The organism is Candidatus Binataceae bacterium (genome assembly GCA_035294265.1).
In the GTDB taxonomy this organism is placed as follows: domain Bacteria; phylum Desulfobacterota; class Binatia; order Binatales; family Binataceae; genus DATGLK01.
In genome coordinates this window covers 1-57,671 of the sequence record DATGLK010000095.1, presented here as the reverse complement: position 1 = coordinate 57,671, position 57,671 = coordinate 1, and the positions used below count along the sequence as shown (strand labels likewise).

Below are 57,671 nucleotides of genomic sequence, written 5' to 3'. Positions count from 1 at the left end.
CACCAGGCGGTTGATCTCGATCAGGGTATTGGCGGGCGGCGGCACCGGCAAATGGCGGTCGCGAACCGCGCGCAGCGTCGCCAGATTTTCTGCCACGTTACGCACGAAGCTGGTCATCTTGACGACGTGACTTAGATCGGCCCCGGCGGCGGCCAAGGCGGTCTTCAGATTGGTGAAGACCTGTTCGGCCTGGGCGGCGAAATCGCCCTCGCCGATAAGCTTGCCGTGCTGGTCCAGCGCAACCTGACCGGCGACGTAAATTGTGCGGCCACCGCTTGCTTCGACTACATGAGAATAGCCGCGCGGAGTTGACAGACCGGGCGGATTGATATGACGGACTTTGGGATCGCTCATGGGAATAGTTTCTCCTCGTATTTGGTTTGCAAACCGGGGCTTAATGGTTCGCCGTCGCCGCAGTGTTTTTCCATCGATCACCGAGCTGGCGGCGCACAGCACGGCGTCCTGCTATCATCGCAATTCACGGGCACGACGCAAGCCCACAAACCTGCGTCGTGACGCGCCAGTACCTCCTCGTCTGAATTCAGTGGAGAATCACGTAGAGCGTAACACCCACGGCGGCCTGCTTTGTTCTGGCCATTCGCGCGAGAATGACTACGCCAGCAGATCTATAGGCCGCCTCGACACCGCCTAGCATCGTGCAGTTCAGCTCGCGATGACTGCGCATCGACGCGTATTCGCCTCGCTACGAACGAACTAATGCGACGGTCCGAGCTGGCTGTCGTGGCGCCAGCTCTCGACGGATAGCGGATGGTCGCGATTGTAATGGGCGCCACGCGATTCCGTTCGTCGCGCCGCGCAACGCACAATCGCTTCGCCCACTGCAACCAGATTTCGCAGTTCAAGCACTTCGGGAGCACATCCGAAGCGCTGGTAGTCACGCTCAAGCTCGGCAGCCAGGAGGCACAATTCATCTTGCGCTCGAGCCAGGTCAGCGTCATCGCGCACAATCCCCGCCCGCGCCCACATCAGGTCGCGCAGCCTCTCAATTTGCGCCGCGATACGGGCACGCGCAGTCTCCTTCAGGGGGCGGGCAGGGGACAGATCGGGAAAGACGGGCGGATTACCGCCCAGCCGCGCCAACTCGTGTGGCGCCGCCATCGCCGCCCGGCGCGCCATCACCACCGCCTCTAGCAGTGAATTGGAGGCCAACCGATTGGCGCCATGCAGCCCCGTCATCGCGACCTCGCCCGCCGCCAGCAAGCCGTCGAGGCTGGTGCGGCCCCACAGGTCGGTGCGCACTCCGCCACACATGTAATGGGCCGCGGGCACCACCGGCATCGGCTCGCGTGTGATGTCGATGCCCAATTTCAGGCAATGCGCGTAGATATTGGGGAAGCGCTGGCGTACGAAGCCAGCCTCGCGATGGCTCACATCGAGCAGCACCGCGGGCTGGCCGTGACGCTTCATCTCGGCATCAATCGCGCGCGCCACCACGTCGCGCGGCGCCAGCTCGGCGTCGGAATGGTAGCGCGGCATGAAACGCTCGCCGCCGGGCAGTTTCAGAATCGCGCCTTCGCCGCGCAGCGCTTCCGAGATCAGGAAGGGCTTGGCACCCGGGTGGTACAGGCAAGTTGGATGGAACTGGTAGAACTCCAGATTCGCGACTTGCGCCCCGGCCCGCAAGGCTATCGCGATGCCGTCGCCGGTGGCGACTCTGGGGTTGCTGGTATGCCGATAGACCATCCCCGCGCCGCCCGTGGCTAGCATCGTAAGCGGCGCGCGATAATGATGGATTTGGCCGCTTTTCCGGTCCAGCGCATAGGCACCCCAGCATTGCGGTTTGCCATCGTGACCAGGCGCGATTAGCAGATCGATCGCCTCGTGAGCCTCGCGCCGCTCGATTTTACCTTGGCGGCCTGCCGCTTCCCCCAAAGCTCGCATCAGCTCATTCCCGGTCAAATCGAGCGCATGTAAAACGCGGCGACGGCAATGGCCGCCCTCGCGTCCGAGGTCGTAATGAACCCCGTCGCCGGAGCGGGTAAAGCGAACTCCCAACTCGATAAGCTCACGCACCGCGGCCGGCCCGTCACCGACGATCGCTTCCACCGCCTCGCGATGGCACAGTCCCGCCCCCGCGCGCATCGTGTCCTCGACGTGAAGCGCGAGCGAGTCGTCATCACCCCATACGCAGGCAATGCCGCCCTGGGCGTAATAAGTGTTGGCGTCGTCGCGGCCGGCCTTGGCGATCAGCGTAACCTGTCCCAGCTCGGCCGCGGCCAGGGCAAAGCGCAGGCCGGCCAAACCGCCGCCAATCACCAGGAAATCGCTGTCAAAAGTCATACTCCTGGGACTCCCAGATCCATTTTACGGGGGCGCGCAGGACCGGCCAACGCGGGTTCCGGCGGGTTGTTGTCAGCGGCCGCCACGGGCAAACTGGCGCGATGGCTGCTCGTGGATGGTTGCTGGGAGCTTTGCTACTGTTGAGTGGCTGCACACCGCCGGTCAGCGTCGCCTATCTGCCCGATCCGACTCTGGCCAGCCCGGGGTGGCGATGCCCCAGCGATCGGAAGTTTATCCCTCACGTCAACCCGCCTTGCGCCTGGGTTCCCGGCGGGTTGATGTTCAAGAGCTGCTGGGATCGCTATATCGCCGACATCAGCCAGGCGCGCGGCTGCGTGCGCAGTCCGGAAGCCAAGCAAAGCGTCCCCCTATCCATCCAGTCATCTACTCAAGCGGGCCGGGCTCAGGATTGATTGCCGGTGCATACTTTATTTTTTAGTCTGCGCCCGGTGACTCTCACGCTGATGTTCATGATTTCGTTGGTTGCCGGAATTGGAATCACGACCGTGGGACCGGGCGGCGTATTGATGACCATCGCGCTCTATGCCATGACCGGCATGACGCCCGCGCTGGTGGCCGGCACGTCGATCGCGACCCATATTGCAACCGCCATCGTGGGGACGCTGGCTTACCTGAAAACCGGCCATCTACGCGATTCGCTCACCCGGCGGCTAGCGTTGATTTTGGGCGCGAGCGCACTGGTCGGGACGCCGGCGGGAGTGTTTATCAACGGTCAGGTCTCCCATCGCGGATTCGGCATTCTGCTGGGACTGCTCGCGGCTGCCTTGGCGGTCGCGGTGTGGCGCCGACAGCGCCAAGCCAGCAGCGACGATCGCGCGGTTAGCGGTGCCACCGCGGCGGCGATCGGATTGACGGTGGCGCTGATAGCGGGCTTATTGGGCCTGGGTGGCCCGATGCTGACGGTGCCGTTGCTGGTGGCCGCTCATACCCCGATCCTGATGGCGGTGGCAGCTGCGCAGGCTCAGGCCCTGGCGATTTCCAGCGTGGGCACCATCGGCTACGGCACCAGCCGAGCGATCGATTGGCCGCTGGCTCTCTTCGTCGGAGTGCCAGAGATAGCCGGCGTCATGCTTGGGGCTAAGATTGCCATCCACGTGCCCGCCGCGCGGCTGCGCTACGCTCTGGCCGTGGTGCTGCTGGCGTTAGCACCTTACCTGGCTTTTCACTCCGGCTGACGCGGCACCGACAGATAGATGGTGCGAGGCCCTTAACGTGGCCCAAATGCCAAGCCAGAGGTGTGAAGATTGCCAAGCACGCCGGCTTCTGGTGTCATCGCGGCTATGCCGCCAGCGGCGCAACGACGCTGGCCGAGGCTGAAAAAAGGAGGCGCGCGGCGTGCCAAAACCCGAACTGGAGTTCCACATTCCCGATTCTTCGGGATGGGAGCGGCTCAACCAAACCGGACCAGGAGTCTATCAGAAGATCCTCACTCGCGATCCCGAAGTCGGCAATTACACTCGCCTGCTCAAATACGAGGCGGGCGCCGATATGCTAAGCGATGGTATACTTACCCACGACCATTGGGAGGAAGTCTGGATCATCGAGGGTTCGTTGACCGATGTCACCTTGGGCAAGACCTTCCCCGCCGGTTCATATGCCTGCCGTCCTCCGGGAATGAAGCATGGCCCGTATAAGTCACAGACCGGAGCGCTGATGTTCGAGGTGCGTTACTGGCTCAAGTAACACCCCAACCGGTGAAAAATCCTCTGCCCTGGTTGCGCCTGCTGATGCTGTGGCTGGCGGGCGTCGATCTCCGCGTAACCCTGGTCGCGATTCCACCGCTGTTTCCGCTCATCCATCGCGATCTGCGGCTCGACGAGACGATGGTGGCGATGCTGCTGGGCTTGCCGGTCCTACTGATGGCGAGCGCCTCCATCCTGGGGTCGATGCTGACCACCTGGCTGGACGCGCGCCGCGCCGTAATGATGGGGATCGCGGTCGTGGGCCTGAGCTCGGCCTTGCGCGGGGTGGGCCCTTCGCTGGCGATGCTGTTCGGGATGACCCTGATCATGGGCATGGGCGTGGCGTTGTTTCAGCCCGCGCTGCCAGCCCTGGTGTATCAATGGACGCCCGAGCATATCGGCCTGGCCACCGCGGTTTACACCAACGGCCTGCTGGCGGGCGAAGTGATGGGCGCGGGGCTGACCACCCAGGCGCTGCTACCGCTGGCTGGAAGCTGGCAGATGAGCCTGGCTTTGTGGGGGCTCTTTCCACTGGCCACCCTGGTGTTGCTGTGGACCCTTACCGGGCCACTGCAACGACGTGAAATTCTCCCGCGCAAGCAATGGTGGCCGGATTTCCGCGATCCACGAACGTGGCGCCTAGGAATCATTCAAAGCGGCACTTCGCTGGTGTTCTGGGGTGCCAACACCTTTTTCCCCGACTTCCTCCATCGCGCCGGCAGCACGCACCTGATCGCGCCAACCTTGGTCTGGCTAAGCGCAGGTCAGCTGCTGGCCTCGCTGACGGTGGCGCTGATGCCGGGCCTGCTGGTCGGACGCACCCGCCCGATTCAGTTGGCCGCAGTCGTGACCGGCGCCGGACTGGCGCTCTTCTTTGTTCCGCACGATTGGAGCCGCCTGCTGGGGGCGGGGGTGATGGGCACTTTTTCGGCCCTGGCCTTCGTCCTCATCCTCGCCTTTCCGCCGCTGCTGGCCGCCGACTCCGACGAGGTCCATCGCCTGTCGGCGGGAATGTTCACGATCGGCTACAGCGCGACCTTCCTGCTCACCCTGGCCTGCGGAGCGCTGTGGGACCGCACTGGAATCGCCGCCGCGGCTCTGGCCCCGATCGCGCTGGGCGTGCTTTCCCTGCTGATCGGCCCTTGGGGCCTGAACAACGTCAGTCACCGGATCTAGCCACACTCACGCATTTACAACTGCGGCGAATGCGCAATTAGCGGAACTGGCTGCTCGGCCGCGCCGTCAGGCCGCACCGGCGGCGTGATCGCTTTGGTCAGGGCGTTGCTTTTTCCGGCCTGAGTCAGCGCATAGTTGATCGCAAACTGCTGATCGCCTCCCGCCTGCACCCAGCGCGCCAGCTCGTAGAGCTGCGGCGCGTGCTCGTTTTCCGACATGTCGCGCAAAATCCGCACCGTTTCGGCCCGTGAGCTATCTTCCTGTTCGCGACTGAGGGCGTGATCCAAAGCGAATTGCGGATCGCCGCCATTTTGCACAAAGCGCGCCAAATCGGCGATCCGCGGGTCGTGCTGCAGCGTGGCCATGTTGCGCAGAATTCCAACTGCGGTGGATTGCCGCGATAACTCTTGATCATGCTGGCGGTGCAAAGCCCGGCTCTGGGCCTGGGTGTAGCGTGCCTGTGCATCGTTGCTCAGGATCCACGATTTATTCACCGCCACGGTGGATTGCGTCCCTACCATGCCGGTAGCGCCAGTACCTGCCATGTTCGCCAGCGATCCGACCTGTTCCACCGCCGGCGCTGCCAGCAAGGCGCAGCCACCCAACCAAAGCGAGATCGTGGGCCAAATAAGCGTCCTTATCCTCATGTCCTACCTTTCCGTAATTTTACAAATTTTCCCAATCGCGCGCTGTCCCGGGCCGAACTATCGCGGGCAGACGTTTGCAGCCTCGCCGCAAATTCAGGGATTTAGCCAGTGCTCTCTTCAATTAGGCCCCTGAGACAAGATAAGGGAAGAAGTCGAACGCCGATCTGGCGCCCGCGCTGACGCGCGGGCGTCGGCGATGGTAATCGATCGACGCGCGGCATTAACCCAAGCAAGGACAGGAGCGCGATGGCAGCCAAGCATGTCTTTTACGTTAAGTATTTGGCCGACCCGGTCTATGCGGAGATTCTCGCACGTCGGCCGGAAATCGCCTTGGAGAAGCTGGAGAACGGCAGCGACGAGGCCAGCGTCGACGCGGTCCTGAGCCGGGCCCACGTCTATCAAATAACTTCCTCCCGCGATGAAGTGGACGCCCGCTTTCACGGCCATAACGAATTGCTCAAGCGCGCCCCGCGCCTGCTGGCTATTTCCACCACCGGCGTGGGCTACGACACCGTTGATTTGGCGGCCTGCACGGAGGCCGGCGTAATCGTGGTCAACCAAGCCGGCGGCAATCGCGAGGCAGTGGCCGAGCATGTCCTGGGCATGATGCTGTGTTTATCCAAGCGGATTATCGAAGCCGACCGCGTGATGCGCCGGCAAGCGGGTGTGAGTCGCGCGGATTTCATGGGCCACGATCTGCACGGTAAGACCGTCGGCATCATCGGCATCGGCAATGTCGGCAGCCGCCTGGCCCAGCTATGCACGGGCCTGTTCGCGATGCGGGTGCTGGCCTACGACCCCTATCTTTCGCACGCAGAAATCTCCGCTCGTGGCGCGGAAAAAGTCGAGCTGAAGGAGCTTTTGCGCCGTGCCGATTTCGTTTCCATCAACTGCCCATTAACCCCCGAGACCCGCGGCATGATCGGCGCCGAACAATTCGCTTTGATGCCGCCCCACGCCTACTTTATTGCTACCGCTCGCGGCGCCATCTATGACGAGGCCGCTCTGGCCCAAGCCCTGTCAGCCGGTCGCTTGGCGGGCGCCGGGCTGGATGTGTGGGCCACGGAGCCGCCCCCGCCCGACCATCCACTACTACGCTTGGACAACGTCCTGGCCAGCCCGCATACCGCCGGCATCACGCATGAAGCGCGCCATTACATGGCGACCATCGCGGCCGAGCAGGTGTTAGATATCCTGGACGGCAAACGGCCGCCGCGCTTGCTCAATCCACTGGCCTGGCCCGCTTACGCCCAGCGTTTCACCGCGACTTTCGGCTTTGCTCCAGACCGCGCCCAAGAGTGAGATCATTTTACCACATCTGCCCGTCGGGCCGCGCCGGAAGCTGAGCATAGGAGCGTGGCGGCATCGTGGCAGCGCGGTTATGATGAGTTGAAAAGCGTGGTGGGGCAGAACCCGCCCAGTTCAGAGGATGGATTGCATGACTGAAACGAGCATCGCGGAGACCACCGCGCGGGAGATTCTGGATTCACGCGGCAACCCTACAATCGAGGTAAGCGTGCGGCTCCACGACGGCGCGCGCGGCACCGCCGCGGTGCCCTCGGGGGCTTCCACCGGCTCGCACGAGGCGCACGAACTGCGCGACGGTGACCCCAAACGCTACGGCGGCAAGGGCGTGCTTAAGGCGGTGGGCAACGTCAATAGCGTGATCGCTCCCAAGGTGCGTGGGACGGACGCCAGCACGCAGAGCGCAATCGATCGGACGCTGATCGAACTCGACGGTAGCCCCAACAAATCCCGCCTGGGCGCCAACGCGATTTTAGGCGTATCGCTGGCGGCGGCACGCGCCGCGGCGACATCGCGCAAGCTGCCGCTTTATCGCTATCTAAGCGCGGATGCCCACCTGCTACCCACGCCGATGATGAACATCTTAAATGGCGGGCGACATGCCGAATCGGGGGTCGACTTCCAGGAGTTCATGGTGGTACCCGCGGGCGCCAACAAATTCTCCGAAGCATTGCGCATGGGGACCGAGATCTTCCACGCCCTGGCCGCGGTCCTCAAGGCGCGCGGTTATTCCACAACCGTGGGCGACGAAGGCGGTTTCGCCCCCAGCTTGCGCAACAACGAGGAACCGTTGGAGCTTATCTCCGAGGCGATCGTCAAGGCCGGCTATCAGCCGGGCCGCGACGCCTGGATCGCGTTGGACCCGGCAACCAGCGAAATCTATCAAGACGGCAAGTATGTCTTCTCACGCTCGGGCGGTCAGACACGCGATGCCGAGGGGATGATTCGGCTCTACGCTGAATGGGCCGCGCGCTATCCGATTATCTCGTTGGAAGATGGTCTGGCCGAGGACGATTGGGCCGGTTGGGAGATGCTAACCGCGGAGCTGGGCGGGCGCCTACAACTGGTGGGCGACGACATCTTCGTGACCAATCCGGCGATCATCCGCCGCGCGATCGAGCGCAAGGTGGGCAATTCGGTGCTGATCAAGCTCAACCAGATCGGCACGCTGAGTGAAACGCTGGAAGCGATGAAGCTGGCCACGGGCGCCCATTACACCTGCGTGATCTCCCATCGCTCGGGCGAAACCGAAGATACCACCATTGCCGATCTGGCGGTCGCCACCGCGGCCGGCCAGATCAAGACCGGATCAGCCTGCCGCGGCGAGCGGATCGCCAAGTACAATCGCCTGCTCGCCATTGAAGCGGAATTGGGTACGCAAGCGCGTTTCGCAGGTCACGCTGTCTTTCAGCGCTAAGCGGTTGGCGCGCTGCCCGTCGTGGGGTATTTTCCTTTGCGCCAACTTGAGAAGGTACGGAAGGGGGCCTTAACCGCGCCGACGCTGCTCATGCCGCTCAGGGCTTGGCGCCAGCGATGCGGTAAACCAGCGCGACATTGGCCGAGACTGTAAGTTGGCCCGGCGCGACGGGAGTTTGCGGGACCGCCATCGCCATCGCGAACCGGGGTGTGGACTCAGGTATGCTCTCACCCGCTGTCGAAGCGCGCAGGATGGGACCTAATTTGACGCCTAAGGCCGCCGCTAGCGCACGGGCCTGAGTTTGTGCCGCGATTACCGCGCGCGCGATCGCCTGGGCACGCGCCGCGCTATCGTCATGCAAGCCGAAACTGAGCGAATTTATCTGATTAGCGCCCGCGGCCAGCGCAGTATCGATCAGCGCGCCTGCCAGAGCCAGATCTGCGGTACGTACCCGCAGCGAGTTGACCGCACGGTAGCCGACGATGTGGCTGGGACCGCTGGGCGGGTTGTCAGTCACCGGAAAGAGGTCGTAGCTGCCGCTTTGCACCGTGCCGTGGCTGCCCAACCTGTCGCGCACGGCGGTCATTACCTGTTGGGTCAGCTTCGCATTATGCTCGCCAGCGGTTATCGCATTTTTGCCTTGGGTATCCACCGCGATGTCCAGACTTAGCAGGTCGGGTGCGACGCGCACCTGGCCACTGCCACTAACATTGATCGTGGGACCGGGCATCGGCGGCACCTGGGCCACCGCCACCAGCGGCAATAGCATCAGCAGGGTGCTCAAGGCGAAAACTCGCATCGCAACTCTCTCCCAATCTGGAATCCCAAGGGGCGACAGGTAATTATGGTTTGCTCCCCGCCTTGCGCAAACGCAAACCCGGTGGAGGCCCAAAAGGTTCGACAACAGGCTTGGCAGGAGACTATGGCGGAGAAGCTGGAGAAAAAAGTTACCCCGCGCTCGCAGGATTTCGCGGCTTGGTACAACGATGTCATCCTGCGCGCCGAATTGGCCGACTACTCGCCGGTACGCGGCTGTATTGTTTTTCGACCCGACGGCTTCGCTATCTGGGAGAACTTGCGCGATGAGCTGGACCGGCGCATCAAGCGCACGGGCGCGCGCAACGCCTATTTCCCCTTGTTCATCCCGCAAAGTTTCATTCACAAGGAGGCCGAGCATGTCGAGGGCTTCGCGCCCGAGCTGGCCGTGGTCACCCACGGCGGCGGCAAGGAACTGGAAGAGCCGCTGGTGGTGCGCCCGACCTCCGAGACCATCATCAATCACATGTTTGCCCAGTGGATCCATTCCCATCGCGACCTGCCTTTGATGATCAACCAATGGTGCAACGTGGTGCGCTGGGAAATGCGCACCCGGATGTTCCTGCGTACCAGCGAGTTTCTCTGGCAGGAGGGACACACCGCCCACGCCAGCGCCGAGCAGGCCCAAGCCGAAACCTTGACAATGCTGGAGGTGTACCGCGGGTTTTGCGAAGAAGTCCTGGCCATCCCGTTGATCTATGGGCGCAAGAGCGCGGCCGAGCGCTTCGCCGGCGCGGTGGAGACCTACACCATCGAGGGTTTGATGGCGGACGGACGAGCATTGCAGTGTGGAACATCCCATTTTCTGGGCCAGAATTTCGCCCGCGCCTTCAACATCCGCTTCCTGGACGATAACAACGAGATGCAATTTGCCTGGCAAACGAGCTGGGGCGTTTCGACCCGGCTGCTCGGTGCGTTGATCATGGTGCATGGCGACGACCAGGGATTGCGCCTGCCACCGGCAGTGGCGCCGATCCAAGTCGTGATCGTGCCTATCTGGCGCAAAGCCGAGGAGCGCGAAATCGTGCTGGAAGCAGCGCGCCGATGCGCAAGCGACCTCGGTCAGGCCGCTGTGCGCGTCCATCTAGACGATCGCGAAGGGCTGACTCCCGGTTTCAAATTCAACGACTGGGAGATGCGCGGAATACCCTTGCGGCTGGAGATCGGACCACGCGACGTGGCCGCCGCCAACGCCTTGATCGCGCGCCGCGACCAGCCCGCCGGCATGGGCAAGCACAAGGTCGCCATGTCGGACCTGCCACAGGCGGTACGCCAGCTACTGGACGAGGTGCAGCAGGCGCTGCACACGCAGGCGGCACGGGCACTGGCCGACAATACCCATTCGTTCGACGATTACGGTGCATTGGCGCGTCGGATGGAGGGGGAAGGCGGCGGCGGGTTGGCACTGGTTAACTGGTGCGGTGAAGCGGCATGTGAAACCAAGATTCGAGAGGAGACCCGTGCCACCTGCAGGGCGATACCGCTTGAGCAGGCACCCGACGGGCCCTGTATCGTGTGCCAGCGGCCCGGCAACCGCGCCTACTTTGCCAAGTCCTATTGAGCTCACTTGGCTCCCGTCGCCGGCCCGCTGGGCGGCGGCTTCCAGCGGGTCCGACGCGCATGGCACGCAATCGAGCGCCTTGGCGTTAGTGCGAAGTGTCCTTCTGGCCTGCGTCAGGCGGTGCCGGAGTCAGCGCGTCGGGAGTTGCCGATGGATTGGTCGGCTTGGTGTTACCCAAATCCTTCTCGCTCAGCCGACTGAGTGGTTGTTCGTCGAGCCGATCCGCTTGCTCCTCGCTGGGAATCGGCGGCAGGGGCACCTTGTCGGTCGCACTGCCGTAGTACTCTTCCCAGCTATCGGCGTCGCGCGAGGGGTCAAGCACCGGCTGCAAAAAGGTTTGGGTGGCCAAGTAATGTAGGGGTCGAGCCAAACCATACTCCAGCATGGTTCCGACCGGACTCAGGATATAGGAAATCCCGCGCACCGGGTTGGAATCTTCCTGGGTATATTCATTGGGCGAACGAAAGCCGGAATTTTGTTGGGAACAGGCCATCCCACCCACCAGGGCTAATGCCACGGCGACGGCCGCAGCCGCACGCCGAGGGACGAGCCGTTTGGCTCTGAGCATCATCCAACGCATGGTTCAACTTGGATCGTAGCCGGCAGGGGTGTCAATCGTCCTTGGGAGCGTGCCGGGACACTCTCTTTCTGCGCCATCGCAAATCGAATCGAACTCTGCCCCCAAGAAGAATCTAGGGCAGTAACAAGGCTACATGCCCCGCGTCATCGCATGAAATGGCGCAGCCAGGCCAATCGATGCTTTTCGATCAAGCGAGAAATTAACCGTGGTCGGAATCGCCCAAGCTAGTCCGCTTTCGTCCCAAACCTACGCACCATTGCTCCTTTGCCGCAATCCTACCTGTCCTTGGCGGGGGGGCGATGGTTTCATCGACACGTGCGGGTACAATTGGTCCACAGTGCAGTTCGTACGCAAAATCACGGGAATCGGTCTTTGGCTTCACGTCATCGGAGCGGTGCTGGTTCTGTTGGCGCCGGCTTTGGCGTGGGCGCGGCCAAGCTCACGGCTGCCAACTAGCCAGGCGGGGAGCATCGCCTACGTCGGTACCGACGGCAACATCTATCTCTGGAGCGCGCAAAGCGAACAGCGGCGATGCGTGAGTTGCAGCGGGCGTTCCGAGCAGGTGCGCGCGCAGGGCATCGTGCCCGTCAGCGTGGGCTTGGAACGGATCCAGGACGAGCCCGGCCAGCCTCCCACGCTAACCGCCCCGCGGCCACGCTTTCGCCTACCCACGTTCTCGCCCGACGCTACCCAGCTCGCCTACACCTCGATGCGAATGGGACGCGACGGCATAACTTTCGCGGTCCATGTAAGCGATCTGGCCAAACGCCAGAGCAACGAGCTTTTTTCCGGCCCGATCGGACGGCCGATTGATCTGCACTGGTCTGCCGGCAGCCATCGGCTGTTTTTTCTGGTCGAGCATCAGGGCCTTTTGAGCTTGATGCTGGTGCGCACCGATCGACCCGCGCCAGCTCGGCTGCTGGCCCAAGGACAGCCGCTGTTTTTTGCCTGGAATGAAGCGCGAAAAGAATTAGCCTTGAACTATGCGCCAAGCGATCAGTCCGAGCAGCCACAGCCGCAGAGGGTCGTCCTGATGGAGGTAAGCGATCAAAGTCAGCACGTGAGCAAGGTCCTCTCCGCCAGTCCGGGTCTCTTTCGCACTCCTGCCTGGTCACCCAACGGGGCTTATCTGGCCTGGGTCAACGACAAAGGAAACGGCCAAGCGGCCTTGATCGTGGCGGCGAGCGACGGTACTCAACCGCGCGAAATGGTCGGCCTGCCTCCCTTTCTGTCCACCTTCGTCTGGTCGCCTGATTCCAAACAGATCGCTTTCACGTCGGCGCAAAACCGGCGCGCAAGTTCCTTTGACGGGATCGGCTTGCTGGATCTGGCCAGTGGCAACATCAGCACCCTCGTCAGCGGCCCTGTGACCAGCTATAGCTTTGCTCCCGACGGCCGCCACTTGGCCTACGTCGTGCCGGAGGGCGCAGGCTACAGTTGGTACCTCACCGACCTGCCGCCCTCCAAGCCGCGCCGCCTGCAAAGTTTTCTCCCCACCCAGGCGGAAGATTTGACTTTGCGCTTTTTCGACCACAGCCCGCTTTCCGGCGGTATCTGGTCACCGGACTCGCGCCATTTGACCTTTGCCGGCGCCCTGCTTGCCCCCGGTCAGCAAGAGGAAAATGCCCTGCCACCGCCACAGGTCTGGATCGTATCGCTGGATAATCAGCCTGCAATGAGAATCGGCGATGGTTCGATGTCCACCTGGTCGCCGGTGGCCAGCCCTAGCCCCGGCGCAGGCCGATGACGCGGCAGTACGAAGCCCGCCCGGTGGAGCGCGCTCTGACGCCCACCGGCGGTTTTCTGTCGGGCTTCGCCTTTTCTCTCAACCCCTATATCGGCTGCGCTTTCGGTGATAACGGCGGCTGCCCGTTTTGCTACGTGCGCTGTCTGCCCGTGGCCCGCGCCCGCTCCCAGCCTTGGGGCCAGTGGGTGATCGCGAAAGAAAACCTGGCCGTGCGCCTGGCCGCGGAATTAGCTCGGATCAAAAGCCGAGGGAACCTAGATCGATTGACCATCTTCATGTCCAGCGCGACCGATCCCTACCAGGGGCTGGAACGCCAGGCGCGCCTGACCCGCGCTGCGCTGCAACTGCTGCAGTGCAATCCGCCGCGACGACTGATGGTGCAAACGCGCAGCCCGTTGGTGGAGCGCGACATCGACCTGCTCAAGGCCTTGGGCACGCGCGTGATCGTCTCGCTTACCCTGGAAACCGACGACGAACAGGTCCGCCGCCAGCTCTGTCCGACCTCGCCCTCGATCGCGCGCCGGGTACTCACCGCCCAGCGCCTGCGCGCCGCCGGCATCTTCGTTCAGTTGGCGATCTCCCCAATGCTGCCCAATCATCCCGAGCGCCTGGCGGCAATAGCGGCGATGGCGGCCGACCGGGTGGTGGTCGATACGCTACGCGATGGCGACGGCGGCGGCGGCCGGCGCTCGCAGGCCTTGGGCATGCCTGACCGCTTGAACCAACTGGGCTACGCTCAATGGTGGCGGGAGGATGCCCACGCGCCCTTGATGGCGGCCTTGCGGGCCGCGATGGGTGAGGAGCGGGTTGGTTTCAGCCAGACCGGTTTCAACGCCATATAACGCCGCGCCAGGTTAACGGCCAAGGAGCACGCCCACGCAATCGCAAATCGATTTCAATCCCTTCGACCCCAACCTACGCGCCAACCCGTATCCGATTTACCGGCAATTGCTGGCCGTTGGCGCGATACGCTTGGAGCATCCCCGGCCGCTGGCGATCGTCAGTCGCTATGCCGAGGTCGAGCGGATAGTGCGTGACTTCGAAGGTTTTTCCAGCGAGCGCACCGGTCAGATTGCCTTCCAAGGGCTGAATCTCGCGCCCGGAGGCAAAAACCTGCTCAATTCCGATCCGCCTATTCACACCCGCCTGCGTCGTCTGCTGGCACGGGACTTTTCGCCACGCCGCATCCAGGCCCTGACCCCCTTCATCGATGAGACCATCGAGCGCCTGCTGGATCAGATCGAGGCCAAGGGCGAGTTCGACGCGGTTGCGGATCTGGCCAATCAGCTTCCGGTGCGGGTGATCGCCACTCTGCTGGGTATCGAAGTAGAGCGTCACGCCGAATTCAAGCGCTGGTCGGATGCAATCATCTCTAGCTCCGGGGTCGATCCGTCCCAGCCCCGGCCCCAATCGGCACTGGCGGCGGCAATTTCGATCCGCGCCCTGTTTCGCGAGGCGATCGAGCAGCGGCGCGGCGCACCCGGCACCGATCTGGTCAGCGCGCTGGTCGCGGTTAACCAAGCCGAGCAGCTCGATACCGAGGAGCTGATGTCCGTCCTGATCCTGCTGCTGCTGGCGGGCAATGAAACCACCACTAGCCTTATCGGCAACAGCTTGTTGACCCTGGGACGCCATCCCGAGCAGCTCGAACGCTTGCGCGCCGAGCCCTCGCTCATCGGGGGAACAATAGAGGAGGTCCTGCGTTACGATCCGCCGGTGCAGGGCACCGTGCGCAAGGCCAATCATGCGATCAAGTTAGGTAGCGCCGAAGTTCAGCCCGACGACATGGTGTTGCTGCTGTTCGCGGCGGCCAACCGCGACCCGGCCCAGTTCGCCGATCCGGACCGCTTCGACCTCGAGCGCTCGCCCAATCCCCATCTTTCCTTCGGCGCCGGCATCCATTACTGCCTGGGCGCACCGCTGGCACGCCTGGAGGCGGCGCGGTCAATTAGCGCGCTCTTGCGTCGTTTTCCACGCTGGCGACTAGCCGATCCCGAGGCCCAACTGAGTTATAAGGGCTCAATGTTTTTGCGCGGATTGGCGGCGTTGCCCTGCGCGATCAAGTAGGTGGCGCTCTCTGGTTCAGTCCAGCACTTCGGGATTAACCACGTTTTCGCGCTCCGGATGGCCGTCGAGCACGCTTAACAGATTGCGGATGGTCGTCACGCTCATCCGCTCCAGCGCCTCGGCCGTCACACCGGCAGCGTGAGGGCTGACAATGAGGCGCTCCAGGGTCAGCAGCGGATCGTCCTGCGGGGTAGGCTCGCGTTCGAAGACGTCCAGCGCGGCGCCGCCCAGCCCGCCCTCGGCCAAGGCCGCATACAGCGCGCGCTCGTCGATGATGCCACCGCGAGCGGTGTTGATCAGGTACGCAGTGCGCTTCATCCGGGCTAAGCGAGGGGCATCGAACAGCCCCACGGTGTCCGCATTCTTGGGGCAATGAATGGTTACAAAGTCGGCACGCGGCAAGGCTTGGTCGAGGTCGGTCATCGGCTCGCAGCCGGCTGTCGCGATTTTCTCCGCCGCGACGTAAGGATCATAAACCAGGACGGTCATTTCCATCGCGCGGCAGCGCGCCGCCACTCGTGTGCCGATTCGTCCAAAACCGACGATCAACACGGTGCTCCCGTACAGCTCGCGCGGCGGATTGGCGTAGCGCTCGCGCCAGTTACCCATCCGCGTGATCTGATCCATCAGGCGGCCGCGCTTGACCAGCTCCAGCATGAAGTACAGCGTGTGCTCGGCCACCGAAACCGAATTGGCGGTGCCGGTTACCAGCAGCGGGATGCGCCGGGCAGTCAGCGCGCTCACGTCCACCCCGTCATAACCCACCCCAATTCGTCCCACCGCCTTAAGCTGCGGAGCCGCGGCGATTTCGGGCGCCATCATGTGGGTCAGCGCCAGCGCCACCGCGTCGGCATCGCCGAGCAAGGCATGAAACTCGCTCTTGGACATCTCGTTGCTGAAGGCCACAACCTCGATATCCGGCCGGCTCTTGAGCAGCTCCCAACCGGCACGATGGATGGTATCGGGAACCAGAAGCTTTTTTTTGTACTCGCCCATCTAGCTCTGACTCAGGGCGCGCGCCGCCGCCTCGCTTTGAGGATTGTCCGGCAAACCCCCATCGACTACTCCCAGCGCCGCAAAGAATTTCCCGATGCGAGCATGATCCGCGGGCGATACCGGGTCATAGGGCGAAGCTGGGTCGCCGATATCGACCCCGAAGTGCTTGAGGGCGGATTTCATCACCGGCGGCAATCCGTAGGCGGCAAAAAGAGCCGGGAAGAGGGTGAAACAGCGCTGCCATTGGCTGGCCCGCGCCAAATCGCCGGCGCGGAAGGCGCGCACCACGGCGGCCGCGATCCGGGTGCCCGGCGGCGGCATCGTCGCTCCGGCCCCGCCCAGGAGCAGCGTTATCAGCAGGGGCTGCATGGTAGTGAAGTAACCTACGTTGCCGCGCAGCCCCAGCTGGGCGATAAGCCGGCCGATCTTGGTCACGTCGCGCGAGCTTTCCTTGAAATAGCGCACCGGCGGCAACTCGGCGATGCGCAGGTAGGCCTCCAGCGGCGGATCCGTGCCGGGGCCGGGATTGTGATAAACCACAATGGGCAGCGGTGTGCGAGCGGCGATCTGCTCGAAGTAGCGCAGTAACTCCGCCGTGGTCGGGGGCGGTCCCCATGGCCGCAACGGCATCAGGACCTGGATCAGGTCGGCACCATGCTTGGCCCCGTAATCCGCCAGCTCCAGCACCGCCCGTGGGTTAGGCGCCGAAGCTCCCGCGATCACCGGCTTGCGCCGCGCCACCAGCGCGATACCCTGGCGAATCAGCTCCAAGCGCTCGGCGGAAGTGAGCATGGTGTACTCGGCGGCTTCCACCGCCGCGATCGAGATCGCGTCGCAGTCGGCAGCCAAAAAATCGATCTCGCGCCCCAGCGCGGTGTAATCGACCCGCCCCTCGGCATTGAACGGAGTCAGACAAGCGCCAATAACGCCACTAATCGCGTCGCTCATGGAGCTAAACCTTTCCTGCCCGCCGTGCCCGGCGGCGATCGGGTTAAGTGCCGGGCGAGTGAAAGAAGACTTTGCTACAGGGTCCGCCGCCAATCAGCATAAAGCGGATCCTCGTCGACGAAGGCCCGTTTTACCCCATCCAACGCCAGCCAGAAGATATCCAGGGTCTGCTGCACGGCCTGCCGCACCCGCTCCTGGTCAAAATCGCTGACCGCATACTTGGCCACGGCGTAGGGACCCACGCGCATATGCTCCTCGTCCACGCTCATATGCACGGTCCAGTACTCGATGTCGCGCGACTTGCGATCGAAACCGTAATGGTTGACCAGGCCGTTGACGATTCGAGTCATCCGCGGCGCCGCCGTCCCCTCCAGGCAGAAGCCCTGTCCCGCGTACAGTTCCAGCCAGGAACGCTGATTGATCAGCAGCTCGCGCCACGCCAGGAACGCCTTGGTCTCGGGCAGCGGCGCAACCGCATTCAGCTCCTCTTCGCTGTAGCCGCAGGCCACCGCGAAGCGCTGATAGAGATCCTTGTGACCGCCGGTCTTGGTGCCCGCCCCAGTGGCTTCCTCCATCACGTTATCGATCCACATGTGCTCAAGCTCGGGGTCCTCGGGGCACCGCCCCAGCATCGCCGCGATCGGCTTGGGAAAGGGCTTGGGAAAGTAGAGATAGAACTGGCCGATAAACCCCTTGAGCTGCTTTTTGCTCAACTCGCCCGCCTCGATCGCCGCGATTACCGGATGGTCCTTAGAATGTTTGCGCTCGACCATGCGCTGAATTTCGCGAACGAACGCTTCACCTGAAAGTGCCATGACGTACTCCTTGGAATGGGTGCTGCCGCCGCTCAATTATGGCGCAGCGAGCGACACAAAGCACGCGCGGCAGGCGCGCTTGTCGGTTGACCGGCAATCGCAGGGCCTGCGCCGAACCTCTGGCAGCGGTCATAGTGACGGCCGTGACAAGTGTCAAGGCGACGGCCGATTACAGGCGGCAATTCCACCATTTGCAGGCAGTATAAAGCTGGCTGCCGTCCTCGATCTTCTCCCCCTGACCCGCGGGAGCTAAGAGAGGGGGAGCAGGCCGCGAAGGTTTTTCCCGCGGATTGTTAGTTTCGACCCTCTGGAGGAAGGCAACGATGCAGAGCAAAATTGCGCTGATAACGGGCGCGGGCAGCGGAATCGGGCAGGCAGTGGCCGTGGCCTTGCGCCAGGAGGGATATGCGACAGTTTTGGCCGGCCGCCGCCTCGATGCGTTGGAGGAAACCGCCCGCCAAGGCCAAGGCGCAGCGGCACCCTGCCTAATAGTCCCCACCGACGTGCGTGATCCGGCCGCAGTCAAAACCCTCTTCACGCGCACCAAGGAACGCTTCGGCCGGCTCGACCTGCTGTTCAACAACGCCGGCGTCAACGCCAGCGGCTTCGCCCTGGAGGACTTGCCCTTCGAGCGCTGGCAGGCGGTGGTCGATACCAACTTGACTGGAGTTTTCCTATGCACCCAGGAAGCCTTCAAGTTGATGAAAGCGCAGCAGCCCCGCGGCGGCCGCATCATCAACAACGGCTCGATTTCTGCTTACAGCCCACGCCCCAATTCGGCGCCCTACACCGCAACCAAGCACGCGGTGCTGGGTCTAACCAAGGTAACCTCGCTCGACGGCCGTAAATACGATATCGCCTGCGGGCAAATAGATATCGGCAACGCGCAAACCGCCTTCACTTCGCGCATGGCGGCTGGGGTGCCGCAAGCCAACGGCACCACCATGGTGGAACCGACGATGGCGTTGGAACACGTGACGCGCGCTGTGCTCTACATGGCCAGCCTGCCGCTGGACGCCAACGTCGAGTATCTCACCGTGATGGCCACCAAGATGCCGTTTGTTGGCCGCGGCTAAGTTCACCAGCAACCTCTGGGGACCTGCCCGTGGCCTGAGCGTCACGCGGGCTGATTGGCGTCCTGGCGCCGCTGCGCCTCAGGAAGGGCGCCAGCTAGGGCCTGCCGCATCGCACCATGCAAATAGCGGTTGGCGGCCAGGATGCGGCCTGCGGCCAGATCGAGCGGACTGCCATCAAGGTTAGTCACTCGTCCGCCCGCTTCGCGAATAATCAGGGCGCCGGCGGCGACGTCCCACGGCTTGAGGCCGAATTCCCAAAAGCCGTCAAGCCGCCCGCATGCCACCCAGCTCAAATCCAGCGCCGCAGCACCAGTGCGGCGGATGCCATGCACCAATGGCATCATGGTCTCCCAGAACATCAGATAGAACCAGCGCCGTTGCGCTCGGTCGTAAGGAAAGCCGGTGCCGAGCAGAGCTTGGTTGAGCCGGCGATTGTTGCTGACCGCGATCGGTGCACCGTTGAGGGTAGCTCCACCCCCGCGCCGGGCCACGAACATTTCCTTGCGGCTAGCATCATAGACCACGCCCAATTCCATTTTTCCGCGCCGTTCATAACCGATCGAAACGCAGAACTGAGGGTAACCGTGAGCAAAATTGGTAGTCCCATCGAGCGGATCGATGATCCAGCGATGCTCGCTGGAGGTGCCGTTGAGGCCGCTTTCCTCGGCCAGGATCGCGTGGCCGGGAAAGGCGCGCCCGATGATCGCGATGATCCGTGCCTCGGCCTCGCGGTCGGCCTCGGTCACCAGGTCAAGAAAATTGCTTTTGCTGGCGATACTGATGTGTTGGAAACGGGCCAGGTGGATTTTGCCCGCCGCCCGCGCGGCTTTGAGCGCTACCGCTTGAAGTTCATCCACTGCGTGCGCAGGTTATGAAATCGCCGCGCTTAAGTCCATGCGCACGCCCCCGCGCCACAGAGAGCATTAACCCGATTCGGTTCAGTCGGCAATTTTGAGGTGATCTTCGATGTTGCTGGCGCCAGTCAGTGCCGAGGCCTCGTCTTCCACCATCTGACGCGCCTCTTCGCTGGGCACGTTGCCCCACAGCGTGATGGTGTCGCCATGGAGCTGGAAGCTGACCCCCGGGTAACTCTGGCTGAGCAGCAGCCGCAGCATCGCTTGCGAAGCCAGCCTGGCACTGGCACCAACCGAATCGTCGGGAGCGCCGAAGTCGGGCACCGCCGCGGGCTCGGAGTCGGCGCGCCCTGCGGCCGGCGCCACCGCCGACAGATACATCAGCAGGCGAATCACCACAAAGGCCAGCACTGCCGCCAGCAGGACCAATTTCATGACCCGCGTGTTTGGCCGGCTATCTCCCGCTCGTCGCGCCATTGTCCCCGAGCGCACGATGTGGTCGGGGGAAAGACGAATGGTTTCCGCTTCGGTGCTCACCACTTGGCTGGGGCCCAGCACGCGGCGCAAATCGGCCGCGCAGTAGCTACAGAAGCGCGAATCGATAGGAATGGGCCGGGCGCAATTAGGACACGGCGTCTCGGCCACCTGGCTCAGCAGCGTGGGTCCCGCGGCAGCCCCCGGTACCGGCGCGCTGGTAGTCAGCGGCAGCTGGAGTTGAGCCTTTTCACTGCCAGCCGGCAGTGCGCCACTGGCGGTGAGCAGGCGATGGCGAAATTCACCGGTATTGGGAATCCGATGCTCGACGTCGTAGGCCAGCGCCGCGCTTACCAGGTCGGCCAGCGCCGGACTCAGATCGGGTCGCAGATTGCGCAGAGGCGGATAACTGAAAGGCGGCTCGGTAGTAGGGTCGCGGCCCGAGAGCGCGTGATGAAGAGTGGCGCCCAACGCGTAGAGGTCCGAGCGAGTCTCGACCTTGCCGCGATACTGCTCGGGCGGCGCATAGCCCTGGGTACCTATCATGGTAGCACTGCTTTGGGGCTGAAAATGGCGAGCGATGCCGAAATCGATCAGCTTCACCATCCCGCCGGGCGTGATCATGATGTTGGAGGGTTTGAGGTCGCGGTAGATCACCGGAGGGTTGCGCGAGTGCAAATACTCCAAGGTGTCGAGGATTTGCAGCGCCACCGGCACCATCTCCTCCGGTGCAAGCTTGCCGCCCGTGCGCTTGAGGCGCTGCTCTAGTGTCTCGCCCTCCACATACTCCATCACCAGATAATGGCGATTTTGCTCGCTGAAGCGATCGAAAACGGTGGGGATATGCTCGTGTTTGAGCTCGGCCAACATATCCGCCTCACGGGCGAAAGCGGCTTCGGCTTGGCGTTGCGCCTCGGGGTTAGGCAGGGTATCGATCATCTCGGCCAAGGCGCAGGGGCGCGCGGCCAGACGCAAGTCCTCGGCAAGGTAGACCACCTTCATCCCACCGCCCCCCAACTCGCGGATTACCCGGTAGCGGCTGCCAATGACCGTGTTGGGAGCGATCATCTTGGCCCCGGACGCCCACCGCTAGGCGAGTTAGCCGCGGGCATATGCCAAGCGGGGAAGTCCACCGCGCCGGCCAGTGCGGCATTGGCCACGCACACAATATGGAGCAGCAGCCCCAGCGGATAGGCGCTGTAAGCCACCCCGACGCCGATAAACCAGGCCAGGGCCTGCCAACGCTGCCCCTTGTAGAACTGGCCCAGGCCGGGAACGATGCTCATCGCGGCCGCGATCCAAGGATTCCAAGCCACATCCTGGCGGATGCGAAAGCCGCGCTCCAGCGCGCCCCCACATTCTTTACAAAAAGAGGCGTCGCTCACGACCACCGGACGGCCGCAAAAAGAACAAAAGCGCGGCGCCGACTGGCGCGGCTCAAACTCGGAAGTCGAATTCGGCATCGCCCAGCTTAACCCGCGCGCCATCCACCAAAAGCGCCTGGTTGACTCTCTGGCCGCCCACATAAGTTCCGTTTTGACTACCCAGATCCTGCAGATAATAGCCGCCGTTTTGCCAGCTAATCGTCGCGTGATGGCGCGATACCGACTGATCGGCCACGACTAAATCGTTATCCAACGCCCGGCCCAAGCGAGTAGGAGCGTCTGGACGCAGTACCAACGACTGCCCGATCGAATTGATCAGGCGTGCGCCGCCGTTGGCCTGCGCCGCAGCCAACGAGGGCGTCGGATTATGGGCGGCCGGCGGCGTGGCGACCACGCTCGACGCTGACGGCGCAACGTAGGGCTGAGCCAGCGCGGGCGCGCTGACGGTACGCAAATTAAAGCGCAGCGCATAGTTGCCGATCTGGATTAAATCGCCGGCCGCCAGCACCTTGCTTTCGATCCGTTGACCATTGACCAGCGTCCCCGGATTGCGGGTGAGATCCTTGAGGATATATTCGCTGCCCCGGCGGCTGATCTGGGCGTGCTGTGGGGCAACCGCGCTATCGCCGAACAAGCCGATTTCGCACTCTTCGGCGCGGCCTAAAAAGGCCATTCCCTTATCCAGTCGGTATTCTCGTCCCCGCAGGCGCCCATCCTCGACTCGCAACCAGGCCACCTTGGTCAGTTCCTGGACCAGCCCGATAAACAAGCCGATCGCAAGTCCAATCGCGCTCAGGCCAAACAGGCGCGACAGCAGGCCGGCATGAGTCAGGGCTCCAATCGCGTCAAAAGCGATCCCTCCGATAAAACCGCCTACCCAACCGCCAGCCGCTCCCTTGAGCAGATTACCGGCAACGAAAGTGGCGATTCCCACGCCCAACCCCAGCATCAGCCCCATCAGGGTCCAGCCGGTTAGGCGAGCGGCGATGAGGTAGACCATCGAGCCGGCGTGTCCCACCCCCCAGCCGCCGGCCGTCAGAATGTAGCTGAAGGCACGATTGGAATAATAGGTCGCGGGCAAGGAGAGGAGGGCGCAAATTCCAAAGCCGATTAGGAAGCGGCGCTGCATTTGCGGCGTGAGTGCCAGCTCCTGATTCTGGGCAGCGTTGATAAAGCCCCCGATCAGGCCCGACAGCACCGCCATCGCGATCAAGTTGGCGACCGCCATGCCTGTGGTCTGGCGTTGCGTCAGATCGTAGCCGTGATTGACCAGCTCCACCGGGAGCCAGCCCAACGCACCGCCGGCCAAGCCGGCCAAAGCCTTGAATGTTAGTTCCCGGCGGTTTATGAAGGCATCCATAGCAATACATGCAGCCCAGCCGAAGGCGGCCCGGCTCCCGGCCTCAGATCATAACCTGCCGGCGCTGGCTCACAAGTGCCCCCCGGCTCGGCTACGGTAACAAATTGTACTGAATAAGTGGCGCCCCGGTCACCTGGGAGATGATTGATGAGTGATGCCAGCTTGGTTCCGCAGCCCTTCGGACCGCTCCAGGGCGTTCGCATCGTGTCCTCGGGCACGCTGATTGCCCAGCCCTTTGCCGCCGAGTTGGCCGCCGAAATGGGGGCGGAAGTAATCCAAGTGGAACGCCCGGGCACGGGCGACGTGGGCTGGCGCACCATCGGCATCCGCCTTTCCTCGCATGAGCAGGCGGCGGTATCGACCAGCTGGGTCCAGGAGCGGCGTAACATTTTTTGCATCAGCGCCGACCTATCCCAAGCCCGCGCCCGCGAGCTTTTTTTACGCTTACTGGCGCGCGCTGACATTTGGATGGAAAGCTCCAAGCCTGGCACGTATGCGGCCTGGAAGCTGGATGACGCCACCGTCTGGCAGATTAATCCCAAGCTGGTCATAACCCATGTCTCCGGATACGGCCAGACCGGCCACCCAGCATATATCCACCGCGCCTCCTACGACATCGTGGGGCAAGCCTTCGGGGGTATGATGTACCAAACCGGCTTTCCCGACCCTGCTCCCCCCACCCGCGCCGCGCCCTGGACCGCTGATTATATCACAGCGTTATTCGCCTTGTGGTCGACTTTGGCGGGCCTGACCTACGCCCGCAGCACCGGCCAGGGACAGGCTATCGATGTCGCCCAGTTCGAAGCCGTGCACAAGACCCTGGGCGGTACCATGGTCGAATATTTCCAGCGGGGACTGGTGCGCGAGCGCTCGGGCAACCGCGCCCAAGGCTTCCAACCGCTGGATAGCTTTGCCGCTAAGGACGGCTGGCTGGTGCTGGGCGCGCTATCTGCCGTTTACGATCGGCTGCTGAGCGTAATCGGGCTGGACCCCAGCGATCCGAAATGGCAGCGGGCACGCACCGACCTGGAATCGGTGGAAGGAATCGAGTTCGACGCCATACTGCGCGGCTTCATCAATGAACGTACGCTGGACGAGGTCGTCGCACTGATGAATGAGCATCAGATCCCGTGCTCGCGCGTGCTCTCCAGCGCCGATATGGCCGCCGACGCCCATTATCAGGCGCGCGGAGTGCATCAGCGCTGGGAAGACTTGCAGGTAGGTCCGGTAACCGGGGTGGGAATCGCGCCGCACTTCTCCCGCACTCCCGGTCAGATCTGGCGCGGATCTGTACCGGTGGGCCACGACAATGAGCTGATTTACGGCCGGACCCTAGGAGTCAGCGAGGCGGAATTGGCGGAGCTGCGCCGTCAAGGCGCCATCTAGTATAGCCACCGCAAGACACTAGATGCCGAGCTCTTGGCTGTGGCAGGCCCTAATTATTCCTAGCGGCCAGCTTGGTCTCGATCGCAACCAAACGCTCGCGAATGTTGAGCGCGTCATCCAGGCGTTGGCTTAGCGCGTCGATTCGCGGGTTAAGCTGAACCCAGGTGGCCTCCATCTCGGCGCGCACGGCACGCAATTCCGCCTGTAGCTCGTTACGCAGCGAAGCGAGATTCTCACCCAGCCGCTTGTCGAGCTGCTGCATCTCGCTGCGCAGACCTCGGACCTCGCCGGTGAGTTCTTCGAGCCGCGGCCCTAGAGTGCGCTCGATAAATCTTTCGATTGCTCCGCTGGCGCGGGCCGCGGTATCGCCTGCTCGTTTCAACGGCACCGGTTGGATCGCCTTGTCCACCGAACCATATTCAGCTTCGGCTTGAACTCAACTATGGTCCGGTTGTCGCGTATGCGCTAGCTGCGCTGGCCGAGTAGGGCGTCACTGACCGCGTCCCAGGCCGCGCGCTCTGGCTCCATCGGCGCCAGCGCCAGCTCGACTTGAGGACCCAGGATCATCGTGGCACGGCGTGCGCCGTCGTAAGCCGACCAGGTTCCGATCGCCTCGCAGCTTGGATCGCCGCGGCGCGCGAAGGCCAGCCAGCCGTCCTGGGTTTGTGCCGCCAACTTATCCACCGCCGCGCCCACGCCCAGGTAACGATCGCTGCCGGGCGCCCTTACGGCGCCGAACACGAAGGGGATCTCGATCGTATGGCAGGCGCCGAAACGCCCTCCGGCCGCGACCGACTTCCAGGTAAAGAGGTAGCTGAAGGCCCGCCCTTGCAGCTCGCTTTGCGCCTGGGCCAACCGGATAGCGGGGATTCGAAACCAGCGATCGGTACCAATCGCTGAGTAAAGCTCGAAGGATTCCACCGAATCGCCACGCTGGGCGCGCGCCGTGCGATATGTTTCAACCAGCGACTTTGCGATTGGGGCGGGAAAGGCCTTGCTCAGGCGGGCGGTCAGATCGTCTAGACTTTCGACTTTGACTTGATCGCGGCCTGCAAAGAACTTGATCTCTTCAAGCGTGGTACCAACCAGGGTAGCGACCGCGCGGGCTTCGCCCTTGGCCACGCTTTCGATTGGCGGGCGCGCCACCAGCTCGCCGTCGACCACGGGCGCGAACATCGAGCCACTCAGACCCAACTCGCGCGCCGCCATCAGTCCGCCCTGCGTCAGGCGCAGCAACTCCGCGGCCGGCACTTGGCGTAGATCCCGCGCTCGCGTCGCGGCCAATTTCGCCACCAACCACTCGCCCACGCGCGCCGCGCGCTCTGCGCTGACTACGGTATGGCAGGCACCGCTTTGCAAAATCGCCTTGTGGAAAAGGCCGCGCGCCGCCGGCATCGCCATCAGGGTGCCAATGCTCATCGCGCCCGCCGATTCACCGAACACCGTGACGTTGCCAGGATCACCGCCGAACTGCTCGATATTGTCGCGCACCCATTGCAAAGCTGCGATTTGGTCCAACAGCGCCTCGTTACCGGTGGCCGCAATTCGCCCCTCAGTGGCCTCGATCAGGCGCAAGAACCCAAGCGTTCCCAGCCGATAGGCGATCGTCACCACCACCACGTCGCCGCGCCGAGCCAGGTTCTCACCAGAGTAGAGCGGATTGGAGCTGGAGCCGCGCTCAAAACCGCCGCCATGGATCCAGACCATCACCGGACGGCGTGCGCGATCCAACCCTGGACTCCAGACGTTGAGATATAAGCAGTCCTCGCTCTGTGGACCGGGATGGTTCAAAACCAGGTCTACGTCGGGATCCACGCTGGTGCTATTCTGCGGCGCCACGGACGCAAAGTTGCGCGCCGATCTGATCCCACTCCAAGGCTGCGGCGGCTGCGGCGGCAGCCAGCGCAGACCGTCCACCGGAGGACGCGCGAACGGCACCCCTTTGAACAAAAAAAGTCCTTTCTGCTCCTCGCCCTCGAGCTTGCCACAACTAGTAGTGACGATCGTGTCCATGCACCGAACCTTACTCCGACCCGCGTCCGGGCGCCACGCACATTGTGCGCAATACCCAGCCCAAAGTCCCACGCGTGCGATGGGATTGGCCCCCAAGCCAAGCTTGATTGGTTCGAGGGGGAGGGGGGGCGCCCTTGGGGCGCCTCCCCTCCCTCGGCGTTGCGTTGGCTATTCTTTCGCTTCAGGGTTTCAGAATTTATCGTATAGGCGTTTCAAGGCGATTACGTCCTTGGCACCCAGCCCTGCCGCCATCGCATCGGCGTAGCGCGCGGCGATCGCCTCCACCAGCGGGGCTTGCAGCCCGGCGCCCAGACAGCGCTCGCGCACCAGGGCGAGATCCTTGGCGAACATTGATAAGGGGGAGCGCGGGCTGAGGTCGCCAGCAATGATCTTGTCGTAGCGACGGCCGATGGAGGGATGGTGAGCCGAGGAGGTCCCCAGAATCTCCAGCATCCGATCGATCCGCAGACCCATCGCTTCGCTCAGCGCTACACCTTCCATGAAGATCGCCAGCATCGAACCGAACATCATCTGAATAATCAGTTTCATGTCGTTGCCGGCGCCGGCCGCTCCGACGTGAAAAATCTCTCGCCCAAAACACTCCAGCAGCGGGCGGGCTCGTTCAAAGACTTCCGCCTCACCGCCGACCATCACGGTCAGCGTACCGGCCACAGCCCCTTCCACGCCGCCACTGATCGGAGCGTCCAGATGAGCGGCTCCCTTGGCTGCCAGTAGTTGGGCATGGCGGCGGCTCTGTTCGGCTGCCACCGTGCTGGTGGCCACTACCAACGCTCCCGGCGCGACCGCGGAAAGTATTCCGTCGGCTGCCGTCATGGTGGCTTCGACCTCGCTGGGGCCGGGCAAGCTGGTCAGGATAACCTCGACCTGGGCTGCAATCTGGGCCGGGCTATCAAGCACGCGAGCGCCCTGCTCGGCCAGCGCTGCGCCAGCTTCAGCTCGTATATCGCACACCCACAATTGATGGCCGCCTTTGATCAAATGGCCGGCCAGCGGGCCGCCCATCCGCCCCAACCCGATCACGCCGACTTTCAAAGCGCTCCCTCATGCTCCAACGGCGCATTTTGACTGGTCCCCATTAGCCTACGCCATTCCTGCCAGAACTGGCGCAAACGATTGTCATCGCCGCGCAAGCCTTCGCGGGCCGGTTCGCCGCGCGCGATCAAGCTGTGTTGCACGCCCAGCGCGTGAACGCCGCGCTGTTGAGCCTCCCAGGCGGCAATATCCTCGGGGAGATTTCCTCCGTCCGAGGACCAATAGAGTTGCCAATGGCGCTCACGGATGGAGCGAACTTCAGGTGAATCGTCAATCCGCCGGCAGGCGCGCAGCTCGATCAGGGTCTGCTCGGGGCCCAGCGCTATCTGGCGCTCGATCAAGGCAGTGGAGTAGCGCACCAAAAGCAGGGTATCGGGAAAAAGCACGACCACCAGCGCCGGTCGCTCCAGACTCATTCCAGGCAAGGGATGGCGCATGAAGGCCAGGGTCATTTCGGGATCGTCGCGGAGCACTTTGTCCACCGTCCCCCTGGCCAGCCCGCTGGCATAGTCCAAGCCCAATTCCTGCACCGAATGGCCGTGGTCTAGCACGCGGTAAGGTTTGGGCGGACTTACATCGAGCAAGCGGCGATGGAGCAGCGGCGCATGGTAACCGTCGCGGGAATTTTCCGGCTGCATTTTCCAATTGGCATTGACCACGCTGCGCCGCACCAAAAACACTTCGCTCTCGGGCGCGCCGAAGGGCATTTTCAATGACGCCGCCGCGCCTCCCAAGAAATCTTCTAGCGCGGGGGCCTCGGAATCAAAGCAGACGAACACTAGGCGATGACAGGCTTCGATGCGCACCGCCACCAGGCCGAAGCGCTCCATCGCCAGTCCGCCGGGATTGAAGCTGGTGCGATAGGCGGCGGCCTCGGGCACGCCAGTCAGCCGGCCGTTAAGGTCGTAGGACCACAGATGGTACAGGCAGGTGAAATTGCGGGTGTGTCCACGCTCTTCGCACACCACCTGCGCCGCGCGATGGCGGCAGGCGTTGTAATAGGCGCGCAGGTCTCCTGCGCCGTTGCGGCAAATGATAATGGCCTGACCCGCGGCGGTGGTGGTCAGAAAATCGCCAGGATTGGGAATCTCGCTTTCGTGACAGACGAAGTTCCAGCTCTTTAAGAAGATCCGCTCGCGTTCGGCCTCATATGTAGACCGGTCGAAATAGACCCGATTATCGACCAAGTACTCGTCGGGCAAATCGGGTTTGTTGGCGGCTATAATCAACGGCTTTTCCTCCATCCCTCATGCGCAAGCGACACACCAGCCCCATGGTGCAACGCGCAAGCGGCTCAATTCAAAACCACCGCGGCGCCAACCGTCAAGCGCGATGGGCGCTGCGAGGGGGGGCGGTATCTGGTAAAGATTCTCAAACCGACGAATTGGCTGGCTTTGCAGGCTTGAGAAATCTCAAGTTATTTGCTATTCCGCCACGCTATCTTGGGATTGCGGGCAGTGATGAAGGATGAAGATTGTGGCGGCGCCGATCCATCCGCATGACTTATGGAGGCAGGCGCATCGCCTGCCCACCAAGCTTTGGGTTGCTCAGAAGCTGGGCATCTCTACGGGGCATCTTTCTTCAATTTACAAGGGGGATTTTAGACCAAGCGAAAGGCTTGCGTGGCGGATGGCGGCGATCACGAGAGGGGCGCGCTCGACCAAGGAGATTCTGCGGTGGCACCGGACGCGCCGCCCCATTTGGGAGCGCGTCGGCGGCAATGGTAGCGCGTCCCAACTGAAGGCGCCGCGAGCAGGTTCCGACCGGCGTGGCGCCGGCCGCTGAGGCTGTCGCGCTGTTGGGGGAGCTCAAGGTGGGAGAGGAAAAAAGCGGCTGCGGCACTCCGAGGGTCAAGGTTGGCTGCCTGTTCGCGGCGATTGGAGGATTTTGTCGAGCCTTCGTGGAAGCCGGAGGCGCGGTAGCGTGGGCTAACGAGAAGGATCGCTTCGCGGCGAAGACGTTCGCGCTGAACTTCCCGGAGGTGCGGCTGATTCAAAAGCCGATAGAAGAGCTGTCGGTCGCGGGGGACGGGCTTGAACCCGTTGACGTGATGACAGCGGGTTTCCCTTGCCAGCCTTTTTCGGTTGCGGGCGAAAAACGTGGGTTCAAGGACGGGCGGGGGCTCTTGTTTCTCCACCTAATCAGGTTGATCAAAGAATTCGGCGCCGACAAGCCGCGGGTGCTGCTGCTGGAGAACGTCCGGCATTTTCGGACCCATGACCAGGGCCGAACATTTCAGCGCGTTCAAACCGAGATTCAGAAGGCGGGATACTGGTTTTCGGAGAGGGACGCGCGCGTGCTCAACACCGCTACGCATACGGAGATACCGCAGAACCGCGAAAGGATTTTCATGGTCGCGATGAGCAGCGGCCACTTCACAGCAAATACGTTCGCGTTTCCGGATCCGCTCCCGGCGGGATCGCTGCGGGCAGTCCGGGAGTTCCTCGATCTGAAAAGGAAGGCCGCCGCGCGTTACTATTTTAAGCCGGGGTCGCAGTATTATCCGCTTTTTGCCGAAGCGGTCAGAAAAGGCCGTCCTGATGCGGTCTACCAGCTCAGGCGAAACTATGTTCGGGAGAACATGTCGGGCCTTTGCTTTACGCTGATGGCCAACATGGGCGATGGAGGACATAATCATCCGGTTATCAAGGACCGATGGGGCATACGGAAGATGACGCCCCGAGAGTGCGCGCGGCTGCAGGGCTACGATGACTCTTGGTTTAAGCTTCCCGATGAGCGCTCCGTGTCGTGGTACCAGATCTCTAAGCAGATCGGAAATTCCGTGACCGTGCCCCTTGTCGCAAGAATCGCGCGGAACATAATCTTCGAACTTGAGAAAGCCAACGGCGGGGAGGTTAGCTCGAATGGCCAACGAGATCGAGTGGACTTTTCCGAAGAACGAGGGCGGAAGGGAGACGGGTTTTCACGACGCAGGCGTGGAAACATTCAAGGGAAATTTCGATCGCTATCTGGCGAGAGAGGTTATTCAGAACAGCCTTGACGCCAGAGATGATCAAAGGAAGCCCGTCCGCGTCGAGATAAAGCTGCGGAAGGCCAGGCGCGACGAGATCCCCGACATCGACGGTTTGCAGCGGACTTTCGCCCGATGCGCGGACTACTGGAAGAAAACGGACAAGCGGGCGAGCGAATTCTTTAAGCGCGCCGAACGGCTGGCCAAAGCCGACGAGATAGCGATGCTTCAACTCGGCGACTACAACACGACCGGAGTGATCGGCAGCGACTCGGACCGAGAAAAGAATTGGTACAGCTTGATCCGCTGCGCTGGGTCTTCACCAAAGAGCGGGGGCGAAGGCGGCTCCTTCGGGATTGGGAAAAACGCGCCATTCGCCGCCAGCCATATGCGCACTGTTTTGTATTCGACCTTCACACGGGACGGGGGGAGCGCATTCCAAGGAGTGGCTCTCCTGGTCTCGCACGCGCTGCCTGGCGACGGAACCGCGCAGCCGACAGGATTCTTGGGCCAGCAGGGTGGTGCGTCGGTCCGGATCGAGGACGCAATTCCGAAACCCTTCAGGAGACACGAACCTGGCACCGATATTTTTGTTCTGGGTTTTCCTGCCAGCGAAAGCTGGGAGGATGACTTGGTCTACTCGGTGTTGGAGAATTTCTGGTTGGCGATTCAATCGGGCGATCTCGTAGTTCAAGTCGGTCATATAGTTATCGACGCCGACAGCCTTGCCAAGCTCCTGGGGCAGTTCTCGGCAAAAGAGGACTTCACCGCGCACCTGTACTGCCGAGCTTTCACAAACCCCAGCATTCCGCCCATCAAGAAGAAACTGGACACGCTTGGCGATTGCGAAGTCTATCTTTTCGCGGGCCCGTCGGATGAGATGACAAAGCACGTCGCCATGTTTCGCAAGACTGGAATGAAGGTGTATGAGAAGCTTTTCCGTTCGATCGTTCCATTTTGCGGCGTTTTTATATGTCGTAGCGAGAACGGGAATGCGACGCTGCGCGAGATGGAGCCTCCGGGCCACGACAAGTGGGACCCCGATCTGCCGGAAAAGGGCGCGCATCGCGCTACGCAGGCGGAGCTCATCGAATTCATCAGATCTTGCATAAGGCAGTTGTGGCCGGTTGACGATAAGACGTCGCTCTCCATCCCGGGCCTGAGCAGGTATCTGCCGGACGATGAGGAAAGCCCTGAGGAGCCGCTGGATGGGTCGCGTTCGGACCAGAAAAAAGGCGAATCGCTGGACCGCGAAGTGCGCCCGGCCCAAATACCGACTCGACGGATCGAGCCTCGGAAGGAGATGCAGCCGGACTCCGCACGCCGAGGCGAGGGCGACGACGATACCGGTTTCGGCGGTCATGCGAACGATGGTGACGGCGGATCGGACGGAGGCGGCGTCGGGGAGAGTGCAAAGGGTCGAAGCGGCGCGGGAACAGGCGGAAAGCCGGCGGTTCCGATCTTCTACCGAACCTTCGTGGCGGACGACGCCGGCCAAGTTTATCGGGTTCGAATCAGGCCCGAAGCGCCGGGCGTCAAGCAGCTGAACGCGCAAATCTGGACCGTTGGCGACGACGGCAAGGTGCCTGCTGAAATTCTGACTGCGAAGAGCCAGGACGGAACCATGGTTCCAGTGACGGGAGGCGGGATAATCGGTCCGCTGAGCGTCGCGCAAAACGGACCTCTTTTGCTTGAGATTTCTTTGCGGGACCCGCTCCGCGTAGCGATGGAAATTACTGCGCATGAAGCTTAGCCGAAGATCTTACCCGCACCCGGTGTTAGGAAATCGCGACGACGTGCCCGGCGCCGCCTTCCAGCCAACGATCGAAGTGTCGGCTGATAAGCAGTTTGTGTACATCGACATCAGAATCCAGTGCAGCAGCGGCACAATCTTGGACTTGGTGAAAGCTGGGCGCGCCGCATACGTAGCGCATGTGGAATGTACGAATACTGTTTTTCGGCGCGCATACGAGTTCCGTGAAGAGCGAGAGAAAATAACGATCCCAACCGACCAGCTCAACGAAACCGTCGAGCTCAACGTCTTCGCGGTTTCCAAGGAGACAATTCGCGGCTACGCGATCGAGGCAGCTCACGAAGATTACAAGGGGGCAGCGTTCATCATCCGGCGGGCGGACATCCTAGCGATCGGCGAAACGAGGACTTTCCTTGTCGAGCCGCAGGAATCGCTCGGCAGAATCGGGACAATCATGCAGATCGACTGTTCAATCGAGGACGGCGATCAGCCGATGAAGCTGGATCTTCAGCAGCAAAAGATTCGCGTCGTGCTCTCGAAGCCAGACTTCGAGCAATACAAAATCCTTCGGAACAACGAGGCGCTCCTTGAAATAGTGAGCATGGCGATCGTGTTGCCCGCCCTGATCGCAGCGCTGAGTGAGATTCGCAGCGGATCCGGTGACGAGTTCGAGGGGCTGCGCTGGTACGAAGTATTGATCGCTAGGATGCACTCCTTGGGGCTTTCCAAAGACAGCGACCCCATCACCGCAGTTCAACGGCTGCTTGATCTGCCGATTCGCCGGACGCTGACGAGCGCCCACCGGTTCGCGGAGGCGGCTTCATAAAATGATCCACGCGCTGAACGTGCTCCGCGAGGCCTTTACAAACAAGCTGCGCGGGGCGATAGGCGCGAACGTCGCGCGATACCAGCAAGACAGGCCGTGGATCGCGGAGTTTGCCTCAGGGCCCAAATGGGAGCTTCAGACGGATCTCGTTCCTGCGGAGCCGCTCCAACTTCTGCTGCCGGACGGCGACGACCTCAAGGATTTCGAGAACGCCGTAAGCATCCATAGGTCGCTTCCCAATCTAAGTCCTCGCGTGGCTCGAGATCCTCGTTTGTGGGCGCGCCTTACTCATGTGGAGCTGTGGGTCTATATGAGAAAGCGCTGGCCCGTCGAACGATATTTGGCCGACAGGAGCAGAGCCGAGCGATTCATTTTGGAGCGATATTTTGTTGCGAGAAATGAAAGTCGTGCGCTGCTTCGGAACGGAGCGGCTCGTCTGTGGTGGTGTGCAAAACTTTCGCACGACCCGGTCCGCTCCGATCCTTATGAGCTAACGAGAATTCTGCTTTCAAAACTGGACATCACTCAAAATCTTCTTGAGAACAGCATCGGCCGCGCGCCTGCCGTAGTACATGGATTTCTCGAGTTTTTAAGGGAGAACCCGAAGCTGCTGGCCGGCGGCGACGAAAACCGCAGGAAAATTCGGGGTCTCGTGAGGTTTCTAAATCTCACCGGGGGGGTTCGCGTGCTCGACTGCCTATCCAAGGAGGAGGTAATCGCGACGTTACGCGACGAGGCGCCTCGGCTTGCGGCTTGAAGCAATGACCGATGTCTTTTCGCCGGACCAGCGGTCGCGCATTATGGCGCGGATCCGCTCGGCTGGCAACAGAAGCACCGAACTGCGATTCGCGATCCTGCTGCGAGAGTGCGGAATCCGCGGCTGGCGCCGAGGCAGCAAGCTGCCCGGACGCCCGGACTTCGTGTTTCGAAAGGAGCGGTTAGCAGTTTTTATCGATGGAGACTTCTGGCATGGAAATCCGAAGCGGTTCCGCATTCCGAAGTCAAACCTTAGCTACTGGCGGCCGAAGATTGAGGGCAACCGGCGGCGCGACAGGGCCGTCAATCGAATGCTCCGCGCGCAAGGCTGGGCAGTAGTGCGGTTTTGGGAGTCTTCCCTTCGGAACCCCGGCCGTGTAACGGCGAGACTCAGAAAGCTGCTTGATGCCGAGAGATCGATGAAGAGCAGCCGGGGCCACGCTGATCGCTCCTGATGAGACCCGCAGGCACGCGCGCGTCGGGGCTGGCGCGGCGTGCTAGCGGAGCGCACGCCACCTATGAGAGCGGCGCGAAGCGGAGACGCAGGGGGAATGGGCGGGGCTGGATGATGAGCGCGAGCGGCGCAGCCTGCGGAGCCCGAGTGGGCGTCTCACAGCGGAGTGGCCGCGGTGAACTCTAGGCTGATTCGACCGTGGCGGACCTGTCGCTGACAGTTAAAGATGTCCGGGTCATAAACAATTAGAGATGTCCGCATAGGTGGTTTGAAAGAGGGCATGGTCAAAGGACCTCCGGGATAGGGTTTGAGGGGAGCTCAAGAATTTTTCCGTCCGCGCTCTGATTGGAGAATGGAGTGCGGGCGGAAAAATGTTGGTTTTGGAATCGCTCAGGCAAGGGCGCTGCAGCGTCGCCGGCCGGCCAGTATTGGCCGGCCCAGCGCTGCGCCCTTGCGGGGCGCACCTTATTGGGTTGAGCTGGGAGCGGTGCGCCCAGGGAATCGTAACGAGCCAGCAAGCGGCCCTGATAGCCGACCCCCAAGGTGCCATTGGTGAACTGGTGGACGATGACGGGGCAGCGCACGAAATGGGGTCGCTGGCGGGTGGTGGGCAGCTGCAGGATGAGGTTGTTGAAGGTCACGGTATTGTCGTTACGGACGATCCGGCGATAGTGGCTGGAGAGCAGCAGGTCCAGCTCCAGGCCGGGCAGCTTGGTAAAGGCGCTTTCCTTTTGCGCTGGTTTGACGGCGAAGCGGCGATTGAAGTCGGGGATAAAGACCTCTTCCAGATATTGGTTGGCCTGCGCATAATCGGCAATCAAACCGCCGCCTGTATCCACTGCAGCTCCCCGGCGATCGCCTTCGTGATCACCTCCCGCCGCGTCATTGCCCGCGCCTCTCGCCATACTCGCCGCTCGGTGTCTTCCACCGCTCGGCTCTATCCCACTCCCCGGACCTCTTTAAATGTTTATGCCCCGGACATTTCCTATGTTTGTGACAAAACCGACGAATTGGCTGCGAGCAAACCCTCTTACCTGCTAACGTAGAGTGCGCCACAGCGGGCGCACCGCGCTAAACCCAATTTGACGGCGCGCGCGGGCTTTTGTTACAACACAGCGTGTAGTTTTGAGTTGCGACTGCGCACCACGATGGGAGGTGGAGGATCCGTTCGCCCGCTGGTTGAAGTGGTAGTGCAGCGTTTCTTGAGCCAATGACCGCAGACACCAAAGCCATTTCCCATGCCGCCGAGCTGATTTATCAGGCCCGGCGCGCGGCAACCCCCTGCGCACCGGTACGCGATTTACTGCCCGCAGGGGACCTCGCCGCCGCCTACGCCGTACAGGAAACCAATACCAAACGCTGGCTGGGCGAGGGGCGGCTGTTGTCGGGGCGGAAAATCGGGCTTACCTCGCAGGCGGTGCAGCGCCAGTTCGACGTCAACCAGCCCGACTACGGCATGCTGTTCGCCGACATGGCGGTGCCCGCCGGTAGCGAAGTTGCACGCGGCCGGCTGATCCAGCCCAAAGTCGAGGCCGAGGTGGCGCTGGTGATGGAGCGTGCCCTGCCCGGGCCGCGGATCACGCTGGCGGACGTAATCGGCGCGGTTGGTTACGCGGTATGCGCGATCGAGATTGTCGATAGCGCCATCGCCGGCTGGAACATCAAGCTGGTCGATACCATCGCGGACAACGCCTCCTCGGGGCTCTACGTCCTGGGCACCCGGCCGCGGCGGCTGGAAGGGCTGGATTTGCGCCTGTGTGGGATGTTGATGCAGGTCGGCGGTCAGACCGCTTCGCTGGGCGTGGGCGCCGCTTGCTTGGGCCATCCGCTCAATGCGGTGCTCTGGCTGGCGCAGACCATGGCTCAATTGAGCCGCCCGCTGGAGGCTGGTGACACGGTGCTATCGGGGGCCCTGGGTCCAATGGCGGCCGTGCGCTGGGGTGAGGCGGTCAAGGTCGAAATCGCGGGGTTAGATTGCGTCGAGGTTGCCTTCGCCAAGGAATAGCCGCAGGACTGATCCTGGCGCAAGGCCGAAAATAGCGCACCGGAAAGCCGGCCGCAGGGAGAACAAGTTAATGGCTGATCGCGTGCTGCGCTCGCGTTTTGTCAATGCCAACGGGGTCAAGACCCATTACACCGAGGTCGGTGACGACGGGCCCACCCTGGTGGCGATTCATGGCGGCGGCCATGGCTCCTCGGGCAAGGCCGGGATGGGCGAGTTGATCGCGGCCCTGGCGCCACTGCGCTGCGTGGCGCCCGATTCGGTGGGCGGGTATGGCATGACCGATCCTTATGCGCCAACCCCCCACGGGTTGCTCGATCGGGTCGCGCATCTGCGAGATTTTGTCGATACCTTGTGCCTGGATCGCTTCGCCTTGCTGGGCAATTCCCAAGGTGCCTGGGTCGCGGCCCAGTATGCGTTGCACCATCCCGAACGCGTCTCCCATCTGATTCTCATCGGCTCGCTGACCATCGGCCAGTCGATGGGACTCAAGCAGGAGCCCACTGCGGCAATGAAGGCCCTGCAGAGCTACGACGGGACGCGCGCGGCAATGAAGAAACTCCTGGAGGGCTTGGTCAATGACTCCAGCAAAATAACCGACGAGGTGGTAGATCAACGCCAAGCCGCCGCCACACGCCCGGGTGCGATGGCCGCGATGGCGGCTTTTACCAAGGCGACGGAAGCGCTGCGCCGCGACCCGGTTTTGTCTCTGCAAATGGACATGCGGGCCACCCTGCCGGTGCTGACCGCACACATCCCGACCATTTTCATCTGGGGCCAGGACGACCATTTCGCCTTGCCACAGACCGGCCGGGCACTGGAGCCGATGCTGCCCCAGGTCAAGTTCCATTGGATCGCCGGCGCGGGTCATCAGGTTCAGAACGACAAGCCCGAGGTGGTAGCAGCAATTGCCCTGGAATTCCTGCGTGGGAGTACCCGTCAGGGCGCGGCTTGATTGCGGATTTGTCACGTTAACCAGAAACTGGGTAAAGGCCTATGCTCTCACCCGAAGAAAACGAACGACTGACCAGAGTTGGACCCGGCACGCCGTGTGGCGCATTACTGCGCCGCTACTGGCAGCCGTTGTGTCCGGCCGCCGAGTTGACCATCGAGCAGCCCAAAAAACGCATCCGCATCATGGGCGAGGACTTGGTGGTGTTTCGCACCGACAGCGGACGCTTCGGCTGCGTCGAAGAGCATTGCCCCCATCGCGGGGTCTCGCTATATCACGGCTTTATCGAGGGCGAGGAGCTGCGCTGCTGCTATCACGGCTGGAAATACGATCTAGCCGGGCGCTGCACTGAACAGCCCTTCGAGCCGCAGCGTGAGGGGCTGAAGGACCGCATCCGGCTGCGAGCTTACCCCGTGGTCAAGCTGGCCGGCCTGCTGTTCACCTATATGGGGCCGGACCCGACGCGCGCCCCGCTGTTACCGCGCTGGGATGTACTGGTGCGCACCGACGGCCGGCGGCTGATCCATCTGATGCCGGTTCATCGCTGCAACTGGCTACAATGCCAGGAAAATACTGTCGACACGGTTCACACCTTCTACCTGCACGGTCAAATGTCGGTGGTCAAGAATCTGCCGATTCAGGGCGACGCGGGCTATTATCGGCGACCAATTGAAAAATACGACTGGGAAATCTGCCGTTGGGGCGTGGAAAAGCTGCTGGTCTATAAGGGCGACCCCGAGAAGGGCATTGCCAGCGAAGTCGAAATCCGCCCGCCGCTGATTTTCCCCAACATCTTGCGCATTCCGCAAGGTCCGGTCGAAGCCCTCCATTGGCGAGTACCAATCGACGACTACAGCACGCGGATCGTATGGATCGGCTTCGTTGCCTCCCCTCCCGACGGAGTCAGGATGAGCGAAGATGAAGATCCGCCTTTCCAGTATCTGAGCGAAATGATGACGCCCGAAGGGGAACATGATTTACGCTCGTTTTACAGCCAGGATCGAATGGCGTGGGAGAGCCAGGGCACGATTTACGATCGCTCGCACGAGCATCTGGGCGCCTCGGACCGTGGGATTGTGATGTATCGCCGGATGCTGGCCGAGCAAATCGCCCGGGTCGAGCGTGGCGAAGAACCCACCGTCGCGGTGGTGCGCGATGCGGCGGAAAACCAGATGATCAGTTTTCCCAGCGCCACCCGCCCGTGGGGCAGCGAAGTGCTGAGCTTCTTTGGCACCCAGGAGGCGACCGCCGCGGCCTTCAGGGGCGGCTCCGCCAAGTAAGAGCGGTCGGCGGTGGCCGAATTGCCAAGAGGTTGACATGGCTGCACTGCGACTGGGGATTGTCGGAGTGGGCATCGGCGCACTGCAAACCGTGCCCCATCTAAAACGGGTGGCGGCGCAGGTCGAGCTGACCGCCATCGCCGACGTCCGGCGCGACAACCTGGAGTACTTCGCGGCCCAGTACGGCAAGCCGCTTTCAATGTACGACGATGCCGCCCAACTGTTCGCCAGCCCACAGGTCGATGGGGTCTGGATCGCTTCCCCCAATCGCTTCCACGCCGAGCACGTAATCGCGGCCGCCAACGCGGGCAAACATGTCATCTGTGAAAAGCCCATGGCAATCACCTTGGAGCAATGCGCCGCGATGGTAGAGGCGGTCGAGCGCAACGGGGTTAAATATGTCCAAGGTCATTCCAAGGTCTATGACGCCCCCATCCAGGCCATCGGCGCGGTGCTCGCTAGCGGCGAGTTAGGACGGCTGATTCACATCCAAACTTGGAACTGGAACGACTGGCTTATCCGCTCCATTGTCGCCGACGAAGTCGACACCAGCCAGGGCACCGGGGTAGTCTTCCGGCAAGGGCCTCATCAGCTCGATACGCTGCGCTATTTGGCGGGGGCCAAAGCACGCAGCGTCAAAGCGATCACTGGCCGCTGGGATCCGCATTATCCCAAAGGCGAGGGCAATTACACCGCCTTTTTGGATTTCGACAACGGAGTCGCGGCAACCGCCGTCTTCGACGGCTATGGTTATTTCGACATAACTGAATTGACCTGGGGAATTGGCGAGTCGGGCAAACGCCATCGCAATTACGACTCGATCCTGCCTCGCGAGCGCCCTCCCGGGCCGGTCAGCGAGGCCGACAAGTACGCCAAGGTGCGCGCCGGCAATCCCTATGGTTACGGACGCGGCGCGGGCCCTATTCCCGACGCGCCTCAGCAACAGCCCTTCTTCGGGCTCACGCTGGCAACCTGCGAGCGGGGCGTGATCCGGCAATCGCCCGAAGGACTGTATGTGTACGGCAGCGAAGGTCGGCGCGAGATAAAGTGCCCGCCCAGCCGGGGACGTGCCGCTGAATTGCTGGAGCTTTATGGCGCGGTCAAGGAAAAGCGCCCGCCCCTGTTGGATGCGCGCTGGGGCATGGCTACCACGGAGATCTGTCTTGCGATCCTGCAGTCCAGTCGTGAGCGTAGGGAGATCGGTTTGTCGCATCAGAGCGAACCGCCGTCGCAGCACGCGCTTGCGCGCTGAATTTGGCCGGTTAAGGAGGGCACGCACATGGCCGCGGTGTTAGGCATGGGATTAAGCCACTATCCGGGACCGCTGGTAGCGCCTGAACATTGGTCGCGGATGCTATTGCGCAACACCGAGATCGGACGAATCAAGGCTGAACTTTATAACAATCCGCAATTGTGGCCGCCCCAGATGCGCGCCGAATGGAGCGACGATCAGGGGCATGCCGCCGCCATCGAACATCGCAATCGCCTGCTCGCCGGCTATGCGCGGCTGCGCGCCGAACTGGACGCCTTCCGCCCTGACTTGATCCTGATCTGGGGCGACGATCAGTACGAAAACTATCGGCGCGATTGCATCCCCGCTTTTTGCATCGGCATTTTTGATTCGCTCCAATGCCGTCCCTACGGCGGCGGACAAGTGGTGTTCAAGACCCAAGACAACGTCTGGGGCCTGCCCAACGACACCCAGATCACCGTGCGCGGCCATCGCGAAGCGGCCTCGGGCCTGTGCCGGCAGCTTATCGAAGAGGGCTTCGATCTGGCGTACTCCTACGCCTTTCGCAGCGAAGCTGGCTTGGCCCACTCGTTCAACAACACCATCGTATATCTGGATTACGAGCGGCGTGGTTTTCCCTATCCGGTTATTCCCTTTGCGGTCAATTGCTACGGTAATCAGTTGATTAAGACCGCCGCCGGCTCAATGGGCGAAGGAGCCGACGAAGTCTCGCCGCCCGCGCCCAGCCCGGCCCGCTGCTTCGCCCTGGGTGGCGCGATCGCGCGCTGGTTCGCCGATAGCCCCTGGCGAGTGGCCCTCATTGCCTCGTCGAGTTGGTCGCACGGTTCGCTGACTGAAAAGCACGGCCGGCTCTATCCGGATTTACCCGCCGACCGCGCACGGCATGAAGAGCTCCGCAGCGGTGGTTTTGTCAACTGGGGCAAATTGCCACAAAGCCAAATCGAGGAGTCAGGGCAACACGAAATCCTTAACTGGGTTTGCTTGGCGGGAGCGATGACGCAGCTCAAGCAATCGGCGCAGATTATTGATTACGTGGAAAGTTACGTGTTCAACTCATCCAAGTGCTTCGCGCTCTTCGCACCGCGCCCCGCTTCTTCGCAGGCTAGCGTCGGCGCATCGGCAGGGAAGTAAACCTGGCCGCGGCGATTTATTTATCGACAAAGGCGAGCGTCAAGCGATGGCAGCCCGCCCTTCAGCGCGGCTTGTCCAGGGCTGGGGAAGGCGGGGGACGTTGCTCCTCGGCCATCTGATCCTCCAGACAATCTTGGCGCGCCTCCATCTCCTCTATCCGCACTGACAGCCGTTTCATTTGTTCGCTCATCGCGCCGATCGCGCGTGCCACCGGGTCAGGCAGGTGAGCGTGATCGAGATCCATGACTTCGGGGCGCGAGCGATCGCGCTCCACGGTCTTGCCCGGAATTCCCACGATGGTCGAGTAGGGCGGCGCCGAGGTGACCACCACCGCGCCCGCGCCGATTCGGCTATGGTGGCCGATGGTAACCGGGCCGAGCACGCTTGCGCCAGCGCTGATCATGACATGGTCCTCGATCGTGGGATGGCGCTTTTCCTTCTTAAGGCTGGTGCCGCCCAGGGTTACACCCTGGTAGATCAAAACGTCGGCGCCGATGTCGGCGGTCTCGCCGATGACTACACCCATCCCATGATCGATGAACAAACGGCGCCCCAGTCGGGCCCCGGGATGAATCTCGATACCCGTGCGCCAGCGCGACAGTTCGCTGACAATCCGCGCCAGCAGCTTGAGTCGATGACGCCACAGCCAGGAGGCTATGCGATGGGCCCAGATGGCGTGCACGCCGGGATAACATAAGACCACCTCCAAAACGGTACGCGCCGCGGGATCAAAGTCGAAAACAACCTGAACGTCTTCACGCAAGCGGCTAAGCCAGGCCATTGGCACCTCTGGCGCCCGCGGGCGCAGTAACAAATGCGCCCGGGCGGAAAACAATTCTGCCCCAGCCTGCTCCTTCTCTCCGCTGAGCCAAGAGCCGAGGGAGTAAAGAAGGAAGCTATCTCTTACCCAGGGCGGCGCTCAAGCACGTCGGATTTGGTCACAACGGTTCGGGCACCATTCAAATTGCCCGCGTGCGCCCGCCCGTTGGATACGACCGCCTTGCGCTTGAATGCGCGCATGGAAGCGGCGGCCCTGAGCTTGGGTTGGGCGCGGTCGCGATGCAGCTTATATTCCACCGAATCAATCAGGGCTTGCCAGCTGGCCTCGATCACGTTGGCCGAAACCCCCACCGTGGTCCAGCGCCGCTTGCCATCGGTGGATTCGATCAGAACCCTGACCCGCGCGCCGGTGCCAGCCCCGTTATCAAGCACCCTGACCTTGTAGTCGGCCAAGCGCATCGCGCCCAAGGTCGGATAGTAGGGAATGAGCGCGGCGCGCAAGGCGGAGTCCAGCGCGTTGACTGGACCGTTGCCAGTGGCGGCACTACGGGTGCGCCGCCCGTCGGGCCCGTCGATAATTACGATCGCCTCGCTAAAAGGCGCTTGCTCCGCGTTCCACTTGTCGTCGAAGACGCGGAAGCTGACTAGGCCGAAATGTTCGCGTTCCAGCCCCAGCGCACGCAGCATCACCAGCTCGAAAGAAGCGTCGGCGCCATCGTAAGCATAGCCCGCCGCCTCTAGCCGCTTGAGTTCGGCCAGCAACCCGGAAATTCGTTCGTCGTCGGGCTTGAGTTCCAGGCCGAATTCCCGCGCCTTGTAAACGATGTTGCTTTGTCCTGCCAACTCGGAGAGCAGTACACGTCGATCATTGCCCACCAACGCCGGATCGATATGCTCGTAGGTGGCTGTGTTGCGCTGTACCGCCGAAACGTGCAAACCACCCTTGTGAGCGAAAGCGGAGCGCCCGACGTAAGGCTGGCGTGTCATCGGGGTCAGGTTGGCCAGCTCGTTGACCAGGGTGGAGAGCTGGCGCAGATGCTTGAGCTTGGCCGCGGGCAGGCATTGATAGCCCATTTTGAGCTGCAGGTTAGCAATCACCGAAATCAGGTTGGCGTTGCCGCAGCGCTCGCCCAGCCCGTTAATCGTCCCCTGCACTTGGCGCGCGCCCGCTCGCACCGCCGCCACGGTATTGGCAACCGCAACGTCGGAATCGTTATGGCAATGGATTCCCACCCCGCACGGCAGCGTCTCCCGCGCCCTCGCGACCGCCTGCGCAATCTCCTCAGGCAGCCTCCCGCCGTTGGTATCGCACAGGCACACCAAATCGGCACCGGCCTGCGCGGCAGCCTTGATGCAGGACAAAGTGAATTGCGGATTTTGGGCAAACCCGTCGAAAAAGTGCTCGGCATCCAGAATCACCTCATCGACGTGCTGTTTGAGATAGCGCACGGTATCGCCCAAGATGTCAAGGTTTTCCTGAAGCGAGATGCGCAAGGCCTCGCGCACGTGCAGCTCCGAGGTCTTGCCCACCACCGTGGCCACCGGCGTGCCAGCGCGCAGGAGCAAGGCCAGGCTTCGGTCCTGCGAGGCCTTGATCCGTGCGCGGCGGGTAGCACCAAAGGCGCATAACTTGGCATGACGCAGACGCAGCTTGGCCGCACGCGTGAAGAATTCAGCGTCGCGCTGATTGGAGCCCGGCCAGCCTCCCTCGATATAATCGAAGCCCATCTCATCGAGCCGGGCGGCGATCGCCAAGCGGTCGTCAACCGTCAGCGAAACATCGTCCGACTGCAGGCCGTCGCGCAGGGTGGTATCGTAAACGTAGATTTTACCGCCGTCCGCCATCGCCTCACGAAGCGCTGGGCTTGGCGCTCTCCTCCGGGTTGGCCAAAAAGGCGTCGTGCAAGACACGCACCGCCAGCTCGCCGTACTTGGCGTCGATCACTACCGAGAGTTTGATTTCAGAGGTCGAAATCATCTGGATATTGATGCGTTCGTTGGCCAACACCTCGAACATCCGGGCCGCGACCCCGGCATGACTGCGCATCCCCAGCCCCACGATCGAAACCTTGGCCAGACCATCTTCGTGAGCCACGCCGCGTGCGCCGACTTCGCGTGCCACTTGCTCGGTCAAATCCAGCGCGCGGCGGGCGTCACCACGCCCCACGGTAAAGGTCATGTCGGTGCGTCCCTGGGCCCCGGCGTTCTGAATAATCATGTCCACGACAATCCCGACCGCTGCAATTGGGCCAAGGATGCGCGCCGCCAAGCCAGGCCGATCTTCGACTCCGGTCAGGGTGATTTTGCTTTGATCGCGATCAAGGGTCACCCCCGCGACCAGCACGTTTTCCATCGATTGATCTTCGTGTCCCACCCAGGTTCCCGCCGATTCGTTGAAACTGGAACGCACCACCAGAGGTACGTTGAAACGCCGTGCCATCTCCACCGAGCGCAACTGCAAGACCTTAGCCCCCAGCCCGGCCAACTCCAGCATCTCGTCGTAGGAGATTCGCGCTAGTTGGCGCGCCGCCGGGCAGATATTGGGGTCGGCCGTGTAAATCCCGTTGACGTCGGTATAAATCTCGCAGACCTCGGCCTCCAACGCCGCCGCCAACGCCACCGCGGTCAGATCGGAAGCGCCCCGACCCAAGGTCGTGATATCGCCTGCTCCATCGACCCCCTGATAACCGGCCACGACCACGATATTCCCACCCTTCAGGGCCTGCAACACACGCTCGCAGTCGACTGTGCGGATGCGGGCCTGACCATGATTGGAATCGGTTGCGATTTTTACCTGATGGCCCAGCAGCGAGCAGGCCGGAATGCCGTTGGCGCACAGACAGATCGCCAGCAGGGCGGCGGAGGCCTGCTCACCGGTCGCCGCCAGCACATCGGCCTCGCGGGGATCGGGCAGGGCGGCCAATTGGTGCGCCAATCCCAACAGCCGGTTGGTCTCGCCCGCCATCGCGGAGACCACCACCACGATCTGATGGCCCATTTCGCGGGTCTGCGCTACCCGTCGCGCTACAGCCCGGATTCGCTCAAGAGAACCCACCGAAGTGCCACCGTACTTCTGGACAATCAGACCCATCCTGCTATCGCAATCTCCACAGATTCGCCGTTTTTCAGGCTGTCCGGAAACCGGCCAGCTTGCGATTTATTGGTCAATAGCAAGATTGTTTCGTAAAAACCCAAGTCGAGCAATTGTGGCAGGCGAAGCGAACAAGCGTAAGTGGCGAATCAGACAAACTTCTGCTGGAACCGGGCGAGTAGCTCGAGGTAGCGTTGATGGTTGGCGCTGAGTTCGATTCGGCGCCGATTGGCCCCCTCGTATTCGATACGCACTGCCAGCCGCTCCAATTCATCCGCCTCTTGCAGGCGCTCCACCCATTCCACCGCCGCCACCGCCCTGGAAAACAGGTACTCGCGCAGCCCTAGATCGTCGACCGTGGCCCGCTCCAGACGATAGAGGTCAATATGGTAGAGCTCCAACCGCCCATGATGTTCTTGCACCATGGTAAAGGTAGGACTGAGGATGTCCTCCTCACGCAGGTTCAGGCCGTGCGCCAACCCCTTGATGAAACAGGTCTTGCCCGCGCCCAGTTCCCCAGACAGACCGAGCAGTTCGCCTCCTTCAAGCAACGAGGCCAAGCGTCGGCCCCAAGCCTTGGTTTCGCGCGCCGAAGCGCTATGCAAGGTGATAGTCACGCACCATCCTTCCTTTCGCCCAGCGAGGCCCAGGTAGCCGGCAGAGCGGCAATCAGGTCGCCTGCGATATAGCCCACTGGCCCCATCTGCGCGGCCACCCGGTCGGCTGCCGCTCCGTGAACAAAGGCGCCCGCCGCCAGCGCGTCCATCGGAGCAAACCCCTGGCCCAACAAGCCGCCGATGATTCCGGACAGGGCGTCGCCCATTCCGGGCGAGGCCATGCCAGGATTACCGGTGGAATTGATCTTAATGACACCCTCGGGGCTTGCCAGCACCGTGCGATTGCCTTTAAGCAGGCACCACGCGCCAGTCAGCTCGCAGATCCGCCGGGCGGCCGAGATGCGGTCGGCGTTGACCTGCGCGGGCGAGCTGCCTAGCAGCCGAGCCGCCTCGCCGGGATGCGGGGTGAGCACGACCGGACCCCGAGCTTGACGCAGCAGGCCGGCGCCCATTTGGGCCAGCGCGTTGAGCCCATCGGCGTCGATCAGCACAGGGCGGCGTGGCGCGGCGGCTTGGGTCACGACAAATTCCAGAATCGCCTTGGTGTCCGCGCTGACTCCAATTCCTGGGCCGATGACAATCGCGTTGTGGGCGGGAAGTAATGCGCGCAAGGAGTCGATTGCACCGGCCGCCAGATGACCATCCTGGTCGGCCAGCGCCACGGTCATCAATTCGGCCTGTCCGGCGGCCACGATTGGCGCCACCGTGCGCGCGGTAGCTACCGTCACCAAGCCCGCGCCGATACGTAAGGCACCGCGGCCAGCGAGCAAAGCGGCGCCGCTTTTGCCCCATCCGCCAGCGATTATCAAGGGATGGCCATAATTGCCCTTATGACTGTCTGCGGGCCTGGGCGCCAGCAACGGCGCAATGTCACAGACTTCCAGGAAGCATCCTTGCGGCGCCACTTCGGCTAATGCCGCGGGAGCAAAACCGATATCGATAATTTTCAATTGGCCAGTATAACTGGCACCTGGATAGCTGACGTGACCATACTTGGCTAAGCCGAAGGTCACGGTCAGCGCGGCTTGCACCGCAACCCCCATCACACCACCCGTATCGGCATTGATCCCAGAAGGAATATCCACCGCGACTCGACCGGCATCGCTACCGTTGATTAGCGCAATCGCGGCGGCGGGAAGTCCGGTTATCGGGGCGTTGAGGCCGGTGCCGAAGATCGCATCGATGATCCAGCCCGGGCTGCCGAAGGATCGGCGCAAATCTTCCTCGCTGCCGATCTCTTCGATTCGCGAGCCAGCGCCGGTCAGCTCCTGGCAGGCACGTGCGGCATCGCCCGCCAGCGCCTGGGTTCGCCCCAGCAACAACACGCGTGGCTGCAGGCCCGACTCGTGCAGGACGCGCGCCGCCACCAACCCGTCACCACCATTGTTGCCGCGGCCCGCAACGACCACAATTGCGCCAGCCCTAGCCTGGCGCGCTTGCGGCCAGCGCTCCAGCAAGGCGTGCGCAACCCCAGCTCCGGCGTTGGACATTAGGCTCCAAAACGAGATGGCGTACTTGTCGTGGCTAAGACGGTCCAGGCGGCGGCTTTCGTCGGCATTGAGCAGACGCATGATAGTGGGAGCTTAGCAAACTCCACTCCGTGGGCCATCAAATGCTAAGCGTGCTGACCAGCCGCAGCGATGAGCCGCTTCATCCCGCGCACCGCCGCCGGCATCCCGACCATTACCGCACGCGCCACGATCGCGTGACCGATATGGAGCCACTGCAGCCCACGCAGCGCGGCGATTGGTGCGGTATTGTCGTAGTTCAAGCCGTGGCCGGCGTTGACCCGCAGCCCCAGGGCGCGCGCGATCTTGATGGCCTGCGCGACGCGGGCTAATTCAGCACGGGTTTGCTCGCTGAAGCTCGATTCTCGCTTAGAGCCCGCACCCGAAGACAGGTCGCGATCCGCCAGCTCGGCGTAGCGCCCGGTGTGCAATTCCACATATTTGGCTCCGAGCTCGCGCGCGGCTTGGAGCTGGACTCGATCCGGCTCGACAAACAGGCTCACTCCGATTTTAGCCTCGTTGAGGGAGCGCACGATCGGCGCCAGCCGCTCACTCATCGCAGCCGCGTCCAGGCCGCCCTCGGTGGTCAGTTCCTCCCGCCGTTCGGGCACGAGGCAGACCTCGGCGGGGTGCAGCTTGAGAGCCAATTCGACCATCTCGCCGGTGGGCGCCAATTCCTGGTTGAGCGGCAGGCTAAGGGCCTGGGCGATGCGAAAGAGGTCGTGATCCTGGATATGACGGCGATCCTCGCGCAAGTGGATGGTGATGGCGTCGGCTCCGGCACGCTGGGCTAACAGGGCCGCCTGCAATGGATCGGGATAGTTGGTGCGCCGGGCTTGACGCAAGGTTGCGACATGATCGACGTTGACACCAAGCTTGATCATAGGCGCACGTCTTAATTGGGTTGGCCGACCTGACGCTCGATGAGCGCGCCGATTTCCTGGGCGCAGGCCTTGATCTTGCTCAGGTCTTCGCCTTCGACCATCACCCGGGCAACCATCTCGGTGCCCGAATAGCGCACCAACACCCGGCTGCGCGGGCCCAGGCGCGCGCGCACCGCGGTGATTGCGCGCTGGACCTCAGGCATCTCGCTCAGCGGTAGGCGGCGCGCCACGCGCACATTGTGCAAAACCTGGGGAAAGCGGTGCATCACGCGCATTTCCGCCAAGCCACGCCCACGTTTGAGGATCTGCTCCAGCAGCAGCAAAGTAGTGATCAGGCCATCGCCGGTGGTGGAGTGATCCATGAAAATCAAATGGCCCGATTGTTCACCCCCAAAGTTGTAGCCCTTCAAGCGCATCTCCCGGCTGACCGCCGGATCGCCCACCTCCGTGCGCACCAAGCCGATTCCCACCTCCGCCAGGGCCTGCTCCAGCCCCAGGTTACTCATCACGGTGGCCACCACGGCATTGCCCGCCAGCTTACCCGCGGCGCTCAGTGCTCGCCCCATGATCGCCATCACCTCATCGCCGTCGAACACCTCACCGCGGGCATCGACGAATAAGGCCCGATCGGCATCGCCATCCAGCGCCACGCCCAAATCGGCGCCGCTACTCAAAACGCGCTCGCGCAAGCGCGACAAATGGAGGGTCCCGCTTTGAAAGTTGATATTCTTGCCGTCGGGTTCCACGCCGATGGCAATCACGTCGGCACCCAGCTCCGCTAGCAACTCGGGGCCAACCTTGTAAGCCGCACCGTGGGCGCAGTCGATAACCAGCTTGAGCCCGTCGAACAGGCAGTCGCGCGGCAGGCAGGCCTTGAGAAAGACCAGATAGCGGCCGATTGCGTCGTCGATCCGAATCGCCTTGCCCACGTCTTCGGCGCTGGCGCGCTCAATCAGGCGGTCATCCGACACCAACTCTTCGATCCGGCGCTCCAGTTCATCATCCAGCTTGAAGCCTTCGCGGTTAAAGAACTTGATACCATTGTCTTGAAAAGGGTTATGCGAGGCCGAGATGACCACGCCAGCCGCGGCCCGCATCGTGCGCGTCAGGTAGGCGATGGCTGGAGTGGGCAGCGGCCCCACCAAAAGCACGTCGGCGCCCACCGAGCAGATCCCCGAGGCCATCGCGGTCTCTAGCATGTAACCCGACAGCCGGGTGTCCTTTCCAATCAAAACTCGGCTATGGCTGCCGGCCGGCCGGCGAAAGACCTCGGCCAGGGCGCGGCCCAGGCGTAGGGCAATTTCAGAGGTGATGGGATGCTGGTTGGCGATGCCGCGAATGCCGTCGGTACCAAACAGTCGAGGCGCCTGCGCGCGCCGTTCTTGTTGCGACAACTTATTCCTCGGTCTAGCGATAGATTCGCAGTTTAACTTTTTCGGGTTGCTGGCGCACCACCTGCAATCCCTTGGGTAAGTCCACCATTACGGGCGCTTCATACCAGCCCACGCGCAGATCTTCGGCATCGATAAACACCGCCTTGTTCAGGCTCAGCCCGTTGAGCGCGCGCTGTGGGCCGCGCACCGCCAGCGAGACGGTGTGCGGAATCACCATCGCACGCAAACTGGTGTTGCGCACGGTGATAGGAAGATTGTGGAACTGGCGCTCGGCGATAACGTCACCTAGATGCACCGTAACCATCACCTGGGTGACGGGAACTCGGATAAGTGGACCGCTATCCGCCAGCGCGATCTCGCGCGTGACATCGGCCGCCAACCCCTGCACGTCCAACGGTACGGTATCCAGCGAGCCCAGGTTGCGCAGCATGCGTTGCGGCCCGGTCACCGCTACGGTCGCGGGCTGGAGCTGAACCGAGGCTATCTCCAGCCCGTCCGCCACTTCACCGCTGGTGTCGAGATGGACCGGAAGCGATTTAGTCACAATCTGGTCGATGTCCAGCGTGATTTGCGAAGGTGTAATCTGCTCGATGCTGGTCTGGCGCGGGATGTGGAACATGTCGGTTGTGATCTTGTAATCCGCCTCGCCGGGCGTGACTCCGCGCAAATCCAGGTGAACCGTCATGCGACCGGGGTCAAGCAGTGACAGCAAGGTCTGCGGCCCCGAGATGCGCAAGTTCACAAATTGAGGATGTTCGTTGATGATCATCAGTCCGGGCGGCAGCCCGGTATATTGCACTGGAATTACCAGATCGGTTTGTGTCTCGTGCTGAGCCGCGTTGACGAAGACCCACAACCCGATCGCGATCAGCAGGGCCAGCAGGCGTAGGCCCAGATTGCGCACAAATCGCTGCCGCACCTCGGTCAGTCGCAAACCCTTCACGCTTTGCCCCACGCCAACCTTACGGATTAAAGCTCTCCAGCCGCTGGCGCAGCGCGGCGGGTTCCAGATGGCGGGTCAGCGCTCCACCGCGCGCCAGCGAGATGGTACCGTCCTCTTCCGAGACTACCACCGCCAGGGCGTCGGTATCCTCGGTCACGCCAATGGCGGCGCGATGGCGCGTGCCTAGGGTTCGGACCAGGTTGGGATTGGCCGATAGGGGCAGCACGCAGGCCGCCGCCACTACCTGATCGCCTTTGAGGATCACAGCACCATCGTGCAGCGGCGAGCCCGGCATGAAGATGGTCTCCAGCAACTCCGCACTCAAACGCGCATCCACCGGCCGTCCAGCCTCGATAAATTCGGTCAAGCCGACCTCGCGCTCAAGCACCACCAGCCCCCCAATGCGATGGGCCGATAACCAAGCCGCCGCCTGCGCCAGTTCTTCGGCGGCGGGCGCGGTCGAGCCGCGATAGCCCAAAAACGGGCGGGTACCGAAGCGGGTCAAGGCGCGGCGGATATCGACCTGAAAAATCACCACCAGGATGACGATCAACGAGCCCAGGAAATTATTGAGCAGCCAGTTGAGGGTGAACAAACCCAGAAACTGGGAGGCCACATAGGCTGCGCCGATCACTGCCACTCCCAGCACCATTTGCACCGCGCGCGTGCCGCGCATGATAAGCGCGATGCGATAGATGATCCATGCTACTACCAGGATATCGACGACGTCCTGCCAGCGCGGGAGGGGAATCAGTTCCGGTCGGAAGACCATCACCTTAGCTCCGGGCGCGAGCCACCGCCGCCGCCACCTTCACCACCGCCGCCAGCGGCGCGGGATCATGGACCCGCACGATCGCGGCACCGCCAGCCACGGCAATTGCCGTGGCCGCCGCGGTACCAAACAAAAGTTGCTCGGCCCGCGTCCCGGCCACCCGCCCGATAAAGGCCTTGCGTGAGGGCCCAATAAGAAGCGGGTAACCAAGGTGGCGCAGCCGCGCCATCCCGCCCAAGATCGCAAAATTGTGACGCGCACGCTTGGCAAAGCCAATACCCGGGTCCAGCACGATCCGCGAGCGAGCGATACCAGCCTGGCGCGCCGCGGCCGCGCGCGCGAGCAGATAGTGGCTGACCTCCGCTAGCAAATCGTGATAGCGCGCCTTACTCATCATCGTCGCCGGTGTGCCGCGCATATGCATCAGTACCACCGCTACGCGGGCCCGCGCCACCACCGACGCCATCGCAGGGTCGAAGGTCAGGGCGCTGACATCGTTGACAATAGTAGCGCCTTCCAGGATGGCACGGCGCGCAACTTCGGCCTTGCGGGTATCGATCGAGATGGCGCTACTTAACCTACCAGCCAGCTCATGCAGCACTGGCCCAACCCGCGCCCATTCCTCTTCCAGCGGCACCGCGCGGGCACCTGGACGGGTGGATTCCCCCCCAAGATCGACGATCTGGCAGCCCGCCTGGGCCAACTCTAGGGCGTGGGCGACAGCTTGGTCGCGAGCCATGAAACGGCCGCCATCGGAGAACGAATCGGGGGTCAGGTTGAGCACCCCCATCATCGCCGGAAAGCTTACGGTAAGCCCGCCCGGCAGGCGCAAATTGCGCGGCTGGTAAGCACGGCGCGCTACAACGTCAACAGCGGCAGGCACACTGGCAATCAGGCCAGCACGGGCTTGGGCGGCAACCCCGGCACCGCGCCGCCGTCGTCCTCCACCGGCCTGGGTTTCTCGACCCCAAGTTCCAGCGGGCGCTGCGGTCCATCGGGCTTGGCCAGGGCCGCCGGAGCAGGTTGGGGCAGGCGACCCTCTTTGTAGGCCGTCACGATCGCCTCGACGTCGGCACCATCCAGCACTTCTTTTTCCAAAAGCCGTTCGGCGATCGCATGCAGCGCCGGCATGTTACCGACCAGCAGGGAATGGGCGGTATCGTAGGCCTCTTGAATGAGACGGCGTACCTCGCGATCGATTTCGATCGCGGTGTGCTCGGAGTAGTCGCGCTGATGGTAGAGATCCTTACCCAGAAAGACTTGCTCGTCCTTGCGCCCGAAAGTCATCGGGCCCAACTCCTGGCTCATCCCAAATTCGCAAACCATCTTGCGCGATAACTCGGTGGCTTTTTCGATATCGTCACCCGCACCCGTGGTCATGTGGCCAAAGACCAGCTCTTCGGCGCAGCGGCCGCCAAACATCATTGCCAGTCGGGTCATCAGATACTCGCGCGTATAGGTATAGCGATCGTCTAGGGGTAGTTGCTGGGTGATTCCCAGCGCCATCCCACGCGGGATGATAGTCACCTTATGCACTGGGTCGGCGCCAGGTAGGAGCATCGCCACCAGCGCGTGCCCGCCCTCGTGGTAGGCAGTGTTGCGCCGTTCGCCCAGCGACATCACCATCGAGCGCCGTTCAGCGCCCATCATGACTTTATCCTTGGCCAACTCGAAGTCGCCCATGTCGACTTTGTCTTTATTGCGCCGCGCCGCCAACAGGGCGGCCTCGTTAACCAGGTTCTCCAGATCCGCACCGGCGAAGCCTGGGGTACCGCGCGCCAGCTTGTCCACCGAAACGTCATCCGCAATCGGCACCTTGCGTACGTGCACGCGCAAGATCCCCTCGCGCCCCTTCATGTCCGGTCGCGGCACAACTACTCGCCGATCGAAGCGACCCGGGCGCAACAGGGCAGGGTCGAGAACGTCGGGCCGGTTGGTAGCGGCCACCAGGATGACGCCTTCGTTGGCTTCGAAGCCGTCCATCTCGACTAGCAACTGATTGAGGGTCTGCTCGCGTTCATCGTGGCCGCCCCCCAGGCCAGCGCCGCGATGGCGGCCGACGGCGTCGATCTCGTCGATAAAAATTATGCAGGGCGCGTGCTTCTTGCCTTGCACGAACAGATCGCGCACGCGCGAGGCGCCCACGCCTACGAACATCTCGACGAAATCCGAACCCGAGATCGAGAAAAAGGGCACACCGGCTTCACCCGCGATTGCACGCGCCAGCAAGGTCTTGCCAGTCCCCGGCGGTCCCACCAGCAGGACGCCCTTGGGGATGCGCCCACCCAGCTTAGTAAAGCGCTTGGGATCGCGCAGAAACTGGATGATTTCCTCTAGCTCATCCTTGGCCTCATCGATGCCGGCGACGTCGGCAAAAGTAACCTTGTGGGTATTTTCGTTGAGCAGACGCGCGCGACTCTTACCAAAGGACATCGCCTTGCCGCCGCCTATCTGCATCTGCCGCATGAAGAAGATCCACACCGCCACCAGCAGCAGCATGGGAAACCACTGCACTAACGCCACCATCCACCACGGGTCGCCCTCTTCGGGCTTGGCCGCTATCCGCACGCCCTTGGCGCGCAGGGTTTGGACCAAGTCGGGGTCGTGTGGGGCGTAAGTCTTGAAATGCTCACCCGCAGTGGTGCGACCGTGGATGGAGTTGCCTTGGATTGTGACTTGGGCAACCTGGTTCTTGTCGACCTGATTGAGGAAATCCGAAAAGATTATCTCCGGTTCGCGAGTCTGTTGCCGGCTGAAGATATTGAACAGCAGCAGGAACATCAGGCCCAGCACCAGCCAGAGAGCGATGCTGCGCGAAAATTGATTCATTTTCATCTAGACGCTAGCACGCGGTTCAAATTCGGCGCAACGCTCATTCGCACCTGCAGTACCCGCTTGGTCCGCGCGCTCACCAGCGCCGCATTGGAGCGCACCAAGCCTGGCAGCCACACTACTTCATCCCTCCACACCAACAGCGGCCAACCCGCGCGCAAAGCCGGGGCCACGCGCCGTTCGATGAAGATTCGATTGAGCTTGCGCCGCCCGCGCATTCCCAAAGGAACAATGCGGTCTCCCGGGCGACAGTTTCGCACCCGCAAGCCATCCTCCAAAACATCGGCGTCAAACAGCGCCTCGTCCTCGCTGCGCGGCCTCAGCTCACCCACCGCAGGCCGCAGCCATGCTTCGATCGTGAGCCCTGCCAGATCCACCCGGGCCCCCGCGTGCAACTCCCTCTCGAACTCGAGCGAGCGCTTGGCAGGAATCTGACCGACAATCCTAAGTCTGCCGTATTGGCGCCAGCCGCGCCAGCCACCGGGCAAGTCCAGCCGTCCATTGGGTTTCCCCTTAATACATAGACGGTAGAGCGCTTCGAAGTGGCTGCGGTCGAAATGGGACAGGCTGCCCACCTGTCGCTCGACGTAGGCCCGCAGGGCCGCAAGCGCCAGCGCTTGGGGCAAGGCCTGCAGCCGCTCGATCTCCAGGTCACCGTGCGCGTCCGTGGCAGTGCTTAAAAATTGGTCGGCCAAGCTTTCTAGCAGGCTGCCAACCGAGCGCATCTCGGCAGCCAATGCACACAAGCGGGCGCTCAGGCCTGGGGAAAAGTCCGTCTCCAAAAGTGGGATCAGGCGAAGCCGCACGCGATTACGCTCGGGAACCAGCGAAGCGTTGCTGTCGTCTTCCACATAATTGGCGCCGATCGCGGCCAGATAGTCGAGGATCTCGGCGCGGCGCACTTCCAATAGCGGCCGAACCAAACGACCGGGACCCACTGGCGCCATCGCCCCCAGCCCAGTCACACCCGCGCCACGCAGCAACCGCATCAGAACGGTTTCGGCTTGATCCTCGGCTTGATGAGCCACCGCGATGTGCGCGGCCCCGACGCGCTCTGCCGCTTCGGTCAGATAGCGATAGCGGGCCTGGCGCGCGCGCGCCTCCAGGTTGCTACCTGCCAGATCGCACGCGTGGCCGACTTGCAGGGGAACCCCGAGCCGGGCGCACAGTTCTCGCACGAAGTTCTCATCGCGAGCCGCACTGTGCCGCAAGTCGTGATTGTAATGAGCGGCGTAAAGCGCCGGGCGCATCGCCGGGGCCAGGGCGAGCAAGGCGTGAAGCAGCGCCACCGAATCGGGACCGCCGGACAAGCCCAACAGCAGTGGCTGGGCTGCCATTTGCGGCTGGCGGGCAAAGAAGGCGGCCACCGCGCGCGCCACCCGATGGGAATTGCGGCGCGCCATGTCGGCTACCGCCTGGAAGATTGCAGCAACCGCACGATAATCTCGATCCCGGGCAGATTGACCTCCAATTCTTCCGCTAACAAACGGATGAGCCGGATGCGTTCGAGCGCTGCCTGATCGTAAAGTGTCTCACCCGCGCTAACCCGGCTTGGACCAATCAGATCGTGGGCTTCCCAGCGCGCCAAATCAGCTTCGTTAATTCGCCCCAGGCTGAGGATCACGGAGCGGGTGTACAGGATGCGCTCGCGCCGTGCGCTGCTCGCACGCGACGGTGCGCGCGGCTTACGGTTTCGCTCAGCCATCGCCACTCACCGCAGCAGATCCGCCCGCGGATCGGGCGCGTGCCGCTCACTGCGGTGCCGCGCCAATTCACGCATCAGGGCGCGCTCGGGCTCGGTCAGATCCAGCGGTGCCATCACCTTGAGTTCGAACAACAGGTCGCCCGCCGGCTCGCGGCCGCGCGCGGGCAGACCCTTGCCCCGCAGACGCATCACTCGCCCGGTCTGACTGGCGGGCGGAACCTTCAGTGAAATTTTGCCCTGAGCGGTGGGCACCGTGACCTCGGCTCCCAGCACCGCTTCATAATCCCAAACTGGCAGTTCGCAACGCAGATCGCGCCCCTCCAGCTTGAAGATGCGATGGGGCTGGATGCGCACGGTCAAATAAAGATCGCCATTGAGATTGGCGCGCACTCCGCGCCCCCCCTGACCCGCCAAGCGCATTCGGTTGCCGTCACCGGTGCCGGCCGGGATAGTAACCTCCAAAGTGCGCCGGTTATTGACGATTCCGGTGCCGCCGCAGTTGGGGCATTCGCGCGCCGCGCGGACCACACGGGCCTGGCCGGCCCGCTGGCTTTCCATCACCATGCCCGAGCCCTGGCATACTGGGCATTCGTCACTGGCGCTCAGCTCTAAACGTCGCGTGGCCCCGTGGATCGCCTCTTCCAGCGAGATCTCGACCTCGGCCTCCAGGTCGGGCGCACGTTCGGAGGCCGGGTTGCCCGCCCCTCGTGCGAAGCCCCGTCCCAGCCCGCCGCCAAAGAAGTTGGCGAAAAAATCGCTGAAATCGCCCTGGGCACGCGCCCAACCATGCCCCATCCCGGCGCGCGCATAGCGCCGGCGCAATTCGTCCTCGGACGCGCCGCGCTGCCAATCGGCCCCCAACTCGTCGTATTTTTTTCGCTTCTCCGGATCGCCCAGGACTTGGTAGGCCTCGTTGATTTCCTTGAAGCGCCGCTCGGCTTCCTTGTTGCCCGGATTGACATCGGGATGGTACTTGCGCGCCAGCTTACGGTATGTGGACTTGATCTCGGCTTCAGTCGCACCGCGTGTCAGGCCCAGCGTTTTATAATAGTCTTGAAATTCCATTCCTCGTCCGCCAGCTTCCCGTTACGGTCCCGCACCTGCGGTATTTAAACTGCGCACGAACCGGGCTGGCGCAAGGCCGGTGGCCCGGGCGGCTGGAGATCTTACCAGCTAGGATCACCGACTGGCCTCGCGCCCACCGGCCGATGGAGCTTGGGTAAGCGCCCTCAAGCTGCTCTCCAACTCCCTTAGGCGGCCCTCCAGGCGAGCCTGACGATTGCCCACTAACAGTACATACAAGCCGATTAATACAAAAATCAGGCTATAAGCGGCGAACAGATAGCCCAAGTTATCCATCACACCCTGGCCTCCATTTCATACAGCGCCAAGCGGCGGCGCGCGCTGGCGATTTTGGAACCCAAGCGCAACGTGCGCAAGCGTAGCCACAGCAACCAGACAAACAACAGGCTGAACGCACCCAACGCCACCAGCAAGGTGGCGATCATGCGGGGATCCTGCAGCCCATGTTGCCCTTGACGGGTGAGCAGCACCGCGGGGTGAATGGTACGCCACAATCGCACGGAAACGATGATCACCGGTACATCGACCACGCCCACGATACCGATGACCGCGGCAAAGCGCGCGACTTCGGGACTATCGCCAGCAAATGCACGCAACAGCAGGTAGCCGGCGTAAAGCAACCACAAGATGAAGGTCGTGGTCAGGCGCGAATCCCAGGTCCACCAAGTGCCCCAGATAGGCTTGGCCCAGATTGAGCCGGTGATGAGAACCAGGGTGCAAAACAGCATCCCGATCTCGGCCGCCGCGTAGCTCAAGTCATCCCAGATCTGGCTACCCAGCCACAAATATAGGATAGCCGCGACAGCAACCAGTCCAAAAGCGAGGAAAGCAACCCAAGCGCAGGGCAGATGGAAATAGAAAATACGCTGCACCAACCCCTGCTGGGCTTCGGTAGGGACGTAGACAAACACCATGAAAAGCGCGGCTAGCATCGACGCAATGCTGGCCAGCCCCAGGCTCCATGCCATTCCAAGCTTCATTTATCTCTAGTCCTCGAGCACTGCG

Annotated in this window: 53 protein-coding genes (1 of these 53 running past the window's edge); 20 read left to right on the top strand and 33 right to left on the bottom strand. The window is 62.5% G+C overall.

All coding sequences use genetic code 11. The features are described from left to right. Positions 1 to 354 carry the 5' portion of a RidA family protein gene (locus VKV28_14845; GenBank protein HLH78079.1) on the bottom strand. 48 nt of this gene lie to the left of the window's left edge, so 354 of the gene's 402 nt are visible here — the first part of the coding sequence; its start codon is at positions 352 to 354; its stop codon lies beyond the left edge, outside the window. Between the two features lie 360 nt (positions 355 to 714). Further along, entirely contained in the window at positions 715 to 2,301 is a 1,587-nt protein-coding gene (nadB, locus tag VKV28_14840; protein HLH78078.1) for an L-aspartate oxidase, read from the bottom strand. 101 nt (positions 2,302 to 2,402) lie between these two features. Here nadB and VKV28_14835 point away from each other — a divergent pair, with 101 nt between their 5' ends. The 4 genes from VKV28_14835 (at position 2,403) to VKV28_14820 (ending at position 5,180) form a co-directional block, all read left to right on the top strand. Then, the gene (locus VKV28_14835) at positions 2,403 to 2,714 is read left to right on the top strand and encodes a hypothetical protein (protein ID HLH78077.1); all 312 of its coding nucleotides are present in this window, start codon (positions 2,403 to 2,405) and stop codon (positions 2,712 to 2,714) included. A gap of 6 nt (positions 2,715 to 2,720) precedes the next feature. Next, a complete protein-coding gene (locus VKV28_14830; GenBank protein HLH78076.1) occupies positions 2,721 to 3,497 on the top strand; it encodes a sulfite exporter TauE/SafE family protein in 777 nt (258 codons plus the stop codon). A 160-nt stretch (positions 3,498 to 3,657) separates the two neighbouring features. Then, positions 3,658 to 4,005 (top strand): cupin domain-containing protein, encoded by a 348-nt coding sequence (locus VKV28_14825; protein ID HLH78075.1) that lies wholly within the window; start codon positions 3,658 to 3,660, stop codon positions 4,003 to 4,005. Positions 4,006 to 4,016: 11 nt separating this feature from the next. Continuing rightward, positions 4,017 to 5,180 carry an MFS transporter gene (locus tag VKV28_14820; protein HLH78074.1) on the top strand — a complete coding sequence of 388 codons (1,164 nt, stop codon included), beginning with the start codon at positions 4,017 to 4,019 and terminating at the stop codon, positions 5,178 to 5,180. A 14-nt stretch (positions 5,181 to 5,194) separates the two neighbouring features. On the opposite strand, the gene VKV28_14815 is transcribed toward VKV28_14820, so the two are convergent. Next, entirely contained in the window at positions 5,195 to 5,827 is a 633-nt protein-coding gene (locus VKV28_14815) for a hypothetical protein (protein ID HLH78073.1), read from the bottom strand. Positions 5,828 to 6,073: 246 nt separating this feature from the next. Between VKV28_14815 and VKV28_14810 the strand changes: the two genes are divergently transcribed. Further along, positions 6,074 to 7,129, top strand: coding sequence for a hydroxyacid dehydrogenase (locus VKV28_14810; GenBank protein ID HLH78072.1), 1,056 nt, complete (start codon positions 6,074 to 6,076; stop codon positions 7,127 to 7,129). Positions 7,130 to 7,265: 136 nt separating this feature from the next. Then, positions 7,266 to 8,549, top strand: a complete 1,284-nt coding sequence (gene eno, locus VKV28_14805) for a phosphopyruvate hydratase (GenBank protein HLH78071.1) — start codon at positions 7,266 to 7,268, stop codon at positions 8,547 to 8,549. Between the two features lie 97 nt (positions 8,550 to 8,646). Here the strand turns inward: eno and VKV28_14800 are convergent, their stop codons facing one another. Further along, a complete protein-coding gene (locus tag VKV28_14800) occupies positions 8,647 to 9,348 on the bottom strand; it encodes an SIMPL domain-containing protein (GenBank protein HLH78070.1) in 702 nt (233 codons plus the stop codon). 123 nt (positions 9,349 to 9,471) lie between these two features. Between VKV28_14800 and proS the strand changes: the two genes are divergently transcribed. Next, positions 9,472 to 10,926 (top strand): proline--tRNA ligase, encoded by a 1,455-nt coding sequence (proS, locus tag VKV28_14795; GenBank protein ID HLH78069.1) that lies wholly within the window; start codon positions 9,472 to 9,474, stop codon positions 10,924 to 10,926. A gap of 85 nt (positions 10,927 to 11,011) precedes the next feature. On the opposite strand, the gene VKV28_14790 is transcribed toward proS, so the two are convergent. Further along, positions 11,012 to 11,443 carry a hypothetical protein gene (locus VKV28_14790; GenBank protein HLH78068.1) on the bottom strand — a complete coding sequence of 144 codons (432 nt, stop codon included), beginning with the start codon at positions 11,441 to 11,443 and terminating at the stop codon, positions 11,012 to 11,014. 400 nt (positions 11,444 to 11,843) lie between these two features. On the opposite strand from VKV28_14790, the gene VKV28_14785 reads away from it, so the two are divergent. From VKV28_14785 to VKV28_14775, 3 genes are all read left to right on the top strand, one after another. Then, positions 11,844 to 13,253, top strand: a complete 1,410-nt coding sequence (locus VKV28_14785) for a hypothetical protein (protein HLH78067.1) — start codon at positions 11,844 to 11,846, stop codon at positions 13,251 to 13,253. Then, on the top strand, positions 13,250 to 14,095 hold the full coding sequence (locus VKV28_14780; GenBank protein HLH78066.1) for a radical SAM protein: 846 nt from the start codon (positions 13,250 to 13,252) through the stop codon (positions 14,093 to 14,095). The genes VKV28_14785 and VKV28_14780 overlap by 4 nt, the downstream gene beginning before the upstream one ends. Before the next feature lie 130 nt (positions 14,096 to 14,225). Further along, complete coding sequence (locus tag VKV28_14775; protein HLH78065.1) at positions 14,226 to 15,320, top strand: cytochrome P450; 1,095 nt, start codon at positions 14,226 to 14,228, stop codon at positions 15,318 to 15,320. Positions 15,321 to 15,335: 15 nt separating this feature from the next. Here the strand turns inward: VKV28_14775 and VKV28_14770 are convergent, their stop codons facing one another. The 3 genes from VKV28_14770 to VKV28_14760 form a co-directional block, all read right to left on the bottom strand. Beyond that, entirely contained in the window at positions 15,336 to 16,316 is a 981-nt protein-coding gene (locus VKV28_14770) for a hydroxyacid dehydrogenase (GenBank protein ID HLH78064.1), read from the bottom strand. Next, positions 16,317 to 17,264, bottom strand: a complete 948-nt coding sequence (locus VKV28_14765; GenBank protein ID HLH78063.1) for a dihydrodipicolinate synthase family protein — start codon at positions 17,262 to 17,264, stop codon at positions 16,317 to 16,319. Between the two features lie 74 nt (positions 17,265 to 17,338). Continuing rightward, a complete protein-coding gene (locus VKV28_14760) occupies positions 17,339 to 18,079 on the bottom strand; it encodes an iron-containing redox enzyme family protein (GenBank protein ID HLH78062.1) in 741 nt (246 codons plus the stop codon). A 323-nt stretch (positions 18,080 to 18,402) separates the two neighbouring features. Here VKV28_14760 and VKV28_14755 point away from each other — a divergent pair, with 323 nt between their 5' ends. Further along, positions 18,403 to 19,155: an SDR family oxidoreductase gene (locus VKV28_14755; protein HLH78061.1), complete on the top strand. Its 753-nt coding sequence runs from the start codon at positions 18,403 to 18,405 to the stop codon at positions 19,153 to 19,155. Positions 19,156 to 19,196: 41 nt separating this feature from the next. Here the strand turns inward: VKV28_14755 and VKV28_14750 are convergent, their stop codons facing one another. The 4 genes from VKV28_14750 to VKV28_14735 form a co-directional block, all read right to left on the bottom strand. Next, positions 19,197 to 20,012 carry an inositol monophosphatase family protein gene (locus VKV28_14750; GenBank protein HLH78060.1) on the bottom strand — a complete coding sequence of 272 codons (816 nt, stop codon included), beginning with the start codon at positions 20,010 to 20,012 and terminating at the stop codon, positions 19,197 to 19,199. An 81-nt stretch (positions 20,013 to 20,093) separates the two neighbouring features. Beyond that, on the bottom strand, positions 20,094 to 21,551 hold the full coding sequence (locus tag VKV28_14745; protein ID HLH78059.1) for a protein kinase: 1,458 nt from the start codon (positions 21,549 to 21,551) through the stop codon (positions 20,094 to 20,096). Further along, a complete protein-coding gene (locus VKV28_14740) occupies positions 21,548 to 21,946 on the bottom strand; it encodes a hypothetical protein (GenBank protein ID HLH78058.1) in 399 nt (132 codons plus the stop codon). Before VKV28_14740 ends, VKV28_14745 begins: the two co-directional genes overlap by 4 nt. Continuing rightward, complete coding sequence (locus VKV28_14735) at positions 21,921 to 23,228, bottom strand: FHA domain-containing protein (GenBank protein ID HLH78057.1); 1,308 nt, start codon at positions 23,226 to 23,228, stop codon at positions 21,921 to 21,923. The genes VKV28_14740 and VKV28_14735 overlap by 26 nt, the downstream gene beginning before the upstream one ends. A 147-nt stretch (positions 23,229 to 23,375) precedes the next feature. Here VKV28_14735 and VKV28_14730 point away from each other — a divergent pair, with 147 nt between their 5' ends. After that, complete coding sequence (locus VKV28_14730; protein HLH78056.1) at positions 23,376 to 24,614, top strand: CoA transferase; 1,239 nt, start codon at positions 23,376 to 23,378, stop codon at positions 24,612 to 24,614. A gap of 49 nt (positions 24,615 to 24,663) precedes the next feature. Here the strand turns inward: VKV28_14730 and VKV28_14725 are convergent, their stop codons facing one another. From VKV28_14725 to VKV28_14710, 4 genes are all read right to left on the bottom strand, one after another. Then, the gene (locus VKV28_14725) at positions 24,664 to 25,023 is read right to left on the bottom strand and encodes a hypothetical protein (protein HLH78055.1); all 360 of its coding nucleotides are present in this window, start codon (positions 25,021 to 25,023) and stop codon (positions 24,664 to 24,666) included. 56 nt (positions 25,024 to 25,079) lie between these two features. Continuing rightward, on the bottom strand, positions 25,080 to 26,627 hold the full coding sequence (locus VKV28_14720) for a carboxylesterase/lipase family protein (protein ID HLH78054.1): 1,548 nt from the start codon (positions 26,625 to 26,627) through the stop codon (positions 25,080 to 25,082). Positions 26,628 to 26,816: 189 nt separating this feature from the next. Then, entirely contained in the window at positions 26,817 to 27,680 is an 864-nt protein-coding gene (locus VKV28_14715) for an NAD(P)-dependent oxidoreductase (GenBank protein HLH78053.1), read from the bottom strand. Beyond that, positions 27,677 to 28,924 carry an aromatic ring-hydroxylating dioxygenase subunit alpha gene (locus VKV28_14710; protein HLH78052.1) on the bottom strand — a complete coding sequence of 416 codons (1,248 nt, stop codon included), beginning with the start codon at positions 28,922 to 28,924 and terminating at the stop codon, positions 27,677 to 27,679. Before VKV28_14710 ends, VKV28_14715 begins: the two co-directional genes overlap by 4 nt. 569 nt (positions 28,925 to 29,493) lie before the next feature. Here VKV28_14710 and dcm point away from each other — a divergent pair. The 3 genes from dcm (at position 29,494) to VKV28_14695 (ending at position 33,987) form a co-directional block, all read left to right on the top strand. Beyond that, positions 29,494 to 30,681 (top strand): DNA (cytosine-5-)-methyltransferase, encoded by a 1,188-nt coding sequence (dcm, locus tag VKV28_14705; protein HLH78051.1) that lies wholly within the window; start codon positions 29,494 to 29,496, stop codon positions 30,679 to 30,681. Positions 30,682 to 32,393: 1,712 nt separating this feature from the next. Then, a complete protein-coding gene (locus VKV28_14700; GenBank protein ID HLH78050.1) occupies positions 32,394 to 33,230 on the top strand; it encodes a hypothetical protein in 837 nt (278 codons plus the stop codon). Between the two features lies 1 nt (position 33,231). Beyond that, the gene (locus VKV28_14695) at positions 33,232 to 33,987 is read left to right on the top strand and encodes a DUF6339 family protein (GenBank protein HLH78049.1); all 756 of its coding nucleotides are present in this window, start codon (positions 33,232 to 33,234) and stop codon (positions 33,985 to 33,987) included. Between the two features lie 737 nt (positions 33,988 to 34,724). On the opposite strand, the gene VKV28_14690 is transcribed toward VKV28_14695, so the two are convergent. After that, on the bottom strand, positions 34,725 to 35,345 hold the full coding sequence (locus VKV28_14690; GenBank protein HLH78048.1) for a hypothetical protein: 621 nt from the start codon (positions 35,343 to 35,345) through the stop codon (positions 34,725 to 34,727). 305 nt (positions 35,346 to 35,650) lie between these two features. On the opposite strand from VKV28_14690, the gene VKV28_14685 reads away from it, so the two are divergent. From VKV28_14685 to VKV28_14665, 5 genes are all read left to right on the top strand, one after another. Next, on the top strand, positions 35,651 to 36,445 hold the full coding sequence (locus VKV28_14685) for a fumarylacetoacetate hydrolase family protein (protein ID HLH78047.1): 795 nt from the start codon (positions 35,651 to 35,653) through the stop codon (positions 36,443 to 36,445). 70 nt (positions 36,446 to 36,515) lie between these two features. Next, positions 36,516 to 37,397, top strand: coding sequence for an alpha/beta hydrolase (locus VKV28_14680; protein ID HLH78046.1), 882 nt, complete (start codon positions 36,516 to 36,518; stop codon positions 37,395 to 37,397). A 41-nt stretch (positions 37,398 to 37,438) separates the two neighbouring features. Beyond that, the gene (locus tag VKV28_14675; protein ID HLH78045.1) at positions 37,439 to 38,674 is read left to right on the top strand and encodes a Rieske 2Fe-2S domain-containing protein; all 1,236 of its coding nucleotides are present in this window, start codon (positions 37,439 to 37,441) and stop codon (positions 38,672 to 38,674) included. 37 nt (positions 38,675 to 38,711) lie between these two features. Then, entirely contained in the window at positions 38,712 to 39,926 is a 1,215-nt protein-coding gene (locus VKV28_14670) for a Gfo/Idh/MocA family oxidoreductase (protein HLH78044.1), read from the top strand. 27 nt (positions 39,927 to 39,953) lie between these two features. Continuing rightward, a complete protein-coding gene (locus VKV28_14665) occupies positions 39,954 to 41,057 on the top strand; it encodes a hypothetical protein (GenBank protein ID HLH78043.1) in 1,104 nt (367 codons plus the stop codon). A gap of 61 nt (positions 41,058 to 41,118) precedes the next feature. Here VKV28_14665 and epsC read toward each other — a convergent pair whose 3' ends face one another. From epsC to ccsA, 16 genes are all read right to left on the bottom strand, one after another. Beyond that, positions 41,119 to 41,838, bottom strand: coding sequence for a serine O-acetyltransferase EpsC (epsC, locus tag VKV28_14660; GenBank protein HLH78042.1), 720 nt, complete (start codon positions 41,836 to 41,838; stop codon positions 41,119 to 41,121). A 122-nt stretch (positions 41,839 to 41,960) separates the two neighbouring features. Further along, positions 41,961 to 43,682, bottom strand: a complete 1,722-nt coding sequence (gene cimA, locus VKV28_14655; GenBank protein HLH78041.1) for a citramalate synthase — start codon at positions 43,680 to 43,682, stop codon at positions 41,961 to 41,963. Positions 43,683 to 43,686: 4 nt separating this feature from the next. Next, the gene (locus tag VKV28_14650) at positions 43,687 to 44,928 is read right to left on the bottom strand and encodes an aspartate kinase (GenBank protein ID HLH78040.1); all 1,242 of its coding nucleotides are present in this window, start codon (positions 44,926 to 44,928) and stop codon (positions 43,687 to 43,689) included. Between the two features lie 149 nt (positions 44,929 to 45,077). Then, positions 45,078 to 45,545, bottom strand: coding sequence for a tRNA (adenosine(37)-N6)-threonylcarbamoyltransferase complex ATPase subunit type 1 TsaE (gene tsaE / locus VKV28_14645; protein ID HLH78039.1), 468 nt, complete (start codon positions 45,543 to 45,545; stop codon positions 45,078 to 45,080). Beyond that, a complete protein-coding gene (locus VKV28_14640) occupies positions 45,542 to 47,116 on the bottom strand; it encodes an NAD(P)H-hydrate dehydratase (protein ID HLH78038.1) in 1,575 nt (524 codons plus the stop codon). The genes tsaE and VKV28_14640 overlap by 4 nt, the downstream gene beginning before the upstream one ends. 44 nt (positions 47,117 to 47,160) lie before the next feature. Then, entirely contained in the window at positions 47,161 to 47,937 is a 777-nt protein-coding gene (locus VKV28_14635) for a pyridoxine 5'-phosphate synthase (GenBank protein ID HLH78037.1), read from the bottom strand. An 11-nt stretch (positions 47,938 to 47,948) separates the two neighbouring features. Continuing rightward, positions 47,949 to 49,331 carry a phosphoglucosamine mutase gene (glmM, locus tag VKV28_14630; GenBank protein ID HLH78036.1) on the bottom strand — a complete coding sequence of 461 codons (1,383 nt, stop codon included), beginning with the start codon at positions 49,329 to 49,331 and terminating at the stop codon, positions 47,949 to 47,951. A gap of 13 nt (positions 49,332 to 49,344) precedes the next feature. Next, positions 49,345 to 50,274, bottom strand: a complete 930-nt coding sequence (locus tag VKV28_14625) for a CdaR family protein (GenBank protein HLH78035.1) — start codon at positions 50,272 to 50,274, stop codon at positions 49,345 to 49,347. 19 nt (positions 50,275 to 50,293) lie between these two features. Further along, complete coding sequence (gene cdaA, locus VKV28_14620; GenBank protein HLH78034.1) at positions 50,294 to 51,046, bottom strand: diadenylate cyclase CdaA; 753 nt, start codon at positions 51,044 to 51,046, stop codon at positions 50,294 to 50,296. A 4-nt stretch (positions 51,047 to 51,050) separates the two neighbouring features. Continuing rightward, positions 51,051 to 51,929 (bottom strand): dihydropteroate synthase, encoded by an 879-nt coding sequence (gene folP / locus VKV28_14615; GenBank protein ID HLH78033.1) that lies wholly within the window; start codon positions 51,927 to 51,929, stop codon positions 51,051 to 51,053. Positions 51,930 to 51,937: 8 nt separating this feature from the next. Continuing rightward, positions 51,938 to 53,881, bottom strand: a complete 1,944-nt coding sequence (gene ftsH / locus VKV28_14610) for an ATP-dependent zinc metalloprotease FtsH (protein HLH78032.1) — start codon at positions 53,879 to 53,881, stop codon at positions 51,938 to 51,940. Beyond that, positions 53,878 to 55,281: a tRNA lysidine(34) synthetase TilS gene (gene tilS / locus VKV28_14605; protein ID HLH78031.1), complete on the bottom strand. Its 1,404-nt coding sequence runs from the start codon at positions 55,279 to 55,281 to the stop codon at positions 53,878 to 53,880. Before tilS ends, ftsH begins: the two co-directional genes overlap by 4 nt. 5 nt (positions 55,282 to 55,286) lie before the next feature. Continuing rightward, positions 55,287 to 55,583 (bottom strand): chaperone modulator CbpM, encoded by a 297-nt coding sequence (locus VKV28_14600; protein ID HLH78030.1) that lies wholly within the window; start codon positions 55,581 to 55,583, stop codon positions 55,287 to 55,289. A gap of 6 nt (positions 55,584 to 55,589) precedes the next feature. Then, entirely contained in the window at positions 55,590 to 56,648 is a 1,059-nt protein-coding gene (locus tag VKV28_14595; protein HLH78029.1) for a J domain-containing protein, read from the bottom strand. A gap of 114 nt (positions 56,649 to 56,762) precedes the next feature. Further along, positions 56,763 to 56,942 (bottom strand): CcmD family protein, encoded by a 180-nt coding sequence (locus VKV28_14590; protein ID HLH78028.1) that lies wholly within the window; start codon positions 56,940 to 56,942, stop codon positions 56,763 to 56,765. Then, positions 56,942 to 57,646, bottom strand: a complete 705-nt coding sequence (gene ccsA, locus VKV28_14585; protein ID HLH78027.1) for a cytochrome c biogenesis protein CcsA — start codon at positions 57,644 to 57,646, stop codon at positions 56,942 to 56,944. Before ccsA ends, VKV28_14590 begins: the two co-directional genes overlap by 1 nt. Positions 57,647 to 57,671: the final 25 nt, after the last annotated feature.

Excerpts from the sequence above, each read along its gene's own strand:
- VKV28_14700 (HLH78050.1), top strand. The coding sequence starts at position 32,394 with ATGAAGCTTAGCCGAAGATCTTACCCGCACCCGGTGTTAGGAAATCGC.
- VKV28_14695 (HLH78049.1), top strand. The coding sequence starts at position 33,232 with ATGATCCACGCGCTGAACGTGCTCCGCGAGGCCTTTACAAACAAGCTG.
- VKV28_14650 (HLH78040.1), bottom strand. The coding sequence starts at position 44,928 with ATGGGTCTGATTGTCCAGAAGTACGGTGGCACTTCGGTGGGTTCTCTT.
- VKV28_14590 (HLH78028.1), bottom strand. The coding sequence starts at position 56,942 with ATGGATAACTTGGGCTATCTGTTCGCCGCTTATAGCCTGATTTTTGTA.
- VKV28_14640 (HLH78038.1), bottom strand. The coding sequence starts at position 47,116 with ATGCGTCTGCTCAATGCCGACGAAAGCCGCCGCCTGGACCGTCTTAGC.
- eno (HLH78071.1), top strand. The coding sequence starts at position 7,266 with ATGACTGAAACGAGCATCGCGGAGACCACCGCGCGGGAGATTCTGGAT.
- VKV28_14730 (HLH78056.1), top strand. The coding sequence starts at position 23,376 with ATGAGTGATGCCAGCTTGGTTCCGCAGCCCTTCGGACCGCTCCAGGGC.
- VKV28_14600 (HLH78030.1), bottom strand. The coding sequence starts at position 55,583 with ATGGCTGAGCGAAACCGTAAGCCGCGCGCACCGTCGCGTGCGAGCAGC.
- VKV28_14765 (HLH78063.1), bottom strand. The coding sequence starts at position 17,264 with ATGAGCGACGCGATTAGTGGCGTTATTGGCGCTTGTCTGACTCCGTTC.
- VKV28_14735 (HLH78057.1), bottom strand. The coding sequence starts at position 23,228 with ATGGATGCCTTCATAAACCGCCGGGAACTAACATTCAAGGCTTTGGCC.
- VKV28_14780 (HLH78066.1), top strand. The coding sequence starts at position 13,250 with ATGACGCGGCAGTACGAAGCCCGCCCGGTGGAGCGCGCTCTGACGCCC.
- ftsH (HLH78032.1), bottom strand. The coding sequence starts at position 53,881 with ATGAAAATGAATCAATTTTCGCGCAGCATCGCTCTCTGGCTGGTGCTG.
- VKV28_14800 (HLH78070.1), bottom strand. The coding sequence starts at position 9,348 with ATGCGAGTTTTCGCCTTGAGCACCCTGCTGATGCTATTGCCGCTGGTG.
- epsC (HLH78042.1), bottom strand. The coding sequence starts at position 41,838 with ATGGCCTGGCTTAGCCGCTTGCGTGAAGACGTTCAGGTTGTTTTCGAC.
- VKV28_14770 (HLH78064.1), bottom strand. The coding sequence starts at position 16,316 with ATGGGCGAGTACAAAAAAAAGCTTCTGGTTCCCGATACCATCCATCGT.
- VKV28_14685 (HLH78047.1), top strand. The coding sequence starts at position 35,651 with ATGACCGCAGACACCAAAGCCATTTCCCATGCCGCCGAGCTGATTTAT.
- VKV28_14675 (HLH78045.1), top strand. The coding sequence starts at position 37,439 with ATGCTCTCACCCGAAGAAAACGAACGACTGACCAGAGTTGGACCCGGC.
- VKV28_14740 (HLH78058.1), bottom strand. The coding sequence starts at position 21,946 with ATGCCGAATTCGACTTCCGAGTTTGAGCCGCGCCAGTCGGCGCCGCGC.
- VKV28_14690 (HLH78048.1), bottom strand. The coding sequence starts at position 35,345 with ATGGCGAGAGGCGCGGGCAATGACGCGGCGGGAGGTGATCACGAAGGC.
- VKV28_14635 (HLH78037.1), bottom strand. The coding sequence starts at position 47,937 with ATGATCAAGCTTGGTGTCAACGTCGATCATGTCGCAACCTTGCGTCAA.
- VKV28_14755 (HLH78061.1), top strand. The coding sequence starts at position 18,403 with ATGCAGAGCAAAATTGCGCTGATAACGGGCGCGGGCAGCGGAATCGGG.
- VKV28_14835 (HLH78077.1), top strand. The coding sequence starts at position 2,403 with ATGGCTGCTCGTGGATGGTTGCTGGGAGCTTTGCTACTGTTGAGTGGC.
- nadB (HLH78078.1), bottom strand. The coding sequence starts at position 2,301 with ATGACTTTTGACAGCGATTTCCTGGTGATTGGCGGCGGTTTGGCCGGC.
- VKV28_14680 (HLH78046.1), top strand. The coding sequence starts at position 36,516 with ATGGCTGATCGCGTGCTGCGCTCGCGTTTTGTCAATGCCAACGGGGTC.
- ccsA (HLH78027.1), bottom strand. The coding sequence starts at position 57,646 with ATGAAGCTTGGAATGGCATGGAGCCTGGGGCTGGCCAGCATTGCGTCG.
- VKV28_14810 (HLH78072.1), top strand. The coding sequence starts at position 6,074 with ATGGCAGCCAAGCATGTCTTTTACGTTAAGTATTTGGCCGACCCGGTC.
- VKV28_14815 (HLH78073.1), bottom strand. The coding sequence starts at position 5,827 with ATGAGGATAAGGACGCTTATTTGGCCCACGATCTCGCTTTGGTTGGGT.
- tilS (HLH78031.1), bottom strand. The coding sequence starts at position 55,281 with ATGGCGCGCCGCAATTCCCATCGGGTGGCGCGCGCGGTGGCCGCCTTC.
- VKV28_14665 (HLH78043.1), top strand. The coding sequence starts at position 39,954 with ATGGCCGCGGTGTTAGGCATGGGATTAAGCCACTATCCGGGACCGCTG.
- cdaA (HLH78034.1), bottom strand. The coding sequence starts at position 51,046 with ATGGTCTTCCGACCGGAACTGATTCCCCTCCCGCGCTGGCAGGACGTC.
- VKV28_14760 (HLH78062.1), bottom strand. The coding sequence starts at position 18,079 with ATGGCACTTTCAGGTGAAGCGTTCGTTCGCGAAATTCAGCGCATGGTC.
- VKV28_14720 (HLH78054.1), bottom strand. The coding sequence starts at position 26,627 with ATGGACACGATCGTCACTACTAGTTGTGGCAAGCTCGAGGGCGAGGAG.
- cimA (HLH78041.1), bottom strand. The coding sequence starts at position 43,682 with ATGGCGGACGGCGGTAAAATCTACGTTTACGATACCACCCTGCGCGAC.
- proS (HLH78069.1), top strand. The coding sequence starts at position 9,472 with ATGGCGGAGAAGCTGGAGAAAAAAGTTACCCCGCGCTCGCAGGATTTC.
- VKV28_14670 (HLH78044.1), top strand. The coding sequence starts at position 38,712 with ATGGCTGCACTGCGACTGGGGATTGTCGGAGTGGGCATCGGCGCACTG.
- VKV28_14745 (HLH78059.1), bottom strand. The coding sequence starts at position 21,551 with ATGATCGCTCCCAACACGGTCATTGGCAGCCGCTACCGGGTAATCCGC.
- VKV28_14710 (HLH78052.1), bottom strand. The coding sequence starts at position 28,924 with ATGGAGGAAAAGCCGTTGATTATAGCCGCCAACAAACCCGATTTGCCC.
- VKV28_14595 (HLH78029.1), bottom strand. The coding sequence starts at position 56,648 with ATGGAATTTCAAGACTATTATAAAACGCTGGGCCTGACACGCGGTGCG.